Source organism: Mycobacterium sp. OTB74 (genome assembly GCF_029892685.1).
Lineage (GTDB): Bacteria > Actinomycetota > Actinomycetes > Mycobacteriales > Mycobacteriaceae > Mycobacterium.
This window is the reverse complement of the sequence record NZ_JARXVD010000010.1, coordinates 1-55,228: the sequence shown is the minus strand read 5'-3', so window position 1 is coordinate 55,228 and position 55,228 is coordinate 1. Positions and strand designations below refer to the sequence as shown.

General features: G+C 64.5%; 61 protein-coding genes and 1 pseudogene (1 of these 62 cut by a window edge). 31 read left to right on the top strand and 31 right to left on the bottom strand.

Annotation, left to right across the window (positions count from 1 at the left end; genetic code table 11):
- A protein-coding gene (locus tag M2432_RS15080; protein ID WP_280827624.1) for a lysophospholipid acyltransferase family protein crosses the window boundary here: on the bottom strand, nt 1–387 show its 5' portion. 144 nt of this gene lie to the left of the window's left edge; the window shows 387 of its 531 coding nt (coding positions 1–387); the start codon lies at nt 385–387; the stop codon falls past the left edge of the window.
- A 3-nt stretch (nt 388–390) separates the two neighbouring features.
- On the bottom strand, nt 391–1,161 hold the full coding sequence (locus M2432_RS15075) for a lysophospholipid acyltransferase family protein (RefSeq protein ID WP_280827623.1): 771 nt from the start codon (nt 1,159–1,161) through the stop codon (nt 391–393).
- A 52-nt stretch (nt 1,162–1,213) separates the two neighbouring features.
- Here M2432_RS15075 and M2432_RS15070 point away from each other — a divergent pair, with 52 nt between their 5' ends.
- From M2432_RS15070 to M2432_RS15055, 4 genes are all read left to right on the top strand, one after another.
- Nucleotides 1,214–1,891, top strand: a complete 678-nt coding sequence (locus M2432_RS15070; protein WP_280827622.1) for an aminoglycoside 3'-phosphotransferase — start codon at nt 1,214–1,216, stop codon at nt 1,889–1,891.
- A gap of 37 nt (nt 1,892–1,928) precedes the next feature.
- A complete protein-coding gene (locus tag M2432_RS15065) occupies nt 1,929–3,491 on the top strand; it encodes an MBL fold metallo-hydrolase (protein ID WP_280827621.1) in 1,563 nt (520 codons plus the stop codon).
- A gap of 23 nt (nt 3,492–3,514) precedes the next feature.
- Complete coding sequence (locus M2432_RS15060) at nt 3,515–3,823, top strand: hypothetical protein (RefSeq protein ID WP_280827750.1); 309 nt, start codon at nt 3,515–3,517, stop codon at nt 3,821–3,823.
- 88 nt (nt 3,824–3,911) lie between these two features.
- Complete coding sequence (locus M2432_RS15055; RefSeq protein ID WP_280827620.1) at nt 3,912–4,535, top strand: hypothetical protein; 624 nt, start codon at nt 3,912–3,914, stop codon at nt 4,533–4,535.
- A 16-nt stretch (nt 4,536–4,551) separates the two neighbouring features.
- On the opposite strand, the gene M2432_RS15050 is transcribed toward M2432_RS15055, so the two are convergent.
- Together M2432_RS15050 and serS are read right to left on the bottom strand one after the other, a co-directional pair.
- On the bottom strand, nt 4,552–5,361 hold the full coding sequence (locus M2432_RS15050; RefSeq protein WP_280827619.1) for a DUF5718 family protein: 810 nt from the start codon (nt 5,359–5,361) through the stop codon (nt 4,552–4,554).
- Nucleotides 5,358–6,611 carry a serine--tRNA ligase gene (serS, locus tag M2432_RS15045; protein WP_280827618.1) on the bottom strand — a complete coding sequence of 418 codons (1,254 nt, stop codon included), beginning with the start codon at nt 6,609–6,611 and terminating at the stop codon, nt 5,358–5,360. Before serS ends, M2432_RS15050 begins: the two co-directional genes overlap by 4 nt.
- 124 nt (nt 6,612–6,735) lie before the next feature.
- Between serS and M2432_RS15040 the strand changes: the two genes are divergently transcribed.
- Both M2432_RS15040 and M2432_RS15035 read left to right on the top strand, forming a co-directional pair.
- Complete coding sequence (locus M2432_RS15040) at nt 6,736–8,175, top strand: septum formation family protein (RefSeq protein ID WP_280827617.1); 1,440 nt, start codon at nt 6,736–6,738, stop codon at nt 8,173–8,175.
- A 6-nt stretch (nt 8,176–8,181) separates the two neighbouring features.
- Nucleotides 8,182–8,532, top strand: coding sequence for a metallopeptidase family protein (locus tag M2432_RS15035; protein ID WP_280827616.1), 351 nt, complete (start codon nt 8,182–8,184; stop codon nt 8,530–8,532).
- Between the two features lie 7 nt (nt 8,533–8,539).
- On the opposite strand, the gene M2432_RS15030 is transcribed toward M2432_RS15035, so the two are convergent.
- Nucleotides 8,540–9,208 carry a histidine phosphatase family protein gene (locus M2432_RS15030; protein ID WP_280827615.1) on the bottom strand — a complete coding sequence of 223 codons (669 nt, stop codon included), beginning with the start codon at nt 9,206–9,208 and terminating at the stop codon, nt 8,540–8,542.
- Nucleotides 9,209–9,274: 66 nt separating this feature from the next.
- A complete protein-coding gene (pheA, locus tag M2432_RS15025; RefSeq protein ID WP_280827614.1) occupies nt 9,275–10,189 on the bottom strand; it encodes a prephenate dehydratase in 915 nt (304 codons plus the stop codon).
- A 126-nt stretch (nt 10,190–10,315) separates the two neighbouring features.
- Here pheA and M2432_RS15020 point away from each other — a divergent pair, with 126 nt between their 5' ends.
- The 3 genes from M2432_RS15020 to M2432_RS15010 all read left to right on the top strand — a co-directional run bounded on the left by M2432_RS15020 (nt 10,316) and on the right by M2432_RS15010 (nt 12,614).
- The gene (locus M2432_RS15020; protein ID WP_280827613.1) at nt 10,316–11,116 is read left to right on the top strand and encodes a DUF2470 domain-containing protein; all 801 of its coding nucleotides are present in this window, start codon (nt 10,316–10,318) and stop codon (nt 11,114–11,116) included.
- Between the two features lie 27 nt (nt 11,117–11,143).
- Nucleotides 11,144–11,896 carry a CPBP family intramembrane metalloprotease gene (locus M2432_RS15015; protein ID WP_280827612.1) on the top strand — a complete coding sequence of 251 codons (753 nt, stop codon included), beginning with the start codon at nt 11,144–11,146 and terminating at the stop codon, nt 11,894–11,896.
- Nucleotides 11,897–12,065: 169 nt separating this feature from the next.
- Complete coding sequence (locus M2432_RS15010) at nt 12,066–12,614, top strand: ferritin (protein ID WP_280827611.1); 549 nt, start codon at nt 12,066–12,068, stop codon at nt 12,612–12,614.
- On the opposite strand, the gene M2432_RS15005 is transcribed toward M2432_RS15010, so the two are convergent.
- The 3 genes from M2432_RS15005 to M2432_RS14995 form a co-directional block, all read right to left on the bottom strand.
- Nucleotides 12,611–13,450, bottom strand: a complete 840-nt coding sequence (locus tag M2432_RS15005) for a glycerophosphodiester phosphodiesterase (protein ID WP_280827610.1) — start codon at nt 13,448–13,450, stop codon at nt 12,611–12,613. The two genes, M2432_RS15010 and M2432_RS15005, sit on opposite strands and share 4 nt — an antisense overlap.
- Nucleotides 13,451–13,454: 4 nt before the next feature.
- Entirely contained in the window at nt 13,455–14,399 is a 945-nt protein-coding gene (locus tag M2432_RS15000; RefSeq protein WP_280827609.1) for a DUF4328 domain-containing protein, read from the bottom strand.
- 106 nt (nt 14,400–14,505) lie between these two features.
- On the bottom strand, nt 14,506–14,856 hold the full coding sequence (locus M2432_RS14995) for a rhodanese-like domain-containing protein (protein ID WP_280827608.1): 351 nt from the start codon (nt 14,854–14,856) through the stop codon (nt 14,506–14,508).
- A gap of 390 nt (nt 14,857–15,246) precedes the next feature.
- Here M2432_RS14995 and M2432_RS14990 point away from each other — a divergent pair, with 390 nt between their 5' ends.
- The 4 genes from M2432_RS14990 to M2432_RS14975 all read left to right on the top strand — a co-directional run bounded on the left by M2432_RS14990 (nt 15,247) and on the right by M2432_RS14975 (nt 17,643).
- The gene (locus M2432_RS14990; protein WP_280827607.1) at nt 15,247–15,405 is read left to right on the top strand and encodes a hypothetical protein; all 159 of its coding nucleotides are present in this window, start codon (nt 15,247–15,249) and stop codon (nt 15,403–15,405) included.
- A gap of 127 nt (nt 15,406–15,532) precedes the next feature.
- Complete coding sequence (locus tag M2432_RS14985) at nt 15,533–16,156, top strand: superoxide dismutase (RefSeq protein ID WP_280827606.1); 624 nt, start codon at nt 15,533–15,535, stop codon at nt 16,154–16,156.
- Nucleotides 16,157–16,322: 166 nt separating this feature from the next.
- Nucleotides 16,323–16,856, top strand: a complete 534-nt coding sequence (locus tag M2432_RS14980; RefSeq protein ID WP_280827605.1) for a peptidase — start codon at nt 16,323–16,325, stop codon at nt 16,854–16,856.
- 388 nt (nt 16,857–17,244) lie between these two features.
- Nucleotides 17,245–17,643, top strand: coding sequence for a transcriptional regulator (locus M2432_RS14975; RefSeq protein ID WP_280827604.1), 399 nt, complete (start codon nt 17,245–17,247; stop codon nt 17,641–17,643).
- Between the two features lie 18 nt (nt 17,644–17,661).
- On the opposite strand, the gene M2432_RS14970 is transcribed toward M2432_RS14975, so the two are convergent.
- Both M2432_RS14970 and M2432_RS14965 read right to left on the bottom strand, forming a co-directional pair.
- Entirely contained in the window at nt 17,662–18,825 is a 1,164-nt protein-coding gene (locus M2432_RS14970) for a hypothetical protein (RefSeq protein WP_280827603.1), read from the bottom strand.
- Nucleotides 18,822–19,313 (bottom strand): DUF955 domain-containing protein, encoded by a 492-nt coding sequence (locus M2432_RS14965; RefSeq protein WP_280827602.1) that lies wholly within the window; start codon nt 19,311–19,313, stop codon nt 18,822–18,824. Before M2432_RS14965 ends, M2432_RS14970 begins: the two co-directional genes overlap by 4 nt.
- A 256-nt stretch (nt 19,314–19,569) precedes the next feature.
- Here M2432_RS14965 and M2432_RS14960 point away from each other — a divergent pair, with 256 nt between their 5' ends.
- Together M2432_RS14960 and rraA are read left to right on the top strand one after the other, a co-directional pair.
- A complete protein-coding gene (locus M2432_RS14960) occupies nt 19,570–20,226 on the top strand; it encodes a DUF6474 family protein (protein ID WP_280827749.1) in 657 nt (218 codons plus the stop codon).
- Nucleotides 20,227–20,255: 29 nt separating this feature from the next.
- Entirely contained in the window at nt 20,256–20,744 is a 489-nt protein-coding gene (rraA, locus tag M2432_RS14955) for a ribonuclease E activity regulator RraA (protein WP_280827601.1), read from the top strand.
- Nucleotides 20,745–20,851: 107 nt separating this feature from the next.
- Here rraA and M2432_RS14950 read toward each other — a convergent pair whose 3' ends face one another.
- Entirely contained in the window at nt 20,852–22,321 is a 1,470-nt protein-coding gene (locus M2432_RS14950) for an NAD(P)/FAD-dependent oxidoreductase (RefSeq protein WP_280827600.1), read from the bottom strand.
- Nucleotides 22,322–22,398: 77 nt separating this feature from the next.
- Here M2432_RS14950 and M2432_RS14945 point away from each other — a divergent pair, with 77 nt between their 5' ends.
- Nucleotides 22,399–23,040, top strand: a complete 642-nt coding sequence (locus tag M2432_RS14945) for a TetR/AcrR family transcriptional regulator (RefSeq protein ID WP_280827599.1) — start codon at nt 22,399–22,401, stop codon at nt 23,038–23,040.
- A 40-nt stretch (nt 23,041–23,080) separates the two neighbouring features.
- On the top strand, nt 23,081–24,289 hold the full coding sequence (dinB, locus tag M2432_RS14940; RefSeq protein ID WP_280827598.1) for a DNA polymerase IV: 1,209 nt from the start codon (nt 23,081–23,083) through the stop codon (nt 24,287–24,289).
- A 372-nt stretch (nt 24,290–24,661) separates the two neighbouring features.
- Here the strand turns inward: dinB and M2432_RS14935 are convergent, their stop codons facing one another.
- On the bottom strand, nt 24,662–25,084 hold the full coding sequence (locus M2432_RS14935; protein WP_280827597.1) for a hypothetical protein: 423 nt from the start codon (nt 25,082–25,084) through the stop codon (nt 24,662–24,664).
- 10 nt (nt 25,085–25,094) lie between these two features.
- Nucleotides 25,095–26,099, bottom strand: a complete 1,005-nt coding sequence (locus M2432_RS14930; RefSeq protein ID WP_280827596.1) for a PHP domain-containing protein — start codon at nt 26,097–26,099, stop codon at nt 25,095–25,097.
- A 71-nt stretch (nt 26,100–26,170) separates the two neighbouring features.
- Here M2432_RS14930 and M2432_RS14925 point away from each other — a divergent pair, with 71 nt between their 5' ends.
- Complete coding sequence (locus tag M2432_RS14925) at nt 26,171–27,022, top strand: LLM class F420-dependent oxidoreductase (protein WP_280827595.1); 852 nt, start codon at nt 26,171–26,173, stop codon at nt 27,020–27,022.
- A gap of 289 nt (nt 27,023–27,311) precedes the next feature.
- Here M2432_RS14925 and M2432_RS14920 read toward each other — a convergent pair whose 3' ends face one another.
- The 4 genes from M2432_RS14920 to gltB form a co-directional block, all read right to left on the bottom strand.
- A complete protein-coding gene (locus M2432_RS14920) occupies nt 27,312–27,452 on the bottom strand; it encodes a hypothetical protein (protein ID WP_280827594.1) in 141 nt (46 codons plus the stop codon).
- 239 nt (nt 27,453–27,691) lie between these two features.
- Nucleotides 27,692–28,483 (bottom strand): polysaccharide deacetylase family protein, encoded by a 792-nt coding sequence (locus M2432_RS14915; RefSeq protein ID WP_280827748.1) that lies wholly within the window; start codon nt 28,481–28,483, stop codon nt 27,692–27,694.
- 331 nt (nt 28,484–28,814) lie between these two features.
- Nucleotides 28,815–30,281, bottom strand: a complete 1,467-nt coding sequence (locus M2432_RS14910; protein WP_280827593.1) for a glutamate synthase subunit beta — start codon at nt 30,279–30,281, stop codon at nt 28,815–28,817.
- The gene (gene gltB, locus M2432_RS14905) at nt 30,274–34,884 is read right to left on the bottom strand and encodes a glutamate synthase large subunit (protein WP_280827592.1); all 4,611 of its coding nucleotides are present in this window, start codon (nt 34,882–34,884) and stop codon (nt 30,274–30,276) included. Before gltB ends, M2432_RS14910 begins: the two co-directional genes overlap by 8 nt.
- Nucleotides 34,885–35,632: 748 nt before the next feature.
- On the opposite strand from gltB, the gene M2432_RS14900 reads away from it, so the two are divergent.
- Together M2432_RS14900 and aqpZ are read left to right on the top strand one after the other, a co-directional pair.
- Nucleotides 35,633–36,451 (top strand): PaaI family thioesterase, encoded by an 819-nt coding sequence (locus tag M2432_RS14900; protein WP_280827591.1) that lies wholly within the window; start codon nt 35,633–35,635, stop codon nt 36,449–36,451.
- A gap of 144 nt (nt 36,452–36,595) precedes the next feature.
- Nucleotides 36,596–37,319, top strand: a pseudogene (gene aqpZ, locus M2432_RS14895) (aquaporin Z).
- On the opposite strand, the gene M2432_RS14890 reads toward aqpZ, so the two are convergent.
- From M2432_RS14890 to M2432_RS14880, 3 genes are all read right to left on the bottom strand, one after another.
- On the bottom strand, nt 37,316–38,209 hold the full coding sequence (locus tag M2432_RS14890; protein ID WP_280827590.1) for a DNA-3-methyladenine glycosylase 2 family protein: 894 nt from the start codon (nt 38,207–38,209) through the stop codon (nt 37,316–37,318). The pseudogene aqpZ and the gene M2432_RS14890 overlap by 4 nt on opposite strands.
- 22 nt (nt 38,210–38,231) lie before the next feature.
- Nucleotides 38,232–38,591: a DUF427 domain-containing protein gene (locus tag M2432_RS14885; RefSeq protein ID WP_280827747.1), complete on the bottom strand. Its 360-nt coding sequence runs from the start codon at nt 38,589–38,591 to the stop codon at nt 38,232–38,234.
- A 146-nt stretch (nt 38,592–38,737) separates the two neighbouring features.
- On the bottom strand, nt 38,738–39,409 hold the full coding sequence (locus tag M2432_RS14880; RefSeq protein WP_280827589.1) for a chitin-binding protein: 672 nt from the start codon (nt 39,407–39,409) through the stop codon (nt 38,738–38,740).
- Between the two features lie 247 nt (nt 39,410–39,656).
- Here M2432_RS14880 and M2432_RS14875 point away from each other — a divergent pair, with 247 nt between their 5' ends.
- Complete coding sequence (locus M2432_RS14875; RefSeq protein ID WP_280827588.1) at nt 39,657–40,124, top strand: SRPBCC family protein; 468 nt, start codon at nt 39,657–39,659, stop codon at nt 40,122–40,124.
- A gap of 12 nt (nt 40,125–40,136) precedes the next feature.
- On the opposite strand, the gene M2432_RS14870 is transcribed toward M2432_RS14875, so the two are convergent.
- The 3 genes from M2432_RS14870 to M2432_RS14860 all read right to left on the bottom strand — a co-directional run bounded on the left by M2432_RS14870 (nt 40,137) and on the right by M2432_RS14860 (nt 42,553).
- Nucleotides 40,137–40,967 (bottom strand): class I SAM-dependent methyltransferase, encoded by an 831-nt coding sequence (locus M2432_RS14870; protein WP_280827587.1) that lies wholly within the window; start codon nt 40,965–40,967, stop codon nt 40,137–40,139.
- A gap of 63 nt (nt 40,968–41,030) precedes the next feature.
- On the bottom strand, nt 41,031–42,044 hold the full coding sequence (locus M2432_RS14865; protein ID WP_280827586.1) for an NAD-dependent epimerase/dehydratase family protein: 1,014 nt from the start codon (nt 42,042–42,044) through the stop codon (nt 41,031–41,033).
- Nucleotides 42,041–42,553 carry a nuclear transport factor 2 family protein gene (locus M2432_RS14860; RefSeq protein ID WP_280827585.1) on the bottom strand — a complete coding sequence of 171 codons (513 nt, stop codon included), beginning with the start codon at nt 42,551–42,553 and terminating at the stop codon, nt 42,041–42,043. The genes M2432_RS14865 and M2432_RS14860 overlap by 4 nt, the downstream gene beginning before the upstream one ends.
- A gap of 95 nt (nt 42,554–42,648) precedes the next feature.
- Between M2432_RS14860 and msrA the strand changes: the two genes are divergently transcribed.
- Nucleotides 42,649–43,152, top strand: coding sequence for a peptide-methionine (S)-S-oxide reductase MsrA (msrA, locus tag M2432_RS14855; RefSeq protein WP_280827584.1), 504 nt, complete (start codon nt 42,649–42,651; stop codon nt 43,150–43,152).
- A 45-nt stretch (nt 43,153–43,197) separates the two neighbouring features.
- Here msrA and M2432_RS14850 read toward each other — a convergent pair whose 3' ends face one another.
- Together M2432_RS14850 and M2432_RS14845 are read right to left on the bottom strand one after the other, a co-directional pair.
- On the bottom strand, nt 43,198–44,016 hold the full coding sequence (locus M2432_RS14850) for an alpha/beta fold hydrolase (protein WP_280827583.1): 819 nt from the start codon (nt 44,014–44,016) through the stop codon (nt 43,198–43,200).
- A 9-nt stretch (nt 44,017–44,025) separates the two neighbouring features.
- A complete protein-coding gene (locus M2432_RS14845) occupies nt 44,026–45,393 on the bottom strand; it encodes a cytochrome P450 (protein WP_280827582.1) in 1,368 nt (455 codons plus the stop codon).
- Nucleotides 45,394–45,480: 87 nt separating this feature from the next.
- On the opposite strand from M2432_RS14845, the gene M2432_RS14840 reads away from it, so the two are divergent.
- Complete coding sequence (locus M2432_RS14840; protein ID WP_280827581.1) at nt 45,481–46,104, top strand: TetR/AcrR family transcriptional regulator; 624 nt, start codon at nt 45,481–45,483, stop codon at nt 46,102–46,104.
- Here M2432_RS14840 and M2432_RS14835 read toward each other — a convergent pair.
- Nucleotides 46,081–46,650, bottom strand: a complete 570-nt coding sequence (locus M2432_RS14835) for a TetR family transcriptional regulator (RefSeq protein WP_280827580.1) — start codon at nt 46,648–46,650, stop codon at nt 46,081–46,083. The genes M2432_RS14840 and M2432_RS14835 overlap by 24 nt on opposite strands.
- Before the next feature lie 53 nt (nt 46,651–46,703).
- On the opposite strand from M2432_RS14835, the gene M2432_RS14830 reads away from it, so the two are divergent.
- A complete protein-coding gene (locus M2432_RS14830; protein WP_280827579.1) occupies nt 46,704–47,384 on the top strand; it encodes a class I SAM-dependent methyltransferase in 681 nt (226 codons plus the stop codon).
- A 38-nt stretch (nt 47,385–47,422) separates the two neighbouring features.
- On the opposite strand, the gene M2432_RS14825 is transcribed toward M2432_RS14830, so the two are convergent.
- Genes M2432_RS14825 through M2432_RS14815 form a run of 3 tightly spaced genes read right to left on the bottom strand, consistent with a single transcriptional unit; the run spans nt 47,423 to nt 50,436 of the window.
- Nucleotides 47,423–48,487 (bottom strand): prenyltransferase, encoded by a 1,065-nt coding sequence (locus M2432_RS14825; protein WP_280827578.1) that lies wholly within the window; start codon nt 48,485–48,487, stop codon nt 47,423–47,425.
- A gap of 3 nt (nt 48,488–48,490) precedes the next feature.
- Entirely contained in the window at nt 48,491–49,222 is a 732-nt protein-coding gene (locus M2432_RS14820; RefSeq protein ID WP_280827577.1) for a class I SAM-dependent methyltransferase, read from the bottom strand.
- Nucleotides 49,216–50,436 carry a glycosyltransferase family 4 protein gene (locus tag M2432_RS14815; protein WP_280827576.1) on the bottom strand — a complete coding sequence of 407 codons (1,221 nt, stop codon included), beginning with the start codon at nt 50,434–50,436 and terminating at the stop codon, nt 49,216–49,218. The genes M2432_RS14820 and M2432_RS14815 overlap by 7 nt, the downstream gene beginning before the upstream one ends.
- A gap of 141 nt (nt 50,437–50,577) precedes the next feature.
- On the opposite strand from M2432_RS14815, the gene M2432_RS14810 reads away from it, so the two are divergent.
- The 3 genes from M2432_RS14810 to M2432_RS14800 are packed head-to-tail and all read left to right on the top strand — an operon-like array spanning nt 50,578 to nt 51,760.
- Nucleotides 50,578–50,790 (top strand): TOBE domain-containing protein, encoded by a 213-nt coding sequence (locus tag M2432_RS14810; RefSeq protein ID WP_280827575.1) that lies wholly within the window; start codon nt 50,578–50,580, stop codon nt 50,788–50,790.
- A complete protein-coding gene (locus tag M2432_RS14805; RefSeq protein ID WP_280827574.1) occupies nt 50,783–51,199 on the top strand; it encodes a hypothetical protein in 417 nt (138 codons plus the stop codon). Before M2432_RS14810 ends, M2432_RS14805 begins: the two co-directional genes overlap by 8 nt.
- A 12-nt stretch (nt 51,200–51,211) precedes the next feature.
- The gene (locus tag M2432_RS14800) at nt 51,212–51,760 is read left to right on the top strand and encodes a nicotinamidase (protein WP_280827573.1); all 549 of its coding nucleotides are present in this window, start codon (nt 51,212–51,214) and stop codon (nt 51,758–51,760) included.
- Nucleotides 51,761–51,778: 18 nt separating this feature from the next.
- Here M2432_RS14800 and M2432_RS14795 read toward each other — a convergent pair whose 3' ends face one another.
- Nucleotides 51,779–52,588, bottom strand: a complete 810-nt coding sequence (locus M2432_RS14795; RefSeq protein ID WP_280827572.1) for an enoyl-CoA hydratase-related protein — start codon at nt 52,586–52,588, stop codon at nt 51,779–51,781.
- 84 nt (nt 52,589–52,672) lie between these two features.
- Between M2432_RS14795 and M2432_RS14790 the strand changes: the two genes are divergently transcribed.
- From M2432_RS14790 to M2432_RS14775, 4 genes are all read left to right on the top strand, one after another.
- A complete protein-coding gene (locus tag M2432_RS14790; RefSeq protein ID WP_280827571.1) occupies nt 52,673–53,119 on the top strand; it encodes a MarR family transcriptional regulator in 447 nt (148 codons plus the stop codon).
- Complete coding sequence (locus M2432_RS14785; RefSeq protein ID WP_280827570.1) at nt 53,116–53,922, top strand: ATP-binding cassette domain-containing protein; 807 nt, start codon at nt 53,116–53,118, stop codon at nt 53,920–53,922. The genes M2432_RS14790 and M2432_RS14785 overlap by 4 nt, the downstream gene beginning before the upstream one ends.
- Before the next feature lie 64 nt (nt 53,923–53,986).
- Entirely contained in the window at nt 53,987–54,727 is a 741-nt protein-coding gene (locus M2432_RS14780; RefSeq protein ID WP_280827746.1) for an ABC transporter permease, read from the top strand.
- A 109-nt stretch (nt 54,728–54,836) separates the two neighbouring features.
- Nucleotides 54,837–55,130, top strand: coding sequence for an SDR family NAD(P)-dependent oxidoreductase (locus M2432_RS14775; RefSeq protein ID WP_280827569.1), 294 nt, complete (start codon nt 54,837–54,839; stop codon nt 55,128–55,130).
- Nucleotides 55,131–55,228: the final 98 nt, after the last annotated feature.

The window sequence follows — 55,228 nt, the reverse complement described above, 5'->3', positions numbered from 1 at the left end:
GGTGTCGCGCAGCACGGCCATCACCTCATCGACGGTACCGACCGGCGGCAAAGGCGCACCAATCCGGACATTTACGGGAAACTTGTTGCGCCCCAGGTCTTTCGGATGATCTTTGGTCCAAAATCGGTGCACGCCCCAGACAATCACCGGAATGATCGGCACGTCTGCGTCCAGCGCCATCCGCGCCACTCCGGTCTTGAAGTCCTTTAGTTCGAAGCTGCGACTGATGGTCGCCTCCGGAAAGTCCACGTAGCCGGTGTGATTGATTGCGATCACAGCTCCACCGGTCGACGGAATATGTTCCAGCCCTTGGTAAGTGATGTGTGCGCCGGTGACGGCAACTGCTGTCTTGGCCGCAATCTCCAGGCTGCGGTAAACCGGTTCCATCGGCTACTCCGGCTGCCCTTCGGCCTCCCGCGCGCGGAGCTCTGCCTTCTGTCGGGCGTCCTCAAGGTCCATCTGATCGGCCTCGGCCAGCGTCGGCGCCGAGCCGCCCAACCGGTGCGGCACCCAGTATTCGCCGGGCGGATACGGCCCGTACGCGTCCTCGACCTCAGCAAGCAGGTGCTGCATGCGGGCGTGCAGCAGCGCAGTCAACTCGGCTGCGGGCAGAGTCGGGTAGATCGGCTCCCCGACCTTGATCGCGATGGGCACCTTGGTGCGCCCGAGGTGTTTCGGATGGCCCTTGGTCCAGATCCGCTGAGCACCCCAGATGATGTGCGGGACGATCGGGACGTCCGCCTCGATCGCCATGCGAGCGGCGCCGGACTTGAACTGCTTGATCTCGAAGCTGCGACTGATGGTCGCCTCCGGATACACCCCCACCAACTCGCCCGCCTTGAGTGCCTCGACGGCCTCGACGAACGATTCGCCACCACTTCCGCGGTCCACCGAGATGTGCCGACAGCCCCGCATGATGGGGCCGGTGATCTTGTTGTCGAACGTCTCCTTCTTGGCCATGAAGCGGACCTTGCGGCCCCGCCCCTGCATCAGCGCGGGCCTTCCGGCAAACGTGAAGTCGAGGTAACCCGTGTGATTGATGGCGATCACGGCGCCCCCGGTGATCGGCAGGTTTTCCACACCTTCGACGGTGAACTTCAGACCCTGCAGTCGCCAGAGAGTGCGCGCGGCCACGATGACGGTGCCGTATACCGGTTCCACATCGGTCAGCCTAGTGCCGCCCACCGGCACACTGCGTGGAAAGGTCGTCGAGGTGACATTTCCCGACGGACCGATGCCGATCCCTGACGTGGTTACCTCGCAGGCCGACGGCCGCACAGTGACTCCAGTGTGGGTCAACGAGTTGGGCGGTGTGACGTTCTCGATCGGCGCGGGCGCTGAGTTCGTCAAAACCTATCCGGCCGAACACGCGGCGCTGCTGACCGCGGAGTCGGTGCGGTTGCGCTGGGCCGGTCTGTTCGTCTCCGCTCCGCGCGTACTTGATGAGGGGCCCGGTTGGTTGCGCACCGCCGGGCTGCGGGGCCGTTCCGCCGTCGATCCGCTGTGGCGTGCCGATCCCGAGACCGCAGCGCGGGCGATCGGCACCGGCCTGCGAATCATGCACGATGCACTGCCGGTGGCGGGCTGCCCGTTCGGGCCACCGTCCTGGGTGACGCCGGGTCCGGTGCCGGACCGGTTGGTCGTCTGTCACGGTGACGCCTGCGCGCCCAACACCCTGATGAACGACGCCGGGCAGTTCGTCGGGCACGTGGATTTGGGCGATCTCGGAATCGCCGACCGCTGGGCGGACCTGGCCATCGCGACCATGTCGCTGGACTGGAACTATCCCGGGAACTACGAGGCCGCGTTGCTCGACGCGTACGGGGTCGCCCGGGACGACGAGCGCATCGCCTACTACCGCTCACTCTGGGACGCGCCGGAATCCGGCTAGACTCGCTCGCGAGCCAACATTGCAATTAGGGGTATTTGTGCAGGTCACAAGCGTCGGACACGCCGGATTCCGGATCGACACCGCGGCGGGCAGCATTCTGTGCGACCCGTGGGTGAACCCGGCCTACTTCGCGTCGTGGTTTCCGTTCCCGGACAACAGCCAACTGGACTGGGATGCCCTCGGCGACTGTGACTACCTCTATGTCAGCCACCTGCACAAGGATCACTTCGACCCCGAGCACCTGCGCGCGCATGTGAACAAAGACGCGACGGTGCTGCTGCCGGACTTCCCGGTTCCGGACCTTCGCCGTGAACTGGAGGCGCTGGGCTTCCACAAGTTCTTCGAGACCACCGATTCGGTCAAACACACCGTCAGCGGGCCCAAGGGCGACCTTGACGTGATGATCATCGCGTTGCGGGCGCCGGCCGACGGTCCGATCGGCGACTCCGGCCTGGTGCTATCGGACGGCGAGACTGTCGCTTTCAACATGAACGACGCCCGGCCGATCGATCTGGACATGCTGGCGACCGAGTTCGGGCATGTCGACGTACACATGCTGCAGTACTCGGGGGCCATCTGGTACCCGATGGTCTACGACATGCCGGCCCGAGCCAAAGAGGCGTTCGGCACCCAGAAACGGCAGCGCCAGATGGACCGATGCCGCCAGTACATCGCGCAGGTGGGGGCCACCTGGGTGGTGCCGTCGGCCGGGCCGCCGTGCTTCCTGGACGACGAATTGCGTTGGCTCAACGACGATCACGACGATCCGGCGAACATCTTCCCCGACCAGATGGTGTTCCTGGACCAGCTGCGCCAGCATGGCCACGATGGCGGATTGCTGATGATCCCGGGAACGGTCGCCGCCTTCAGCGGGTCCTCGCTGGACTCGCTGCAGCACCCAGTCTCGGAGACCGAAGCCGAAGCGATCTTCACCACGGGTAAAGCTGCATACATCGAGGCGTACGCGCAGCGAATGGCGCCGGTGCTTGCCGCTGAAAAAGCCTCGTGGGCACCAGCTTCCGGTGATTCACTGCTGGAGCCGTTGCGCGCCAAGTTCGAACCGATCATGGCGCAGAGCGACCAGATCTGCGACGGCATCGGATACCCGGTGGAGTTGAGGATCGGCAGCGGGAAAAATTCAGAGACCGTGGTACTGGACTTCCCGAAACGTATTGTGCGCTCGGCGATTCCAGATGAGAAGTTCCGCTACGGATTCGGTATCGCGCCGGAATTGGTACGCACCGTGCTGCGCGACGACGAGCCCGACTGGGTGAACACCATCTTCCTGTCCACCCGGTTCGAGGCCTGGCGGGTCGGCGGTTACAACGAGTACCTGTACACGTTCTTCAAGTGCCTGACCGATGAGCGCATCGCCTATGCAGACGGCTGGTTCGCCGAGGCGCACGACACATCGGCGTCAATCGAACTGGACGGCTATGAGATTCAGCGCCGCTGCCCGCACCTGAAGGCCGACCTGTCGAAGTTCGGCGTGGTCGAGGGCACCACGCTGACCTGCAATCTGCATGGCTGGCAATGGAATCTGGAGAACGGACGCTGCTTGACGTCCAAGGGTCATGAACTGCGGAGCACCAAATTGTGAGAGGTCCACAGTACGACGATGGCATGATCCAGTTGGACCGCGAGGCGATCACCTTGCGGCGCTACCACTTTCCCTCCGGGACGTCGAAGATCATTCCGCTACGCTCGGTGCGCGGTTACCGGTCCGAACCGCTGGGGCTGTTCCTGGAGCGGTTCCGCATCTGGGGCAGCACCAACCCGGCGCATTGGATGCCGCTGGACATCTGGCGGCCGATCAAGTCGACGTTGGTGGTGCTGGATGTCGAAGACGGCACCCCGTCGCCGGCTTTTACCCCGCAACGGCCCGGTGAGTTCGTGCGGGTGCTGGACGAGTTGTTGGCGGGCCGGGAGTAAGTCCGGCTTGGAATTCCCGCGATGGCGTGGTCATCGTTGTAAGTTCGGTACAGCGGGTCGGGGTACGAGCCAACGAGGAGGACGTCCAATGACCATCAGTTCAGCGCGTGCACTCTCCCGCCGCAGATTCATCCGCGGGGCCGCTCTGTCCGTGCCTGCCGTCGGTGCTGCGATGGTTGTACCAGTGGCTTTGGCGGCTCCCTCGGAATGCAGCGATCCATCCGGCATGGTCGGCAACTGCGCAGCTCAGCTTCCGCAGCAGTTCACCGCGACGAGCTTCAGTACGACAGCGATTGTGGGTGGCACCAACTACTCAATCCTGTTCAGCACCAACATCCGAAGGGGTCAGGGCGTCCCGTCCGGGTCCACCGGATATCGGATCACCAGCGTCAGCGTGGCGGGCACCAAGCCTGACGGCAGACCGTTCAACCTCACTCCCGGCATCGGTGAAGTGGGTCCACGCATACTCAATGCCAGGTCAGGGTCGTCGCTGGGCTTCGCACTGGATGTGCCTTGGGACGCAAATCAACTCGTGCGTGCCTTCATCTACACCTACGACGTCCAATTCCTCACCGGACTGACCGGAATTCAAACCTGCCGGTATTCAACGGCTATGACGCTCGCCGACAACGGGATGACGCTGGGCGGCGTCGGATCCGTCACGTTCTCCACGCCGACGCTTGCCCAGTGCGGCGCGGAGCCGGCGCCGTAAGTCGGTGCAAGCGCGGCTAACCCGCAGCCCGTACCGTCTGCCGCAATTCGGACACCGCCGATGACGCGGTGTCATACACCCGCACGATGGACTGATCTCCCGGCTTGAGGTAAGTCGATTCACCCAGCTCGGTATAGCGCGTGGAGCCAATGCCGACCAACAGATGCGACGGATGCCCACTGGCCACCATCAGTGCGCCGACGTCCTCCAAAGGCGTATCAGCGGAACCTTTTTGGTTCGCCAGCCGGTCGACGATCCAGTCCAGCAGCTGCTGGCCGTAATACGAGTAGCCCAGCAGTGCGCTGTCCATGCCGTATGCCTGCTCTACGCCGCTGCCGTCGTCCAGGAAGCAGGCCAGCCGCAGCGTTGCCGTCGGTCCGTCGGCCGACAGGTCACTGATCGGGAAGAACTTCGCCGCAACACCTTTGGATGCCGGGCCCCAATTCTTCTTATGACTGATCTTGGGTGCATTCGGCCGCCGGATCGAGCAATCGTTGAATGCCCCGAGCGCAAACGGCTGCAGCCCGACGACCCGGTCCCCGGACCACGAGACCTCGCAAGCCAATGCGACCTCAGGTTCGATCTGCAGGTTCAGCGGCGTGTCACTGACCGGCAGCTGCACGGTGTCCGACGACAACGGGAACTCACCCAGGAAGGTGTCGTTACCCGGCGCATACCACGGAAAAATCCCTTTGGGGGCAACCCCATCGGACTTCACGTTGACGAAATCGACTGCCTCCCCGGCCTGTTCGAGATGGCCGGCGAAGTTGCCCGCCACACCGAAGCCGAACCAGGTACGCAATTCGGCGAAATCAAGTGAAATCATGGAACCAGCACCGACTTTCCGACGTAGGGCACCAGCGCCTCGGGCACCCGGACGCTGCCGTCGGGCTGCTGGTGATTCTCCAGGATTGCGACCAGCCAGCGAGTGGTGGCCAACGTGCCGTTCAGTGTCGCGGCGATCTGCGGCTTGCCGTTCTCGTCGCGGTACCGCGTGGACAGCCTGCGCGCCTGGAACGTGGTGCAGTTCGACGTCGAGGTCAGCTCGCGGTAGGCCCGCTGGGTGGGCACCCACGCCTCACAGTCGTACTTGCGCGCTGCCGAGGAACCCAGATCGCCTGCAGCAACATCGATTACACGGTAGGGCACCTCGATGGCGGCCAGCATCTCGCGCTGCCAACCGAGCAGCTTCTGATGCTCGGCCTCGGCGTCCTCAGGCTTGCAGTAGATGAACGCCTCGACCTTGTCGAACTGGTGCACCCGGATGATGCCGCGGGTGTCCTTGCCGTAACTGCCTGCCTCCCGGCGGAAGCACGACGACCATCCGGCGTAGCGCAGCGGGCCGTCGGACAGGTCCAGAATCTCGTCGGCGTGGTAGCCGGCAAGCGGCACCTCCGAGGTCCCGACCAGATACATGTCGTCGGCTTCGAGCCGGTAGATCTCGTCGGCGTGCGCACCCAGGAATCCGGTGCCGCGCATCACTTCTGGCCGCACCAGGACCGGCGGGATCATCAGGGTGAAGCCGTTCTCGGTGGCCAGCCGCACCGCCAGCTGCAGCAGGCCGAGCTGCAGCAGCGCGCCCACCCCGGTCAGGAAGTAGAAGCGCGATCCGGACACCTTGGCACCGCGCTCCATGTCGAGCACACCGAGCGCTTCGCCGAGTTCCAAGTGGTCGCGCGGGTTCTCGATCTCAGTGGGTGTCCCCACAATGTCGAGCACCTGGAAGTCGCTCTCGCCGCCGGCGGGCACCCCGTCGATGATGACGTTGCCGATCGCCATATGCGCTGCGGTGAAGTCCTTTTCCGCCTCGGCCTGCTGGGCTTCCGCGGCCTTGACCTGTTCGGCCAGCTCCTTGGCCTTGGCCAGCAACGCCGGCCGCTCGTCCGGCGCGGCCGCACCCACCTGCTTGCTGGCTGCTTTCTGCTCCGCGCGCAGATTGTCAGCGGAGGACACGGCAGCACGGCGTTGCGCATCGGCCGCCAGCAACGCGTCGACGAGGACCGGGTCTTCGCCACGGGACCGTTGCGACGCGCGCACCCGGTCAGGATCTTCGCGCAACAACTTGAGGTCGATCACGGCCGTCACACTACTTTCGGCGGCGCTGGCTTGGAATCTCGGGGCGACATGTACCGGCCGCCGAGCACAGCCACATAACATTATAGCTGCAACACTTGTCACAGCTCCCGACACGCCTGTCACAATGGAGGCGATGTTGGACGCACCCACGGCGGTCGAACCGGGCCTCACCACCCAATCGGAGCCGCCGAAGAAAACACCCCCTTGGTGGCAACGATTGCATGCCACCAAGACTCAGCGCACGCTTCTGCTCGCTGCCCTCGGTGGTCTGCTCATCGCAGGCGTCCTGACGTTAACGCCCAGCAACTTCGAAGGACCCGCCGGACTCAATCTGCACACCAACCGGGTCAATACCGCGCGGGTCAGCGAGACTTTCGACCGCGCAAAGCCCGGTGACTGCCTGAACTGGCCGGCCAATTCCCCGGGATCGATCAGCATCGTCGACTGCAAGGACGAGCACCGATTCGAGGTCGCCCAGTCTCTGGACTTGTCGACGTTCCCCGGCAGCGAGTACGGCCATGACGCGCCGCCGCCGTCGGAGGCCCGGACCCACCAGATGGCGCAGGAACAGTGCCAGAACGCCGCACGTCAGTACCTGGGTCCGCGGTTCGACCCGAACGGCAAGTTCAGCGTGAGCTTGGTCATGCCCGGCGAACAGACCTGGAAGCAGAAGGGCGAGCGCCACGTGTTGTGCGGCCTGCAGCTTCTCGGTCCCGAGAACCACCAACTTCCGTACAAGGGCAGGGTCGCTGACGTCGATCAGTCGAAGGTCTGGCCGGCCGGCACCTGCCTGGGCATCGATCCGGCCACCAATCAGCTCACCGACATCCCGGTCGACTGCTCCACTCCGCACTCGATGGAGGTCACCGGAGCGGTCAACCTCGCCGACAAGTACCACGACGCTCTGCCCGCCGAACCTGATCAGCTGGGCTACCTCAAGGACGAGTGCACCAAGATCACCGACGCGTATCTGGCTCCGGTACAGCTGCGCACCACCACCTTGACACCGATTTACAGCTCCATCGCACTGCCGAGCTGGTCGGCCGGCAGCCGGCAGGTCTCGTGCAGCATCGGTTCGGCCATCGGCAACGGCGGCTGGTCGACACTGGTCAACAGCGCCAAGGGCCAACTACTGGTCAACGGACAGCCTCCGGCAGCGCCACCGGCGATTCCCGATGAGCGCCTGAATCTGTCGCCAATTCCGGTGGTCGAGCCGCCGAGCAACTCGTCGAGCTCCTCATCGGGCTCTTCTTCAAGCTCCTCGGGCTCCTCGTCCAACTCATCGAGCTCGTCCGGCTCGTCGCAATCCGGCCAGCAGAGCACGCAGGGCAACCAGCACCTTCCGGGCGGGGCATCGGGCCAAAACGGACCGCCACCGCAGGGCAACACATTCCTCAACGGCCCTCCCCCGGGCGACGGCGCACCGCCACCGCCTGCGGGCGACGACGTGCCGCCACCGCCCGGAGTGGCTCCGCCGGCAGGCGCTCCGCCTGCCGGTGGTCCGCCTGCAGGTGCTCCGCCTGGACCGGCGGAGCCCATAGCACCTCCGGCCCCGGGCCAGTAACCCGAGATGGCCGTGCGGATGCCGGCGCAACGGTTCGACGATCTGGTCTCCGATGCCCTCGACCTGATCCCGCCCGATCTTGCAGCAGCCATCGACAACGTCGTGGTGCTGGTAGAGGCTCGCCATCCGGAGGAGCCCGACATCCTCGGCCTGTACGAGGGCACCGCGTTGACTGAGCGTGACTCCTGGTATTCGGGCGCGTTGCCCGACACCATCACCATCTACCGCGATGCGCTGCTGGACATCTGCGACACCGAACAGGACGTCGTCGAGGAAGTGGTGATCACCGTAATCCACGAGATCGCCCACCATTTCGGCATCGACGACAAGCGGTTACACGAATTAGGCTGGGGCTGAGCGGGTTTCAGCCCATCGGGTCGGTGATGCCCGGCACTTCGTGTCCGGGATAGAACGGCGGGGTTATTGATCCCCACTGCACACAACTCCATCGTCCATCGGTGGTCGGGCTCAGTACCACGGAGCCCGTGTTGGCCAGATGGTTCCCGAGCGCGAAGTCGACATCGACGCCGGACAGGTGTGCGGCAACCAGACGGATCGCCGCCCCATGACTAACCACCGCGATATCGCTTACCCAGTCGTGGTCATCGAGATATCTCATCCGCAGTTGCGACAGCACCGGCAGGTATCGATCCAGAACCTGACCGCCGCTCTCGCCGCCCGGCATCGGCACATCCACTGCGCCCTGCTGCCACTGGCGGTATACCGCGTTGAACTCATCGATAGCCGCCTGGTCGCTGCGGCCTTCTAGGTCGCCCACCTGGACCTCGTGGATGCCCCACGCTTCCACCGGTTCCAGACCAAGTCGGTCCGCGATATCAGTGGCGGTCTGCACGGCGCGCACAGCCACCGAGTGCAACACCAGTCCGACCGGATGCTGCCAGTCCGCTGCGAACTCGCGAGCTTGGCGGTGCCCGAGTTCAGTCAGCCGCGTACCCGGGGGCCGGGTGTCCATCTGCTTGCCGACGTTGGCTTCGGACTGTCCGTGCCGCACAAGAACCAAACGTCCACTCATGCGCGATCCGCCTTCGCTCCTCGCTGCCCACTCATGCGCGATCCGCCTTCGCTCCTCGCTGCCCACTCATGCGCGATCCCCCGCCCTCAAATCCGTCAGCCACCGGGTGCTCTCGTCTGTCGCCGGCGGCACTGCGCCGGCAGCGACCCCGGTCGGCCAGGAACCCAGATAGCGCACCTCGGCAGAGCGACGGTGCAACGCTTTGAGCGCTTCGGCGACCAAGTCGTCCTCGACATGCCCGACACAATCGAGGAAGAAGATGTAGGTGCCCAATCCTGTTCTGGTGGGCCGAGATTCGATCCGGGTGAGATCGATGTCGCGAATCGCGAACTCGGTCAGCGCGGCAACCAGCGCACCAGGTTCGTTGCGCAGCCGCAGCACCACCGACGTGCGGTCGGCACCGGTCCGTGGCGGCGGTGACCCCGGCCGGCCGGCCAGCACGAAGCGCGTACGTGCATTGGGCTCGTCGACGACACCTTCAGCCAGGGTGGCCAGACCCCAAAGCTCCGCGGCAAGTGCCGTACTGACCCCGGCGTCGGCACGCCCTTCGGAAACCTCTTGTGCAGCACCAGCATTGGATATCGCCGGCACGATCGTGGCTGCGGGCAGCTGGTGCGCCAACCACTGCCGCACCTGGGCAGCAGCAACCGGGAACGCCGCCACCGTCGACACGTCTGCTTTATCCGTGCCCGGCCGCACCACGATGCTGAATGCCACGTCCAGGGTGCACTCGGCGTAGATCTGCACCGAAGCGCCCGACGCCAGGCTGTCCATGGTGGGCAGCACCGATCCGTCGATGGAGTTCTCGATCGGCACACAGGCGAAATCCGCGTCGCCGGTGCGCACCGCCTCCAGGGCCGCTCCGGCGCTGTCATACGACACGGCCTCAACATCCGGCCCGCCGGGCACAGCGTCCGCCATCTGCAGCAGGGCCGCTTCGGTGAACGTTCCCCGCGGACCGAGGTAGGCGATGCGTGCCACGCTGCCACCCTAACGGCTGATCCCGCCCGTTACGGGCCAGTCGTATGCGCGTGCCGCGCAGGAAGCCCTTGCGCCGATTTCCATCGATAGTTAACTTAGGCTTACCTCACTAACTGAAGGCGGCATATGAGCACCAGCGCGACAACAACCACAGCACCGACCACGGCGGAACGCGTCCGCAGCGCCTGCGCCCGATCCTGCGGCGCCATGCTTGCCGCAGACGGTGTAGAGCCAACCGCCACGCCCGTTCACCACCTGCTGCCCGACGGTTCACTGGCCGTCACCGTCCCAGCCGACAGCATGCTGGCCGGCGGCGTCGTCGCGTCAGGCGCCAGCGGCATCCCGGCGATGCTGGAACTGACCGACCTGGCGCCGCTGCCGCTGCGCGAGCCGGTGCGGTCGCTGGTCTGGTTCCGGGGCCGACTGCGCGATGTGCCCGCCACCCAGGTGCCCGCACTGCTTGACCTCGTCGCCACCGAAAATCCCAATCCCGCTCTGCTGCAAGTGAACAACGCACCGGACACTGATGACGATGCGCCATACGTCCTGCTCGGGCTGGAGATCGAATCCGTGGTGGTGGCTGACGCCACCGGGGCCGAGTCGGTCGGCGTCGGTGCGTTGCTCAGCGCACAGCCCGACCCGTTCTGCGGAATGGAATCCCACTGGCTACAGCATCTGGAATCGGCGCACCGGGAGGTTGTCGACCGACTCGCCAACCGACTGCCCATGACGCTGCGGCACGGCCGGGTGCGCCCGCTGGGTCTGGACCGGTACGGCATGCAGCTACGGGTGGAGCGCGAAGACGGCGACCACGACGTTCGGCTGCCGTTCCTCAAACCGGTCGATGACGTCCCAGGCCTGAGCCGGGCCATCCGGGTGTTGATGGGCTGCCCGTTCCTCAACGGACTGCGCGCCCGACGCATCTGAGGTCGCGCGCCGGTTACCGTATCTGCGATGACCGATCCGCAGCAGGAGCGCCGCACCCTGCGAATCGAGGTCGCCATTGTGCTGGCGGTGACGTTCGGGCTGTCCGCCTACACCGCGGTGGTCAGCCTCGCCGAGGCTGTGATCCTCGGCCTGTCCGGCCGGAAGGTAGCGCTCAACGAACGCCGCTCTCCGATCGATCTGGTCGACCTGGCACTGAACCTCAGTCCGATCTTCCACCTGGTCGCCTGGGGCTGCCTTGGTCTATATCTGCTGTGGCGCAGTGGCTTTCGGCCTGCGGCAGTCGGCCTGGGACGGCTCGACCCGCGCCGGGACATGCTGGGCGGACTGGGGTTGGCGGCGCTGATCGGACTGCCGGGACTCGGTCTCTATTTCGCCGGACGCGCATTGGGTATCGGGGTCACTGTGGTGCCCAGCACCTTGGGCGACACCTGGTGGCGCATACCGGTTCTGGTGCTCATGGCATTCGCCAACGCTTGGGCCGAAGAGATCATCGTGGTCGCATACCTCCAGACGCGGTTGCGGCAACTGCAGTTCACGCCGGCCAAGACCATGGTCTTTTCGGCGTTGCTGCGCGGCTCGTACCACCTGTACCAGGGCTTCGGCGCCGGCTTGGGCAACGTCGCCATGGGCTTGCTGTTCGGGTACACCTGGCAGCGCACCGGCCGGTTGTGGCCGCTGATCATCGCCCATGGGGTAATCGACGCCGTGGCGTTCGTCGGGTACGCACTGGCCGCCCAGCACCTGACCTGGTTGCACTGAGTACCACACAAAATAGATTCAACTCGGTATAGCCAAGCCTTACCTGAATCACCGATCAGCAATTCGCATTAAACAATGTTGTGGCGGTCACATCGGGTAAGGATACGCTTTCCTGCGTTAGGTAGTCCTTCCATGACAAAGCCGTCTGACCTGCACTATCGTGCTATTCATGACCGATGCAACGCGCCTTGAAACGAAATTTCACCAGCTGTTGCAGGAGCAGATTCGCAGCGAATTCAGTGCCTCCCAGCAATACATTGCAATTGCCGTTTACTTCGACGGAGAAGACCTTCCCCAGCTGGCCAAGCATTTCTATGCCCAGGCCGTCGAAGAACGCAATCACGCCATGATGCTGGTGCACTACTTGCTGGACCGCGACATCGAAGTCGAAATCCCCGGGATCGATCCCGTGCGCAACACCTTCGACTCACCGACCGACGCTCTGAAGATGGCACTCAACCAGGAGCGCGCCGTCACCGAGCAGATCAGCCGGCTTGCCAGCGTCGCTCGCGAGGAGGGCGACTACCTCGGCGAACAGTTCATGCAGTGGTTCCTCAAAGAGCAGGTCGAAGAGGTCTCGACGACCACCACTCTGGTGCGTATCGCCGACCGCGCCGGCGACAACCTGTTCAACCTCGAGGATTTCGTGGCCCGCGAACTCGCTCGCACCGGTGTGGCGGACCCGACTGCCCCCGAAGCCGCCGGCGGCAACCTCTAACGATCCGGCTGGTCCCGGCCCGCTCCGGTCAGTCCGTTCTGCAACCAGTCCTTGGTGCGGCCTGGGTGGTTCGTCGCCACCCAGGCCACTTCCAATTCACGGCAGTACTGCACGTCCTCGTAATGGTCGACAGTCCAGCAGTACAGCGCCCGTCCGTGCGCCGCGGCATGGTCGACGAGTTCAGGGTGCTCCCGCAGCGTCGCAATGGAAGGGCCCACTGCCGTCGCCCCGACCGTGGTGGCGGCGCTGCCGCCCAGGTACCGGGACGTCTCGCCGAGCAGCACGGTAGGAAGCATCGGAGCAGCCCGTCGGATCCGCCAAACCGCAGCCGCTGAGAACGAGATCACCACTGCGCGCGCCAAATCCGCCGATGCCGGCGCTGCGATTCCGTACCGGTGCAATAGCGCCAGCACCTTGCTTTCCACCAGTGCGCCGTAGCGCACCGGGTGTTTGGTCTCGATGAACAGCTTCACCGGGCGATTCCAGTCCAAGACCAGTCGGATCAGTTCGTCAAGGGTAAGCAGCCCGGTGTCGCCTTGTCCGCTGCCCGTCGCTGCGCTCGAATGCCAACTGCCGTAGTCGAATTCCCGCAATTGCGCCAGGGTCATCTCGCTGACCAGCCCGGAACCGTTGGAGGTGCGATCCACCTTCCGGTCGTGCATGCACACCAGATAACCGTCCTGGGTCAGGCGGACGTCGCATTCGAGCCCGTCGGCCCCCTGACTCAGCGCCAGTTCGTAGGCGGCCAGAGTGTGTTCCGGACGCTCAGCGGATGCACCGCGATGCGCCACCACGAACGGGTGGCAATCATTGGTGTGCGAACCGTCCTGACTCATAGGCCTATGCTGCCGGTTCCTCCGTCGTGCCCTCAACCGGAACGACCGAATCGGCGGAAGTCTGTGTCTCCTGGACCGGTTCGGCTGCAGCGTCATCCGTGCTGACGGCCCGTTCGTCACTGATCGGCAGCCAGCGCTGCACCGGCGCGTCGCCCTGCACCTTCTCGAACACCTGGTACACCCGATCGACCGCGGCCAGTGCGCCCATGCCCAACAGATAGGCGATGGTGGTCATCTCGGTGCTGTCGGCGATGCCCTGCGGATCGTCGTAAGGCATGAGCCATGCCGACCACGCGACGGCAAGAGTGGCGGCGGCCCACAGCGACCACCAGATCGTGACCGGTCGACGCAGCACGCGGGCCCGCTGCTCAACAGTGGCCAGCTCCATCACGAAGACCGGCGCCCGGAACAGATTGAACACCGGGAGCAGGCAACCCAGCCAAAGCACCCAACGCCGACGCGGTTCGGATGACCCAGCCCGCAGGTAGTCGGCGGCTCGGCGGGCGATCAGCCAGTTGGTCAGTACCACCGCAACAGCCAGAACCGAGAACAGTGCGACAACACTGGCGACCACCGGCAACCAGGTGCCGGCCAGCGCCACCCATCGGTTCAGCAGCGTGGAACGGTTGATCAGTAGCAGGGCGTAACGCACGACGTGCAACAGCGCCGCCACGCCAAGCGCGATCATCGCGACTCGCACGGAGCCGCGCACCAGCTCCACCGACGGCCCGTTGACCGGTTCCGCCTGATCGAAGTGCTGATCGGGAAATTCCTCGATCAGACCCCAGCGGGGCACATGGTTGTAGTGCGGCGTCGGCCCCAGCTGCGGGGGCTGCCGACGCGGTTTAGGCGCCGGGCCGGGCCGGACCGCGATCCAGCGATACCCGGCCGGCTGCGGCCGCCGAGCGGCCGTCAATTGCCCGCCCGTGGCATCGGCGGTCGGCGCCAACAGCCCTCCGCCGCAGCGTGGGCACCATTCACGCCGGCGATCGCGCACATTCCACCGCGTCGCACAGCGGGAACAGACCTGGATCACCGCACCAGCCTACGGGCCCTCAGGCGCCGCCGGCGTCGGTGACCACGGCGCGTCCGGCACCGACCCAGGCCAGCATGCCGCCGGAGACGTTGATGGGCTCATACCCGTTGCGCGCCAACCACTGGGCTGCTTTCAACGAGCGGCCGCCGGCGTGACAGATGACGTACAGCATTGCATCAGGGTCGATTTCGCCGTGCCGCGCAGGCACCTCGCCCAGCGGAATGTGCTGAGCCCCGGCCGCGTGGCCACGTGCCCACTCGTCAGATTCACGCACATCTAGCAGGATCACAGCCTTGCCGGAGTCACCGGGCCCGCCCAGCACCTCCGGAACCTCTGCTACCTCGACATGGGTTACATCGACATCGTCCATGAGTACATGCTGGCACGTTGCAGTTCAGGCCGTGGCAGCACGCCCGACAGCAATCCTCGAACTATCCACAATTTCCACAGGTTCATCCACAGGGCCGACACGCCTGTCGTAGTGCCTGAACCGCAGAATCTGGTCGCTTCCGAAATTTACTGGGGATAACTCGGGTACCGTGACCGACCCCGATCAACAGGCCTTCTGAGGGCGCGAGCAAATGGGACGGATACCCCCTGCCGTTCTAGTCCGACGTCCTTACAGCCGGTTGCTGGGGACCCGGTGTCGGGCGCTTTGGCAAACCGTTATGATCGGCATCACAAGACGGGGCTGTGACAATCCTCACGTCACCTCCGGATCGGGAACCAGAGATCGTCTATGCAGGTCAGGGAGCATGTGATGACATCGCGTCCGCTGCGGCCAGGGTCGGCCGCATCGTCACCCGAGTGGCACTCGGCGTTCTCCGAACACACCCACGACCAGTTGATGTCGTTGTTCCGCGCCGGCGCCATCGCATTGGTACTGCTCGGCGTCCTGGCGCTGATCGTGCTGATGTAGCCCCGTGGGCCTTCCTGCAGTCGGGCATCCTTGCGGTGGGCACTGCAATGGAGCAATGTTGTCTCGGACATGCGGGCGCGCACACCAGGCCCCGATCCAGCACGCGATCACTTAAGGAAGGAACCCTGTGGCTGAGTACACACTGCCGGACTTGGATTACGACTACGGCGCCCTGGAGCCGCACATCTCCGGTCAGATCAACGAGATCCACCACAGCAAGCACCACGCGGCCTATGTCAAGGGCGTGAACGACGCCGTGGCCAAGCTCGAAGAAGCACGGGCCGGCGACGACCACGCTGCAATCTTCCTGAACGAAAAGAACCTGGCCTTCCACTTGGGCGGGCACGTCAACCACTCCATCTGGTGGAAGAACCTGTCCCCCAACGGCGGCGACAAGCCCACGGGCGATCTGGCCGCCGCCGTCGACGACCAGTTCGGATCGTTCGACAAGTTCCGCGCACAGTTCACCGCCGCCGCCAACGGCTTGCAGGGCTCCGGTTGGGCAGTGCTGGGCTACGACAGCCTCGGTGGCCGTCTGCTCACCTTCCAGCTGTACGACCAGCAGGCCAACGTGCCGCTGGGCATCATCCCGCTGCTCCAGGTCGACATGTGGGAGCACGCCTTCTATCTGCAGTACAAGAACGTCAAGGCGGACTACGTCAAGGCATTCTGGAACGTCGTCAACTGGGAAGACGTACAGAACCGCTTCGCGGCCGCCACGGCCAAGACAAACGGCCTGATCTTCGGCTGACATCAGCTGTCCCGAAACGGGGTGTCGCGCGATTGCGCGGCACCCCGTTTCGCATTCGGCACTTTTGGCACTCGCGTGCTATTGCGTGCTAACGCGTCACTGCCGCATCCTGTGCTGATCGACCCGTCGCCGTGTCACGGCAATGAGTTGAGCACCGGAGGCGACTATGGACAGTGGATCCGTCCCAGCCGTGGCAGTGGCACCGTTTCATTCCCGCGGCGCGCTGAAAGGTTTTGTGGTCTCCGGCCGGTGGCCCAACTCGACCAAGGAGTGGGCACAGCTGCTGACAGTCGCCGTCCGAGTGGCTTCACTACCTGGACTGCTGCCCACCACGACCATATTCGGGGTACGCGAAGAGCTTCCCGATCATCCTCAGCCGGGAACTGTCGGGCTTGTCTTGGCCGAAGGGCCGGTCGTCGGTGAGTCCGCAGTTCCGCCCGGATATTTCGCCGAACATCAGCCGCCCGCGTTGCTGATGCTGCACCCTCCCGCCGAGACGACCCCGTCCCTACCCGAATGCGCGGGTGTCGCGTCAGGTTGCCTCTTACTGCCGGGACTGCCTCACCTCGGCCTGGACCACCGCGCGGCGTGGGTGGAGGCCGAGGCTGACGGAACAATCACCACGATGGTCAGTCGCGTCGGAGTGGATCCCATCAGCCACCCCGACACCGCGATTCTGGCCATGCTGCTCGCCGCGTGAAAACAACTTCACAGATCTGTCACCGGTATTTGGCGTGCCTGCCGCAGATATCGCAGGTCGGCGGTACTGTGGGGCAAAGGCGTGATCCGACGCTGATGGGCCCGCTAGACAGTTGCTACACAGAGCCAATCTGGACGCGCCTCCGACGCGAGGCAGGGCATCGGACCGGCAAAATACTGTATCCGTCAAAATAAGGTTCGCCAGACACGTGATTAGCACCCTGTCCGAGCTACAGAAGCCCAGCTCGGACCATCATCCTGCTAGAAAGAGCGGGGTCCGCCGGACTTTTATGCCGTTTGCACTTGGCTGCCGACGCAACACTCGCTAGGATAATCAGCAAATACTGACATTAATTGCCAATAGATATCGTTACGTGGAGGAATATTCGATGAGCATGACGTTCGCTGCCCGGCTGAACCGGCTGTTTGACACGGTCTACCCGCCAGGACGCGGTCCGCACACCTCTGCTGAGGCCATCGCCGCCTTGAAGGCCGAGGGCGTCACCATGTCGGCTCCGTACCTGTCTCAGCTGCGTTCGGGCAACCGGACCAACCCGTCTGTCGCGACAATGGCGGCGCTTGCCAACTTCTTCCGGATCAAGTCGGCCTACTTCACCGATGACGAGTACTACGAGAAGCTCGACAAGGAACTCACCTGGCTGGCCAGCATGCGGGACGAGGGCATCCGTCGTATCGCGGCGCGCACCGTGGGCCTGTCCCCGGAGGCGAAACAGGACCTCGTTGAGAAGGCCGACGAGCTGCGTCGCAAAGAGAACCTCGACAGCTAGCCGAGTTAGCTCTCTTAGCTAGCCGCTTTTGCGGTGGGTGGGTTGGTTAACTCGCTCACCGAGCCGTTCAGCCTGCGACTCGGACGCTGTTCGGTCCAACTGACGGTACTTGTCTGCGATCGCCAGGATCCACTCGCGATCGGAGTACGTAGTCGGCTGCCGCAGCCAATTCGGCCCCGGGAAATCTGCATCCTCCACGCCTGATGCAAGATCCCGCCCGGCATGAATCCAGCGCGCAACCCGTTCCGCCTGCTCGTCGGGTGTCGCCTCGGCCAGACGCGAGTCCGACGTCCTCACCCCGCCTGCGCCCTTGACCGCCGCGGTGGCTTCCAAGTACAGCGCATCCGATATCAGTGACATCTGTTCAGCGACGCGGAACAGCAGCGGGCCACGCGGACGCACACCGATCCCTATGTTCGGGTGTCGCCGGCTCAGTTCGCTCAGCAGCGGAGCGACCGTACGCAACTCCCGCCGCGCTCCGAACCAGTCCTCGACACTGGGCAGCAGTGATCCACCGGCAACCACCAGCATCGCGCAGCCGAGCAATGTCGCCGCCGCCCCCACACTGACCAGTCTGGTGTTTCCCACGGCCCGCAACGCGAAGAACCCGCTGGCCAAAAGGATCAGCACAATCCCCACGCTGAATACGAACAGGGCGCGACCGCGTCGGGTGCGATTGGAGTTACGCATGCCGGCCCAGGCAACCAGCGTCAGCGCCAGCAGGATGTACAGCAGCGGCAACAGCCACGACAGCGCGTTGCCGCCTGTCCCCAAGGTCTGTCGAAGGTATTCCTGGGGTGCCATCTCAGGGACCTGCGGTTGACGGAAGAACAGCACCAGGGTCACCGCGGCAATCACGGTCGCCACCGTGTACTGGATGACTGCGATGCGACGCACCGTCGCGGGCTTGCGAGTCGAAGATGCCGAGGTGATCATCACGCAGCTGCCGGCGGCACATGCGATGAGCGCGACCTGGCTCAGCACGCTGGATACATTGGGCCAGTGCAGCAAGGTATCGAGCAATAGCGTCAACGGCTGCCAGTTAAATGCGGCCACCAGTCCCAAGCTGCCGAGTGCGACGATCATCGCGGCGCTGACCAACGATTGTTTGTTGACCAGTGCCCAACCGATACGGAGTCCGGTCGCCAGCCCCAGTAGACCGGCGATTACCCAGATGATCAACCAAATGCCTCGCCGAGACGCACCTGAACAATCGAGGACCGGTCCGACGGAAGCCGGCCGAGCCGGTAGATCAACAGCGCCGCGAAGTCTTCAGCTTCTTGTTCGGCCTCTTCGCCGGCCGGTCCCATGCAGCCCGTCCGCTGGTTGAGCATGTAACCGATCAGTTCAGAACTGGCCAGTTCCACGGTGTCGCGTGCGGCGTCGACTACCGAAACGCCGTTGTGTCCGAGCACAAGGTGTCCCAATTCGTGGGCGAGGGTCCGGTCTCCGGCCGGCAGGCCCTTTTGCAGCAGGAACACGTCGCGATCGTTGTACTGGCGCCATTGCCCACACACGCCGGACGGCAGGTCGGCCATCTGCACCTCGATGGGGCGACCACGATCGGTGCTGACGGCCTCGACCAATCGGGCCAGAGAAACTTCGCCGCGGCGCGGGGCCAGATCCAGCACCGAGTTGACAGCGCGCGTGACGCGGCGACTCGCAGGCATTCCGACCCTCTTTCGCCGAGGTTGCAGTGGCCACAATTCGAGACGATTGTTGCACAACCATGGCCCGAGAATCGCTGGTAGTGACGTTGTTGTGGGCACGAGCAGGTAAGTGGTTGGGGACTCGGTCGAAGACCGTTGAACGGACCGCCGATTCAGCCTCAGCCCCGTGCCCGATCCGGTGATCAGGGCGATAAGGTGACGTGACCATCTCGGCGAGATGGTGCACGTGCGCCGCGACGACCGGGAGGCAACCGGAATGGGCCTGTTCAAGCCACGAAAGAGTCGGGCTACCCGGCGCGCCGAAGCAAAGGCGATCAAGGCCAAAGCGAAGCTGGAGGCCCGCCTGTCCGCGCGTAACGAGACTCGTCGGATCAAGGCCGAGGGGCGCCGGCAGACGAAGGCCGACAAAGCCAGCGTCAAGGCCCAACGGGACGGCGACAAGGTGGCACTCAAGATCGCCGAGGCTCAGCTGCAGACGGCGCGTGAAGGTAAGTTCCTGTCGCCCACCAGAATTCGCCGTGGGTTGACGGTATCGCGATTGCTCGCGCCGGTCGTCGTACCGGTTGTCTACCGGGCCGCGATCTCCGCCCGCGGCGCCATCGATCAGCGCCGCGCCGACAAGATGGGCGTTCCGCTGAGTCAGATCGGCCAGTTCTCCGGGCCCGGCGGCGCGCTGTCTGCGCGGATTGCCGGTGCCGAGCATGCCCTGCAGCAGGTGGCGCAGAAGAGCCCCAAGGACCCCGAGACCAAGCAGTTCGTCACGAACATCTCGGATCGCTTGTCCGACCTGTCCGCGGCGGTGACTGCGGCCGAGAACATGCCGGCAGCACAGCGCAGGGCCGCGCATAACTCCATCGGCACCCAACTCGATGGCATTGACGCTGATGTCCTGGCCCGATTGGGCGTGGCTTGAGCAGCTGAGCAGGCTGCGATAATCGAACGGTGATCATCGAACCGCGAGCCACCGCCGATCTGGTTGACGAAATCTACCCCGACGTGCGTAGTTGCGACTTGCAGCTGCAGAACTACGGCAGCCGGACCATGTTCGCAGGTCGGATCACCACGGTGAAGTGCTTCCAGGACAACGCCCTACTGAAGTCCATCTTGTCCACACCCGGCGACGGCGGCGTGCTGGTGGTCGACGGCGACGGATCACTGCATACCGCGTTGGTCGGCGACATCATCGCCGGCCTTGCCCACGAGAACGGCTGGGCCGGCGTGATCGTCAATGGACCGGTGCGTGACGCCGCTACCTTGCGCACTATCGATGTCGGGATCAAGGCGCTGGGCACCAATCCGCGCAAGGGCACCAAGACCGGCGAGGGCGAGCGTGACGTCGAGGTGAGCTTCGGCGGAGTGGTCTTCGTCCCGGGCGATATCGCGTACTGCGACGAGGACGGGATCGTCGTCATCGCCGGAGGCGAGCGATAAGCCTCGGCGCCCCTCAACCGCGATATGGGGTACCTCCCGCTTGCCGGGGGAACGTATCTGTCCCCGCACGCCAAGCGTGCGGGGACAGATATGTTCTTATCGCCGAGTTAGACCGTCACTGCGGCACGGTGTTTGGTGAACTGCAGTGACTGCTCGTCGACCTTGCCGTACCGGATGGTCCGCATGTCGAAGAAGTAGTTCTGCTTGAGCCGCCAAGGTGCCTCCGAGCCCGACTTGGGCAGGCTGTCCATGGCTCGCCGGAAGTAGCCCGGGGTGAAGTCCATGAACGGCAGCTCGTCGACGCTGCCACCGGGATGCTGCGGCTCGACCCGGTCAAATCCGTTGGCGTCCATGTAATTGAGCACCCGGCAGATGTACTCCGAGACCAGGTCGGCCTTCAGAGTCCACGATGCGTTGGTGTAGCCGAAGGTGATGGCCATGTTCGGCACACCCGAGAGCATGAGGCCCTTGTAGGTCATGCACTTGGTCAGGTCGATCGGCTCGCCGTTGCGATTGGCCACCGCGCCGCCGAACAGCTGCATGTTCAGACCGGTTGCGGTGACGATGATGTCGGCCTGCAACTCCTCGCCGGAAGCCAGCTTGATGCCGGTCTCGGTGAAGGTCTCGATGGTGTCGGTGACGACGCCGGCCTTGCCCGACCGGATGGCCTTGAACAGATCACCGTTGGGCGCCAGGCAGACTCGCTCGTCCCACGGGTTGTAGCGTGGGCTGAAGTGCTTGTCGTAGTCGAAGCCCTCGGGCAGTCGGCGCTCGGCCATCTGCCGGAGCGCCTTCTTGAACATGGCCGGGAACTTCCGGGCGATCTGGTACTGGCCGGTGCTGTAGCCGATCTGCTTCCACCGGTTGACGAAGTGCGCCAAGTGTTTCGGGAGGTACTTGTTGGTCCGTGCCGCGACCGGGTCCACCAGCGGGAGTGCGCCGATGTAGGTGGGCGAGCGCTGCAGCATCGTCACGTGGCCGACGCCGCCGGTCACCAGCGACGGGATCAGGGTCACCGCGGTGGCACCGGAGCCGATGACCACGACGTTCTTACCTGCGTATTCCAGGTCCTCAGGCCAGTGCTGCGGATGGATGATCTGGCCCTTGAAGTCCGCCGAGCCCGGGAACTCCGGCGAGTAGCCCTCGTCGTAGTTGTAGTAGCCGCTGCACACCGACAGGAACGACGCGGTGATCTGCTTGGTTTCGCCGTTGTGCTCGACGTCCACGGTCCAGTGGTTGTCGGCGTCGGACCAGTCCACCGATAAGACGCGGTGGCCGGTGCGGATGTGGTTCCTGATGCCGTTCTCGTCGGCGGCCTCGTTGATGTAGTTCCAGATGGACTGGCCGTCTGCGATGGACTTGGCCGATTCCCACGGCTTGAACCGGAAGCCGAGAGTGAACATGTCCGAGTCGGACCGGATGCCGGGGTACTTGAACAAATCCCAGGTGCCGCCGATGTTCTCGCGCCGCTCCAGGATCACGTAGCTCTTGTTGGGGCAGCGGTCCTGCAGGTGCCACGCGGTGCTGATGCCGGAGATGCCGGCGCCGACGATCACGACATCGAAGTGTTCGGTCATAGAACCGACGGTATCAACATCATGTTGAGGTGGTCAACAGTGTGTTGAAAAACTCAACACACTGTTAGGCTGCGGTTATGTCCACGACGAGTACAGCCCGCCCCGCCCGGGGCCGACGCGCGGCGCGACCGTCGGGCGATGACCGCGAAGCCGCCATCCTGGCGACCGCCACACGGCTACTTGAAGACCGACTGTTCAGCGACATCTCCGTCGATGACCTGGCCAAAGGGGCCGGGATATCGCGCCCCACGTTCTACTTCTACTTCCCATCCAAAGAAGCGGTGCTGCTGTCACTGCTCGACCCGCTGATCAAAAGGGCCGACACCGGGTTCGACAAGGTGCTCGACGACATGCCCACCGAGCCTCGGGAAGCGATCCGGCGCGGCATCGAGACCTTCTTCAGCTCATTCGGCTCCCACCCGGCCACCGTGCGAGCCGGTCTCGAAGCCATCAAATCCGTCCCCGAGTTCCGCGATTACTGGGCCGGGCTCATGCAGAAATGGATAGGGCTGACCGCCGCCCTGATCACCAGTGAACGCCAGCGCGGCACCGCACCCGACACCATTCCCGCACTCGATCTCGCGACATCGCTGAACCTGATGAACGAGCGGGCCATGATGGCCACCCTGGCCGGCGAACAAGGCGCCGTCGACCACGGCGATGTCGTTACCACCCTCGCCCACATCTGGCTGACCAGCATCTACGGCGCAACGCCCTAAACATCTGCTACTAGAGCCTGTCGCGTCTTTATGCGAACATATGTTCGTGTCGGACCCTCAGGCTGCCATCCTGCACGCGGACCTCGATTCGTTCTACGCATCAGTCGAGCAACGTGACGATCCGTCGCTGCGAGCGCGGCCGGTCATCGTCGGCGGCGGGGTCGTGCTGGCGGCGAGCTATGAGGCCAAGGCCTACGGGGTCCGGACCGCTATGGGCGGCAGCGAGGCGCGCCGACTGTGCCCTCAAGCCATTGTCGTTCCGCCGCGGATGGCCGCCTACTCGCAGGCGAGCAAGGACGTCTTCGCGGTCTTCCGCGACACCACTCCCGTCGTCGAACCCTTGTCCGTGGACGAGGCCTTCCTCGACGTCAGCGGCCTCGGCCGAGTTTCGGGCACCCCGGTTCAGATCGGTGCGCAGTTGCGAACCGCAGTGCGCGAAAGGGCGGGTCTGCCCATCACCGTCGGGATAGCCCGCACCAAGTTCCTGGCCAAGGTCGCCAGCCAGCAGGCCAAGCCCGACGGATTGCTCTTGGTACCACCCGACCGCGAATTGGCGTTCCTGCACCCGTTACCAGTGCGCCAACTGTGGGGCGTCGGCGCCAAGACCGCGGAAAAACTCCGGGAGCACGGCATCGAGACGGTGGCCGACGTCGCCGATCTGTCCGAATCGGCGCTGGACGCCATGGTCGGTGGCGCGATGGGACGGCAGTTGTTCGCGTTGTCCCGCAACATCGACAGCAGGCGGGTGACGTCCGGCCATCGGCGCCGCTCGGTCGGCGCCCAGCGGGCCGTCGGTCGCCGCGGAAATACCATGTCCGACAACGAAATCGACGTGATGGTGATCAATCTGATCGACCGCATCGCCCGGCGCATGCGGGCCAGCGGGCGGACCGGCCGCACCGTGGTGCTGCGGCTGCGGTTCGACGACTACAGCCGTGTCACCCGTTCGCACACCATGGCCCGCGCCACCGCATCCACCGACGAAATCCTCAGCGTGGCAAGAGGATTAATCACCGATGCGGCGCCGCTTATCGCCGAACGGGGGTTGACTCTCGTCGGGTTCGCCGTATCGAACGTCGACAATGGCGGCTCCGAGCAGCTGGAGTTACCGTTCGACGGCGCGCCCGACACTGCTGCCGTGGACTGCGCGGTGGATCTGGTGCGGCAGCGGTTCGGCAATGCGTGCCTGACTCGCGGGGTACTGGTCGGCAAAGACCCTGGATGGGAGATGCCGATGTTGCCGGATTAGACGTCGGTCAAAACCTTGTCACCCGCTGCGCTCGCAACCGCCCTGTATGCAGATCAGCCAAGTGTCGGCAGTGCTTTAGTCGTCGACGCCGGCCGATTATTCCGAGCGCATGTACTGCCTCATCATCTGCAACGCTGGCGTCCCCAGTGTCCGGCCGTAGACCGTTGTCTATCTTGTTTCCGAGGTGCCTCCGCCCGGCTACCGTCCCGAATAGTTGTCAATACCATAGATTTTCGGACAATTAGTGACGGTCGGCGACTAATGTCGGGTTCCCGGAATCTGATGGCCGGTTTCAGCGTCAGCGACAAACGCCGCGGACATTCCCGGACTATGCCAGGCAGCGGCCCGGCGAACTCGGATTGCCCTTCGGGGTCACAGTTGCGCAGCAATAAATCCCGACAGCAACACCGAAAATCCCCCAACCTCACCGATGATCAATGCCGCCATCCCCGCATGCAGGCCCGGCCCTGGATGCTCGAATTGGTTGGTGGTGTCATGGCGTAGCCCGTGCTGGATGTAAGAGGCGATCGCCACCACGAAGAAGAACACCAAAACCATTGCTGCCGTGAGGTTTACCCACATCGGCCAGGCACTCAACTGGACAAACACCGCAACCAGCAGCGTCGCAAAGGAATACAGCAGCGCCGCGCGGTGCGCAATGTCAACGTAGGGGTGCGCCAAGTGATCCGCAGTCACGGCCATCTGCCGGTACTTCCAAATTCCCAAAATCAGCGCCAGTAGGAAGATCAGCCCGGCCGCGAGCAGAGTGATGACCGTGGCAGTAGACAGGACCATGACGCAGAGGCTACGCGCCCGCCCATGCCTGCAATCGATCCACCGGCCAAGTATTCACGACACGTTCCGTCGGCACCTCGGCATCCAAGGCCCGCTGGGCGCCGTAGCCCAAGAAATCCAGTTGCCCTGGCGCGTGCGCATCGGTGTCAATCGAGAACAGGCATCCCATCTCCAACGCCAGGTTCAGCAGACGGGTCGGCGGATCGCGTCGCTCTGGGCGCGAATTGATCTCCACCGCTACATCATTGACCTGACACGCCGCGAAGACTTGCTCAGCATTGAATTTCGATTCCGGGCGGGTACCGCGCGCTCCTTCGACCAGGCGTCCGGTGCAGTGGCCAAGAACATTGGCCTGTCCACCCGATACCGCACGCACCATTCGACGAGTCATTGCAGCCGAGTCCATCGAGAGTTTGGAATGCACGCTGGCAACGACGATGTCCAGGCGTTCCAAGAGCTCGGGCTCCTGGTCCAACGAACCGTCGTCGAGAATGTCGACCTCAATGCCGGTCAGAATTCGCATGGGCGCAAACCGCTCCCGCATCTCGTCGATGATGTCGAGTTGTTGTCGCAGCCGGTCGGCGGACAGCCCGTTGGCGACGGTAAGCCGAGGCGAGTGATCAGTCAGTGCGCAGTATTCATGGCCCAAACCCTTTGCCGTGGCCATCATTTCACTGATCGGTGCCGAACCGTCCGACCAGTTTGAATGCAGGTGCAGGTCGCCTTTCAAAGCCGTACGAAGCTCGCCGCCACCTAAATCCTCTGCCGCTGAACGTAAATCGATTAGTGCGTCGGGCTCACGACCACCCCATGCTTGGGCTATCACCGCTGCAGTTTTGGGCCCGACGCCAGGCAGAGACCGCCAGCTGTTGGCACGACCTAGCTGCTCGCGCCGTTCGGGATCCAACGCCTCGACCACATCGGCAGCCTTGCGGTAGGCCATGACGCGCCGGGAGTCCTCGCGCGCGCGATCCTTGTAGAACGCGATCTCACGCAGCGCGGCCACTGGGTCCATGCCCCTAGTCTGCCAAGACTGTCGGGCAACTCCCAGGAATTATCCGGCCCCCGAGACTAGTTTCACAAGACGTGCGATTCGCCTTCAAAACCTCACCGCAGAACACCACCTGGTCGGACATGCTTGCCATTTGGCAGGCTGCCGACGCCATCGACGTCTTCGAGTCGGGCTGGACGTTCGATCACTTCTACCCGATCTTCTCCGACTCCTCGGGCCCGTGCCTGGAGGGTTGGGTCACGCTGACGGCGCTGGCCCAGGCCACCAAGCGGCTCCGGGTCGGGGTGCTGGTCACCGGCATTCACTACCGCCATCCGGCGGTCCTGGCCAACATGGCCTCAGCGCTGGACATCGTTTCGAACGGCCGACTCGAGCTCGGCATCGGCGCCGGCTGGAACGAGGAGGAGTCCGGTGCGTACGGCATCGAACTGGGCAGCGTCAAGGAACGGTTCGACCGCTTCGAGGAGGCCTGTGCTGTGCTGAAAGGCCTGCTGACGCAGGACACCACGACTTTCGACGGCAAGTACTACCAACTCAAGGACGCCCGCAACGAGCCCAAGGGCCCGCAGCAGCCGCACCCGCCGTTCTGCATCGGCGGTAGCGGAGAGAAGCGCACCCTGCGCATCACCGCGCAGTACGCCGACCACTGGAATTTCGTCGGCGGCCCGCCCGAGGAGTTCGCCCGCAAACGCGACGTCCTGGCCGCGCATTGCGCCGACGTGGGGCGCGATCCCAAGGAGATCACCTTGTCGGCGCACGTACGGCTGGGTGAGGATCGCGATTATCAGAAGGTCGTCGACGAGGCCGCTGGACTAGGCGCCGAAGGCCTGGACCTCGCGATCATCTACCTGCCGCAGCCGCATGACGTGGCGGTACTTGAGCCGCTGGCGCAGGCGATCCGGGACTCGGGGCTGCAGACCGCGTAGGTCAGTGTTGCCGCCGGCGCGCGTACATCGTTGCGCAGCCGGCGGCGACCAGCAACGGCCCCGCCTGAGCCCAGCAGCGGCGTCTGAAACGAGCCTCGGTATGCCTTACCGCAGTGAATTTGCGTCTGCGCGCCGGGTGCCATTCGCCGCCTCCTGCAGAAATAACAAACCGCCCGGCCCAGATCAATTGGGCGGGCGGTCGACATGGACTGCCAGATCACGTTTGGGTAACGTCCGGCAAATAAGAAAACTCTGTGGTGGGACTTTACAAATCCATCCGAACGTATCGTTAGACGCCGAAGCGGAGCATCTCCGCGGCGGTAACCAGGCGTTCGTTCTTCGCGGGGAACTCACGGCTCTTCACCGGGTGGCGGAGCAGGGACCAGGCAATACGTCCCATGCGTGAGCGCGAAAACGGGTTGTTGTACATGCTGTTCACTCCTGCGGTCTGCGATTTGCCGGACCTCGGGGCCACACTATCGCACGACCCCCGCCGATTCATTAGAACGCCGAGCACCGGCAAACACAGCTAGGCGCGCCGAAGAAAAATCTGATGTTTCTAATGGGGCTATTGTTGCTGATGTGGCGATCTATTGTCTTAATCCACTCTTAAATTAGAGTTTGAGTCACACCGTTAGATGTGACGTATCCAACATGTGAGCTATGCCACTACCGGGATCGGGCCGGTGTCTGGCGTGGCTTACGGAAGACGTCGTCTAGGGTGACCGGCCGCAAGTTCCGGGACTTGAGCAGATCTACCAACAGCCCATACACGTGTGTGACTGGCAAATGGTTCAGATGGCCAATCACTATGGTCTGCGCGGTGAAATACTTGTCGGCCATCTTGAGGATGTAGTCCTTGGTGACCACGTTCTGATCCTCCAGCGAGCCTGTCCACATCAACGGCACCGAGTAACCCAACTCGGTCGCCACCGCGTCGACCAATGGGTTGTGGCTGCCGTACGGCGGCCGGAAGTATGGCCGCGCATCGGCTCCGAATGTCGCCTGCAGGAATTTGTGGTTGCGCTCCAACTGGTCGACGATCTGGTCTTTGGTCAGCGTGGCAAGGTCCGGGTGCGACCAGGTGTGGTTGCCTAGCTGGATCTGACCGGACTCCACCAGCGGGCGGATCAGATCGCGGTGCTGCGTCCAGGACTGGTACCGGCCGTTGACGAAGTAAGTCAGTCGGATACCGGTGTCCTTGGCCAGTTGTGTGTAGCCCCTCACCACATCGGCGTTGACCCCGTCGTCGAGTGTCAACGCCAGGGTGTTGCCCGCGGCTTCGGGAAGGCTGCTCAACTCGCCCCCTCCGGGAAGAGGAAGCTGCAGGCTCGGATGTGCTGGCGGCTCTGAGGGCGGTGAAGCCGCCAAACTGCGCGGATCGTCAATCGCGCAGCGCGCCAGCCCGACCCCGACGACCACCGAGGTGGACAACGCCACCAGGAAATGGCGTCGACTCAGCTCGGAGGCTGCAGGCAGAGCAGGATAACGGTTCTTCATAGGGATTCGGCCCGGGTAGATCGGACCCGAACCGACCAAGTGTCACGACGTGCACCACATCAGCCACATCCGACACGCCCATCGATGCTGAGTTGTTAGCTAAGTAACTCGTGATCGGTGGTCTGAGCCTGGTACTCCGTCGACTCGGTACGCCGCACCGGCCCGCGGCCATCACCAGTTCGACCACTGAATCGACTGAGGCCCGGCGGTACATAAGCACCACCGAGCCTCAGTTCGACTATCTGATCAGCACTGCTCGCTGATCTCTGTCATCTGCTCTTCTCGCAAGGGCTCATCGCTGCGGAGCGGCTGTCGGCCTGATCGGCACCGGCAGCGCCGTCTCACCCATCAGGAAGCGGTCCACGCCAGCGGCCGCGGCACGGCCCTCGGCGATGGCCCACACGATCAGCGACTGTCCACGACCCATGTCGCCGGCCACGAACACGCCGGGCACCGTGGTCTGGAAGTCGTTGTCCCGCGCCACATTTCCGCGGTCAGTCAGCTCGACACCCAGCTCGGTCAGCAGGCCCTCACGCTCGGGACCGACGAAGCCCATAGCCAGGAAGACGATGTCGGCGGGCAGTTCGAAGTCCGAACCCTCGACCTTCTCGAACTTACCGGCCTTCATGACGACCTCGTGCACCTTCAGCGAAGACACCTTGCCGCCGGTTCCGACGAACTCCTCGGTGTTCACCGAGAACACGCGCTCGCCGCCCTCTTCGTGCGCCGAAGACACCCGGAACATCAGCGGGTAAGTCGGCCACGGGGTCGACTCAGCGCGCTCCTCGGGCGGCCGCGGCATGATCTCGAACTGGTGGATGCTCTCGGCACCCTGGCGGTGCGCGGTGCCCAGGCAGTCGGCGCCGGTGTCACCACCGCCGATGATGACGACCTTCTTGCCCTTGGCCGTGATCGGCGGTTCGCCGTCCGGTCCGAGGACGTCGTCACCAAACTGGACCCGGTTGCCCCAAGGCAGGTACTCCATGGCCTGATGGATGCCGTCGAGCTCGCGGCCCGGGATCGGCAGGTCACGCCAGGCGGTGGCACCGCCGGCCAGCACGACGGCGTCGAAGTCTTCCTGCAACTGCTCGACGGTGATGTCGACACCGACATTCACCCCGGCGCGGAACTGAGTGCCTTCAGCCTCCATCTGCGCCAGACGGCGGTCGATGTGCCGCTTCTCCATCTTGAATTCCGGAATGCCGTAGCGCAGCAGACCACCGATGCGGTCGGCCCGCTCGAAGACCGTGACGGTGTGGCCGGCGCGGGTGAGCTGTTGCGCGGCGGCCAAGCCGGCCGGGCCTGAGCCCACCACGGCGACCGTCTTGCCGGTCAGCTCCTCGGGCGGCAGCGGGACGACCCAGCCCTGCTCGAAGGCGTTGTCGATGAGCTCGACCTCAACCTGCTTGATGGTCACCGGGTCCTGGTTGATGCCAAGCACGCACGATGCCTCACAAGGCGCCGGGCACAGCCGCCCGGTGAATTCCGGGAAGTTGTTGGTGGCGTGCAACCGCTCGATGCCGTCGCGCCAGCGGTTCCGGTACACCAGGTCGTTCCACTCGGGGATCAAGTTCCCCAGGGGACAACCGTTGTGGCAGAACGGGATACCGCAGTCCATACAACGCGACGCCTGGTCCTGCAGGGTCTCGTGGTCGAAGTCCTCGTAGACCTCTTTCCAGTCCTTGAGGCGCAGGTCAACCGGACGACGAACTGGGGTCTGACGGTGGGTGTGCTTCAGGAAGCCGTTCGGATCAGCCACGAGCGGCCGCCATGATCGCGTCGCTGACGTCCTCGCCGGCGGCCTCGGCCCCGGCGATAGCCTCCAGCACCCGCTTGTAATCGCGTGGCATCACCTTGATGAACTGCTCCTTCTGAGTCTGCCAATCCGACAGAATTCGCTGCCCCACAGCCGAATCCGTCGCATCGACATGCGCGGTGATCATCTCGTGGAGCCACAGCTCGTCGGTGGCATCCAGCACATCGAGATCGACCATCTCGCCATTGATGTTGTCCGGCAGGACACCCTGCGGGTCGTACACGTAGGCCATGCCGCCGGACATACCCGCGGCGAAGTTGCGGCCGGTGGACCCGAGAATGACCACCTTGCCGCCGGTCATGTACTCGCAGCCGTGGTCGCCGACACCTTCGACGACCGCCTGCGCGCCCGAGTTACGCACTGCGAACCGCTCGCCCACCACACCGCGCAGGAATGCCTGCCCGCTGGTGGCGCCGAACAGGATCACGTTGCCGCCGACGATGTTGTCCTCGGCCACAAAGCCGGCCGGAGCGTTCTTCGACGGGCGCACCACGATGTGTCCACCCGAAAGGCCCTTGCCGACATAGTCATTGGCGTCACCATTGACCCGCAGCGTGATGCCCTTGGGTAGGAAGGCGCCGAAGCTGTTACCAGCCGAACCGTCGAACGTGATGTCGATGGTTCCGTCCGGAAGACCTTGCGCGCCATGCGCCTTGGTGACCTCGTGGCCCAACATGGTGCCCACGGTGCGGTTCACGTTGGTGATCTTCATCGACAGCTGCACCGGAACCTTGGACTCGATGGCCTCCCGGCACTCGGTGATCAGTTGCTGATCGAGCGCCTTGTCCAAGCCGTGGTCCTGACCCGTCGTGCAGTACAGGTCCTGCTTCATGAACGCCGACTCGGGCTCGTGCAGCACAGGGGCCAGGTCCAGCTTGTGGGCCTTCCAGTGGGCAGCCGCCTCGGTGGTGTCCAGCGCGCCGACCTGTCCGACCATCTCGTTGACGGTGCGGAAGCCCAACTGCGCCATGAGTTCCCGGACCTCTTCCGCGATGAACAGGAAGAAGTTCTCGACGAACTCGGGCTGGCCGGTGAACCGCTTACGCAGCACCGGGTTCTGGGTGGCCACACCCACCGGACAGGTATCCAGATGGCAGACGCGCATCATGATGCAGCCCGTCACCACCAAAGGTGCTGTCGCGAAACCGAATTCCTCGGCACCGAGCAGCGCGGCGATCACCACGTCACGGCCGGTCTTGAGCTGACCGTCGACCTGGACCACGATGCGGTCGCGAAGACCGTTGAGCAGCAGGGTCTGCTGCGTCTCGGCCAAACCAAGTTCCCACGGCGCACCCGCGTGCTTCTGCGAAGTCAGCGGCGTGGCACCGGTACCACCGTCGTGTCCGGAGATCAGCACCACGTCGGCGTGCGCCTTGGAGACGCCGGCGGCGACGGTGCCAACGCCGTTCTCCGACACCAGCTTCACGTGGATGCGGGCCTCAGGGTTGGCGTTCTTCAGATCGTGGATCAGCTGCGCCAGGTCCTCGATCGAGTAGATGTCGTGGTGCGGCGGCGGCGAGATCAGGCCGACACCCGGGGTCGAGTGCCGTACCTCGGCCACCCACGGGTACACCTTGTGTCCCGGAAGTTGGCCGCCCTCACCGGGCTTGGCGCCCTGGGCCATCTTGATCTGGATGTCGGTGCAGTTGGTCAGGTAGTGCGACGTGACACCGAAACGCGCCGACGCCACCTGCTTGATGGAGCTGCGCCGCCAGTCGCCGTTGGGGTCCCGGTCGAACCGCTCGACGTTCTCGCCGCCCTCACCCGAGTTCGACCGTCCGCCAAGGCGGTTCATGGCGATGGCCAGTGTCTCGTGGGCTTCCGCCGAGATGGAGCCGTAGCTCATGGCGCCGGTGGAGAACCGCTTGACGATCTCGCTGGCCGGCTCGACCTCGTCGATCGAGATGGGCTCGCGCACACCATCTTTGAACTTGAACAGGCCGCGCAGCGAAGCCATGCGCTCGCTCTGGTCGTCGACCAGCTTGGTGTACTCCTTGAAGATCGAGTACTGCCCGGTGCGGGTCGAGTGTTGCAGCTTGAACACCGTGTCGGGGTTGAACAGGTGGTACTCGCCCTCGCGGCGCCACTGGTACTCACCGCCGACCTCGAGCTCCCGATGGGCCCACTCGTCGGGCCGGTCCAGGTAGGCCAGACTATGCCGGGCGGCGACGTCGGCCGCGATGTCATCGAGGTCGATGCCGCCGGTCGGACAGGAGATTCCGGTGAAGTATTCATCGAGCACCCGCTGGCCCACGCCGACAGCCTGGAACAGCTGAGCGCCGGTGTAGGAGGCCAGGGTCGAGATGCCCATCTTGGACATCACCTTCAGCACGCCCTTGCCGGCTGCCTTGACGTAGTTAGCCTTGGCCTTGTCACTGGACATGCCGGTGATGAAGCCGCGGTCGACCAGGTCCTCGACGGTCTCGAAGGCCATGTACGGGTTGATGGCGGCCGCGCCGAAGCCGACCAGCATCGCCATGTGGTGCACTTCGCGGGCGTCGCCGGACTCAACCACCAGGCCAACCTGGGTGCGGGTGCGATCCCGGACCAGGTGGTGATGCACCGCAGCCACGGTGAGCAGCGACGGGATCGGCGCCAGCCATTCGTTGGACTCGCGGTCCGACAGCACAATGATGCGTGCGCCGTTGCGGATGGCCTGCGAAACCTTGGCCCGCACCTCTTCCAACGCGCGGCGCAGCCCCTGGCCGCCGTCGGCGACCGGGTACAGGCAGCGCACCACTGCCGCGCGCATGCCGTGCTTGCGGCCGCGGATTTCGTGGTCGGGGTCCACGCAGATCAGCTTCGACAGATCGGCGTTGCGCAGGATCGGCTGCGGCAGCACAATCTGCCGGCACGAGTTCTCGTCGGGGTTCAGCAGGTCACCCTCGGGTCCGACGACCGCCTGCAGGCTGGTGACCACCTCTTCACGGATGGCGTCCAGCGGCGGGTTGGTGACCTGGGCGAACAGCTGCTGGAAGTAGTCGAACAGCATCCGCGGCCGCTGCGAGAGCACAGCAATCGGAGTATCGGTACCCATCGAGCCCAGGGCCTCGGCGCCGGTGCGCGCCATCGGCGCGATCAGCTGGGTGACTTCCTCGTTGGTGTAGCCGAACGCCTGCTGACGCAGCACCACTCGGTGGTGCGGCATCTTTACGTAGTCGCCCGGGGGCAGGTCATCGATGTGGAACTGGCCGTTGTCGAGCCACTCCTGGTACGGGTGCGCGGCAGCCAGCTCGGCCTTGATCTCCGAGTCGTCGACGATCCGGCCCTGCGCGGTGTCCACCAGGAACATCCGGCCAGGCTGCAGACGCATCTTCTTGACCACGGTCGACGGGTCGAGGTCCAGCACGCCGGCCTCGGAGGCCATGACGACCAGGCCGTTATCGGTGACCCAGATACGCGACGGACGCAGGCCGTTGCGGTCCAGCACCGCGCCGACCACGGTGCCGTCGGTGAAGCACACCGAGGCCGGGCCGTCCCACGGCTCCATGAGCGAAGAGTGGTACTGGTAGAACGCCCGACGGGCGGGGTCCATGGACTCGCTACGCTCCCAGGCCTCGGGGATCATCATCAGCACCGCGTGGTGCAGCGGACGACCGCCCAGATGCAGCAGCTCAAGCACCTCGTCGAACCGCGCGGTGTCCGAGGCGCCCGGGGTACAGACCGGGAAAATCTTGTTCAGGTCGTTGTGGTACCCGAACACGTCGGTGTGGATTAGCGCCTCACGGGCCCGCATCCAGTTCTCGTTGCCGTTGACGGTGTTGATCTCACCGTTGTGCGCAACCCGGCGGAACGGGTGAGCCAAGGGCCACGACGGGAACGTGTTGGTGGAGAACCGGGAGTGCACGATGCCCAGCGCGCTGGTCATCCGCTCGTCCTGCAGATCCAGGTAGAACGCCCGCAGCTGCGGGGTGGTCAGCATGCCCTTGTAGACGATGGTCTTGCCGGACAGGCTCGGGAAGTAGACGGTCTCGCGACCGGGGCCGTCCTGACCGGGGCCCTTGGTGCCCAGCTCGTGCTCGGCACGCTTGCGGATCACGTAGACGCGGCGTTCCAAGTCCATGCCCGAGGCGCCGCCGATGAAGATCTGGCGCAGCGTCGGCATCGCGTCACGGGCCAGTGCGCCCAGCGAAGAATCGTCGGAAGGCACGTCGCGCCAGCCCAGCACCTGCAGGCCTTCAGCTTCGACGATCTTCTCGACAGCTTCGCAGGCCAGCTTGGCATCGCGCGATGACTGCGGCAGGAAGGCGATGCCAGTGGCGTAACTGCCCTCGGGCGGAAGCTCGAAGCCTTCCTCCTCCTTGCAAACAGCACGCAGGAAGGCATCGGGGACCTGCAGCAGGATGCCTGCGCCGTCACCGGTGTTCGGCTCGGCTCCGGCTGCGCCGCGGTGCTCCAGATTCAGCAGAGCGGTGATCGCCTTGTCGACGATGTCCCGACTACGACGTCCGTGGATATCCGCGACCATGGCGACGCCACATGCGTCGTGCTCGTACGCGGGGTTATAAAGCCCGATCCTGCTGGGCCCGCCGTGCTGCGGCGTCATTCCCACCTAACCCTTCAACATCTTCTTTACGAAGCTTCGCCTGACGGCCGCGACAGCGGCGTCAGCGGACCGAGCGACGGGCATGCCAGCGTGCAGCACTGAACGACGGGCCATCCCACTCGCCACAAGTTGAGACAAAACGATATGACAAACCCGGCCTGACATGCCAACTTAGGCAGACCTAAACGGACGGCCGCGGCAGCGCTGGCCGCCCGTCGAGGGCCGCCGGTTGGTGCAGGCAATTCTATTGCAGCCCTTAAAGTTTCGCCAAACGAACGATGACGCGGATGGACGCTGCCCACCTGAGCCATTCGTCACGACACCTATAGTGTATTTGCTCCGGCCTACTTTTCGCTAGCTAGATGACCAATTCATGATTTGCCGAAAGCCTGCTCAGATTCTTAGAGAATGACCCTGATCACCCTTCCTGCCAGCTAATTCGCTCCTTCAGCAGCCTCCCGCGGGGGTACCCACCAACCGGACGGCGATCCGCGCCCTGGGCGGCCTAATCAAACCCTCACGCACCGTCGTCGCATCAGGTGCACCCAGAGGGATACAACATTGTTCACCAACGACTTTCGCAGCAGGATCGATGCCGTCGCCGACCGAGTCGGGCAGATCGGACCATTGCCTCCCCCGCCTTCGAAGCCCCAACCGCTCGTGCGCTGTCGAACCAGCTTTGAACCCCGCCCGCAAAAACACCCCCGGGGGGTATCTGACGCTATCCCTATTGCCAAGCTGAGAGACGATGCGCCATCCGTTGAACTCCCCGATCGGCCGCTTCGGCATCGACACCCTCGACTTGTCCGACGAGCGGTGCGTGTCAAGCATTGCCGTGCACGGTATGACCAATCCGCTGACGGGCGCGCCCACGCTCGCCGCCCTGACCGTGCTGGTGGACCACGCCTGCGGTCTGGTCAACCACCACCGCCGGGAGCCGGACGAGTGGACGGTGTCCACCGAACTGGCATTGGAGCTGAGCCCCGAGGCCGAGGCGACCATTGCCGCACGCCCTGGTGTCCGGGTGGTCGCCACCGCCCGGCCGACCGGCGAGAAGGGCGACACCGCGCTGGGCCGCTGCCGGCTGAGCCATGGATCCACCGTCATCGGAGTGGGCACAGTGCGGTCGGTGCACCTGCATTCACCCGGCGTCGCCGAGTCTGCCGGCAGCATGACCGCCGACCCCGCGGACTATCCCGCCACAGACATCTCGCCGCGCTCCGGGCTGGCCGACATGATGGCCGTGACCGCCGGCCCCGACGGCGAGCCAACGCTGCTGCAGCACCCAGACCCGGTGCTCAACAACACTTTGGGCATCGTCCACGGCGGCATCGCCTCCGCGGGTCTTGAATTGGTCGCGTCGGCCGCGCTCAACGCCGGACGCTCCGACCCGCTGAGCACCGCCTCCGTCCGCGTCAATTTCCTTCGGCAGTTCTTCGCCGGTGACCAATCCCGTTACACCGCAACGGTGTTACGGGCTGGGAGGCGCAGCGGTGTCGCCGACGCGCAGGCCGTCGGCAACGACGGCAAGGTTGCGCTCATCGCGCGCGTCACCGCGTATCGCTGAATCGTGCAGCATCTCTATTGAGCGAACATTCTGCAACATCGGGCCGGTCCACGCCATCGCAGTGGGATTCTCGAATGGCGTTGTCCCTATCCGAATGGCGTTGTCCCTATCCGATTTTCGCGATTCGAATGGAGATTGAAGCGAATGAGCGCTCCGACAATGGGCCGTCGCTTGACGGCCGAAGCTATCGGCACATTTTGGCTGGTACTCGGCGGTTGCGGCGCCGCGATGGTATCGGCCAACCCCGAAGAGAACACCTCACTCGGTATCGGCTTTCTGGGTGTGGCATTCGCATTCGGCCTGACCGTCTTGACCGGCGTATATGCGTTCGGCCACATTTCCGGTGGCCATTTCAATCCCGCGGTGACCCTGGGGGCTGCGCTGGCCAAGCGCACCGAATGGAATGCGGTGCCCGGCTATTGGATTGCGCAAGTCATCGGTGGCGTTGCTGCCGGCACTCTGATGTACGCCATCGGGTCCGGACGTCCAGGTTGGTCTGCAACGGGCAACATGGCTGCCAACGGCTACGGAGTGCACTCACCGTCGCACTTCAGCCTGACCGCTGTGCTCATCACCGAGGCGGTCCTGACCGCCATGTTTCTGCTGGTCATCCTCGGTTCCACCGATGCCCGGGCACCTAAGGGCTTCGCTGGACTGTCCATCGGCCTGATGCTGACCCTGATCCAACCTCGTCTCCATTCCGATCTCGAACACCTCGGTCAACCCGGCCCGGTCGACCGCGGTGGCGTTCTTCAACGGCGACGGAGCGCCCACTCAGTTGTGGGCGTTTTGGCTGGCACCGCTGGTGGGCGGCGCGGTCGCCGGGGTGTTGTACCCGCTGCTGTTCGGTAAGGCGGAAGCCGACTAAAGTTCTTCCAGGTTCGGAATGGCCTGGCGGGCACCGAATCTCGGGTTGCGCGCCAGGCCGCTTGCTTCCAGCAGTCGGACCGCCCGATGACGGTGTGGCCGCAGCGGCTCGAACAGGTCGATCATTTCCGCATCGTCGATCGGCCGGCCCAGCAGAGTCCACCCGACCAGCTTGGCCAGGTGATAGTCACCCACCGACAATGCGTCAGCGTCACCGAAGACGCGCTGCATGGTCTCGGCCGCCGTCCACTCACCAACACCGGGCAACGACATCAGGCCCGCACGTGCCGACTGTGGGGTCAGCCGCTCAACCGCATCGGCCCGCTGGGCGCAGCCGACAACAGTGCGCGCCCGGCCCGGATCGATGTTGGCGCGGTGAAACTCCCAGGACGGAATGCTGCGCCAGACGTCCGCTGCTGGTGGCACCCGCATTCCGGTTGGCGCCGGCCCTGGGGCGGGCGCGCCGAACCGCCACAGCATTCGCCGCCATGCTGACCAGGCGTCCATGCCCGCGACACGCTGCTCGATGACCGCGGGGATCAGCGACTCCAGCACCCGACCGGTACGGCACAGTCGCAGGTAGGGCGCTCGCCGGACCGCCTCGGCGAGGATCGGGTCCGCTGGATCGAATCCGCTGGCGTCGTCCTCGGCGCCGACCAGTGCCGGCAGTCGGTCGATGAACTCGGCGGCGCCGTCGCCCCAGGCTTCGCATTCAACGATGTTTGCCGCCCCACTCAGCCGGGCGCTGACCGGCCCGGAGGACATCAGACTGGTCCGCCAAATGACCCGGCCCTCAGTCCGGAACGTCGGGTCTTGACTGCCTCGACGCAATGGGGACAGGGTCTGGCCAAGGGCCGCCGGCCCGTCCAGGACCACGCTCGCGGTGAGCACAGGTCCAGCGTAGGTGGACGGCTCAGCCCACGAGGACGTCGGCCTTGTCTGGGTAGAACGCGGCCCTACCAGCTATCTGGGACACGGCCTCGTAGGGTTGTACGTACGTCCAGATCACGTCCGGAACGCCCAGGACATCCAGATATGTGGCGTCGCCCTTGTACGGGCAATAGCTCGTCGTGGTGCTGGGGGCCAGCACCGACGGGTCCACATCGGCCATCGGAATATATTGCACAGCAGGGTAATTGGACTCCTGCAAAGTCAGAGCATCGTCGGTAGTTGCGACGGTGCGGCCGCTCACCGTCACGGTGACACGCTTGCCGGTCGGTGTCACGGTGATGGGGTGTTGCGCCGAAGGTTGCAGCACGGGACGTTCGTTCAAGTCACCAGACATGTTGGTACCAACGCCTGGTCCCCGTGGTCGATTCCCAGATATGACGCTGGGCCTGACACCGACGGTCACCTGCGAGGATGACCGAACGATGCCAGGCCCAGACGTCAGACGGCACTTATTCGATTAGTGCGGGTTTACAGCGGCACCCAGATTCCGAAGAACCAGAAGCCCCAGCCATTGAACCCGGGATCAAAGATCGGCTGAACCGACTGACCCCAGTAATCGAACGCCGGTGGTGGCGGCGCGCCGAAAGGCGGCGGCACCCACGCAAACGGCGGACGAGGCGGCGGCCCGAAGCCCCACGGCGCGGGTCCGCCACCCCACGGCGGAGGACCGCCGCGCCAATGCATGTCACCCGGACCGGGATCGCCCGGTCGAGGGTGCCAATCACCCGGGCCAGGGTGCCAATCACCCGGGCCAGGGTGCCAGTCGCCGGGCCCACCCGGATGCCAGTCGCCGGGCCCACCGGGATGCCAATCGCCTGGGGCTGGGCCACCCGGACCACCGGGATGCCAGTCGCCGGGACCACCCGGATGCCAGTCGCCCGGACCACCCGGACCACCGGGGCCGCCGGGCCCACCTGGGTGCCAGTCTTGGCCACCCGGGCCGCCATGCGGGCCTGCCGGGCCACCGCCCGGACCACCCGGGCCGCCATGCGGGCCTCCCGGGCCGCCGGGACCGCAGGGCGCCCCCGGCGGGCCGCAGGGTCCGGGCTGCGCCTGTGCGACGCCCATACCCAGTCCCGCGAGACTCGCACTCACCGCACCGGTGAGTGCAACCGTCGCGACAATGTTTTTCAAGCTCATACCAACTCAACTCCTTCGCTGGAAGGTGCCGTCATGCGGTCTATCGCATGATGACCCGTTAACCGTTACCGGTGAAGCTATGAATGAGCTGTAGCGCGACTGTGCAGATCTTCTGCCGTGGTTGTACCTCGCTGCCGATTACCAGGTCAGCGGCGAACCGAAGGCCTGCGCAAAATTCATTGCGATTACGCATCGACAGGCAAATACCGACTGGAAAGCCAATTTCGCTCTGCCCTACTATCGCCCCATGACCGGACAGGGCCCCGTCAGCGTCAGTGCTTCGGTAGCGATCGCCGCCGATCCCGCCGCCGTTTACGCGTTGCTGACAGACCTACCGACGCTGGCGGCGCTGGCCGAGGAAGTCGACGCGATGGTGTGGCAGAAAGGCTCGTCGGTCACGCGAGGAGCAGTGTTCAAGGGCCACAACCGCAATGGCGCCAAGACCTGGAACACCAAGTGCACCGTCACCGATGCCGAACCCGGCCGGATTTTCGCCTTCGACGTCACCGCTCTTGCACTGCCTATCGCACATTGGCGCTACGACATCGTCGCCACCGAAAGTGGCTGTCAGGTATCCGAATCCACCTGGGACACCAGGCCAGGGTGGTTCAAGATTTTCGCCGGCGGACTCACCGGAGTGAGCGATCGCGACGCGGTCAACGCCGAGCACATCCGCCTCACCCTGGAACGCCTCAAGGCCCGCGCCGAAAGCTGACCGACCCGTCCGCTAGCAGGGCTGTCCGAACGAATACCTGTGGTACTGCGACATGTAACGCATACCGGGCGCTATCCGCATCAATGCCGACATCAATCGCAACGACGCAGGCAACCGATCGAACCCGTCCGCGTCGAAGGCCGACTCGCAGGACACCAACCGCAGTCCGGGTACCGCTGTCAACACGTCCTCGGGTTTGTCCATGGCCCACCGAAGTTTCGCCCCGGAGCGTCGCACCACCGAGTTGGTCCACTGCAGTTTCACACCAAGCCTGCTGAACGCATCGAATTGGATTTCACCGCAACAGAAATGCTCGACCACGCGGCGTAACAGCGCGTGCCCGTCCGCTTCGCTCAGGTACATGGTCAGGCCTTCGGCGAGCATCAGCACCGGTCGGTCGCCGGGAATGTCGGCCAGCCAAGTCGGGTCCGTCACCGACGCGGCAACGATGTGGCAGTGCTCTCGTGGCGGATACAACTGCCGACGCAGGTCCGCCACCGCCGGGTAATCTACGTCGTACCAGTCGACTTCCGGGCCCGGACTCAGTCGGTAGTATCTACTATCCAGGCCGCATCCCAGATGAAGTACAACAGCTTTCGCATGTACAGCGAGGAAGTCGGCGGCCCATCGGTCGAAATGAGCACTGCGAATGGTCACCCCGGGCGACCTCGCCGCGGTCATCGTGGTGCGCGACCAGTCGTAGTCGATCCGGGACACCACATCACGGGCGTAGGTGTCGTGCAGGATCGACTCCGAAAGGCCCGCGTCCAGGGCCTTGCCGTAGAGCGTGGCCAGCATGGTCTGAGGCGCGCCGGTCAGGTCGACGTGCAACTTGTCCGTCATACCATCGACGTTAGCCCCGGTCGTCATTGGTGGACAACGACTTAACGCGGCACTGCGAGTTGTTCAGCGCTTCGCTGCCCTGCGGGCTTCACGGATGCCGACCCAGAATCGTGCCGCGTCACGCACCGCGTCCTCGACCGATCCTGGCTCCCATCCCAATTCGCGCTTGGCCTTGCTGCAGTCCACCGGAGCCTCGGCGCGCATCAGCCGCAGTGAAGCCAGCGACATGTGCTCGTCAGTGCCCTTGAGCCTGCCCTTCACCGTGCCCATGGTGGCCAGCGCATAGGTCACCGGCAGCGGGATGGACTTGGCCGGCGCCGGCACCCCGGCCTCGGCGGCGGCAATGCGAGCTACCTCGGCATTGCTGATCATCTTGGCCGAGATCAGGTACCGTTCGCCCGGAGTTCCCTTGTCGGCGGCCAGAATCAGGGCGCGGGCTGCATCGTCGACACCTACCGCTTCGAGTTCGATACCGCTCATCACGAACGGCAGCTTGCCGAACGTAGCTCCGGCGATTATCTGACCGTGCGGCGTGCGGCCGAAATCCCGCCCGCCGTAGGTGGTGGACACGCACATCGCGACGGCCGGCAAGCTCCGCTCCCCCGCGTACTGCAGCACCAGTTTCTCCGCCTGCACCCGCGACAGCACATACGGCACCAGCGTGCGCTCGTCGGCGATGTCGTTCTCCGTGGACACCCGGCCGCGCTTGCGCCCAACAGTGGCATAGCTGCTGGTGAAGACGAATTTCTTTAGCCCCGAAAGTATTTCGGGCTCGATTGCGACGTCCAGGACATTGCGGGTGCCCTCGACGTTGGTGCGGAACAGCGGTGACGGGTCACGCAGCCAACCGCGGGTGTCCACCACGCAGTAGTAGACGACGTCGGCCCCGGTCATGGCCGCGCGCAAGGTGTCGTTGTCCCAGATGTCGCCCTCGAACCGGGTGACCTTCAAGTCATCAATACCAACAGTGTTGGCGCCCTTGCGAACCATGACGCGGACATCCTCGCCGGCCTCCACGAGCTGCCGGGTGACGTGCGAACCGAGATAGCCGTTCGCGCCGATGACCAGAGCTGTCACTGCTTGCCCCAACCGCCGAATTTGCGCATCCACTCGTCGGCCTCGTCGGGCAGGGTGCCCAGTTCCTTGGCTTTGTTGCACCATTTGACCGTGGCTGCCACGAAGCGCAGCGGGTTGTAGATGTCTTCCTGCCGGCTCCACAAGCCGTCGCCGGCGTAGGTGACGATCGAGATGTTGGTGGCGCTGATGATGGTGCCGTCACCGGGATCGCGCATCGGGTTGTCCAGTTCGCAGATCACCCGGCCAGTGTCCTCGTCGAACACCTTCCAGAGCGACGGGAACGCCGTCATGTAGCTGCCCGGGAAGGACTCCATGGTGTTCCAGATCCATGGGCGTACTTCTTCACGGCCGTGCATGGTTCCGGCGGCGTGCTCGATGTACAGCACGTCGGGCGTGTAGTGGTCGGTCCACGGATCCCAGTCGCGGGTCCGGGCGGCCCGATCCACCGTCTGCTCGAAGGTTTCGAATGCTGCGACCAATTCATCGCGGCTGAAGGTGTTGCCCGTCACACGGAAAACTAGAACATGTTCTAACGCTGTTGTCGAGGGTCAGCCACTTGCGCGCAGCGGTCAACTCGGCTTCGCTGGACAGCAGGAGGCTCAACATGACCAACACCGCAACCGCGATCCTGGCCGGCGGCTGCTTCTGGGGTATGCAGGACCTGATCCGCAAGCAACCCGGCGTGCTGTCCACCCGGGTCGGCTACACGGGCGGTCGCAACGATCACCCCACGTACAGGAACCACCCCGGTCACGCCGAGGCCATCGAAATCGTCTACGACCCAACGCAAACCGATTTTCGGGCGCTGCTCGAGTTCTTCTTCCAGATCCACGATCCGTCGACCAAGGACCGGCAGGGCAATGACGTCGGGACCAGCTACCGGTCGGCCATCTTTTATCTCGACGACGACCAGAAACGCATCGCCGAGGACACCATCGCCGACGTCGACGCATCCGGGCTGTGGCCGGGCAAGGTGGTCACCGAGGTGACCCCGGCGTCGGACTTCTGGGACGCCGAACCCGAGCACCAGGACTACCTGGAACGGATTCCCAACGGGTACACCTGCCACTTCCCGCGCCCTGGCTGGAAACTGCCTAGGCGCGCGTGATCTGTGTACGATTCACGGCGCTGACCGCACTGAATCGTGCACAAATCACCCGGTGGCGATGCGCTCGAGGATGGCTTGAGCGACGCGGTCTGGGTGTATGTCGGGGAGCCAGTGGTTGGCCCCCTCGACGATCTCGAACGTGTACGGCGCGTGGACGTACTGCTCGGTGAGCAGTGCGCCCTTGCGGACGAGCGCGATGTCGCCATCGCTCCAGATGTAGGTGGTGGGACGGGTCACCGGCTTGAACGCCGACCTCGGTGATGCGAAAGGCATAGCGCGGTACCAGTTGAGCGCGGTGGTCAGCGCCCCGCCGTCGAACACCTCGGCACGCGCGACGGCCAGCGCGTCGGCCGTCATGCCGCTGCGTGGCATGGCCAACCGCGCGAACTGTTCTCCGACCCACGGCAATTGGAAGATGCCCATGTAGTACGAATGCAGAGCCTGGGTGCCGACAACCATTGCTTTGAGGAAGGCACCGGTATGCGGCACCGAGACGGCGGTCAACGTGCGCACCAATTCCGGCCTGTCCGAGGTCAGCGCCCAGGCCACGCCTGCACCCCAGTCGTGGCCGACCAGGTGCACCGGGCCACCGGTCAGCTCGATCAGCACGGCAACGTCATCAGACAGCCTGTCCAACGTGTACTGACGCCGGCCAGCTGGGCGCGCGCCGGCTGAATAGCCCCGCTGGTTCGGTGCCAGAGTTCGGAACCCGTTGCCGTGCAGCAGCTCTGATACCGCTGACCAAGACTGTGCAGTCTGCGGGAACCCGTGCAGCAGCACCACCACGTCACCATCGATCGGTCCGGAATCCACCACGTCGAAGGTCAGCCCGTCGTGGGTGTACTGCGAAATCCGCTCGGCCATGCCCAAAACCTACAGGGGTTTCGCCCGCCGATGCATGACCACCCGTCCGCCGTCCTTCGGCGTGTAGGCGATGCCGCGTGGGTGCACCTTCTCGTCCGGCGCGTCGGTTGTCTCGATGAAGAAGTGACGCAGCACGGTTCGCAGGACGACATCCATCTCGACGTTGGCGAAAACCGCGCCCACACAGCGACGGGTGCCACCACCGTAGGGCAGGAATGCCGCCGACGGGCGCTGTCCGACAAACCGTGAGGGATCAAATCTTTCGGGATCGCTGAATTCCGTGGCACTTTCATGCATGTGGCTCATGGCCACCATGATCGAATATCCGTGGGGTATGGCCCAGTCACCGAGCTGGAAAGTCGGCGCATACACGTGCCGGCCCGCGAAGTCGATGACGGTACGAACACGCTGCACCTCCATGATGGCCGCCTGCCGGTACTCCGAGGCTCCCGTGCCGGCCTCGTCTTCCAGACGACGCAACACGTCGGGGTGCCGGGAAATCCGCTCGAACACCCAGGCCATGGTCGAGGCCGTGGTTTCGTGGCCGGCCGCCAACAGGGTGAGCAGTTCGTCGGCAATGTCGTTGCGGGACATAGCCGTTCCATCTTCGTACGTACTGCGCAGCAGCAATGCCAGCACATCATCTCGGCTATCCAGGTCCGGATCCACCCGGACCTGATCGATCAGCCGACCGACTACCTCGTCGTACTGACGCCGGTACTCGGCCAGCCGCCCCCACGGGCTGTACCGTCCATAGCTACGAGACGGTATGGGCAGCAAGGCAAGTCGCGACCCCAGGGTGACCCATGGCGGGATGATGCGGCGCAGTTCGTCCAGATGCACACCGTCAGCACCGAACACCGCGCGCAGGATGGCGTTCAAGGTGATATGCATCATCGGTTCCAGCGTCGGGAACGGCCGGCCCTCTGGCCAGCGGGCCGACTCGCGCAGAGTCTCCTCTTCGAAGATCGTCTCGTAGTTCTTGACGCTTTTGCCATGGAAGGGCGGGGTCAGCAGCTTCCGGCGAAGCCGGTGCTGGGTCCCGTCCAGCGCGAACACCGATCCGCTGCCGAGCACCCGTGACAGGTTGGGCTGAATGTTGCCCACGTCCTCGGTATTGGCGGCGAAGAGCTGCTTGGCCAGTTGCGGGTCGGTCACCATGACCATGGGGCCGAATACCGGTGCGTCAGTGGTGAATACGCTGCCAAGCCGCGGCGTCATCAAATCGACGAACTTGCGCCGGTTCACGATAAATCCGAGATTCTGCGCGAGTTTCGGCAGTCGCGCACGAGGTGGCAGCTTGACGCCTGGGCGCTGCTGTCCTGCGGCCCGGTCGGCTACCTGCATGGTGCTGCTGTCTGTCACGAAGCGCTCCAAACACTCTCGGCGGTACCACGGTGTACCACTGCACTATGCTGTACGGTACCGGCTAGTACCACACAGGGCAAGGGTTTGGGGAGCCAGATGGAAACTGCATTGGGCGTATCCGACTCGCCTGCACAGACGTTCCGGGCGAGGCTGCTCGATGGCCTCATGTCATCGATAGCTGCGCGCGGCTACCGGGACACCACCGTGGCCGACATCGTCCGCAACGCCAAGACCTCCAAGCGCACGTTCTACGACCAGTTCGCCACCAAGGAAGAGTGTTTCGTCGAACTGCTACGCACCGACAACACCGAACTGATCGCCCGCATTCGCGGCGCCGTCGACCCGGAAGCCCCGTGGGATAAGCAGATTCGCACAGCTGTCGAGGCCTACGTCGCCCACATCTCAGCCCAGCCTGCCATCGCCCTGAGCTGGATCCGAGAAGCGCCCGCACTCGGTGCGGCAGCCCGACCACTGCACCGTGAGGTCATGTCCAGCCTCGTCGACATGGTCGTCGACCTCACCGCGAACCCGGGGTTCCAACGGGCCCGGTTGCCAACGGTCAGCCGCCCGCTGGCGCTGATCCTGCTCGGCGGGCTGCTCGAACTGACGGCCCTGATCGTGGAAGACGGCCGCGACATCCACGAACTCACCGAGCCTGCGGTCACTGCTGCCACCGCGGTGCTGGGGCGGCCTGCGTCAAACGAGGATCAGCCGCGCTGACTTCTCCAGCCGCTCGGCGATCTCCTCATACGAGTTGTAGCCCATACCGGCCCGAACCAGTGCGCCCGAATACAGCATCTCCAACGCTTCGATGACATCCTCGTCGACGTCGGGTCCAAGGGCTGCGGCCAACCGGCCGCGGATGTCCCGGCCGATGCGCTGTCGCAGCACCTCAACGTCCGGATCGCGACCCAGCAGTGCGTTGGTCACCGCGCCGGCGAACTCCGGCTCGTCGGCCACCAGAAGCGCGATGTGCCGCAACACCTCGGTCACCCGAGTGGCTGGGTCGTCGGACTCATGCAGGGCCGGCGGTGATGAGACCAGGCGCCGCCAGAACACCTCGGCCACGAGGTGTTCTTTCGATGAAAAATAGGTGTATGCGGTAGCCGCTCCGACGCCCGCATCGGCGGCGACCCGGCGCACCGTGAGGCCTGCGAATCCCTCGCGTCGCAGCAGGTCGAGCGCAGCGCGACTGAGCTTGTCGACCGTATCGGCCTGCTTGGCCGTAAGACGACGCCGCGTCGGTTCCAGCGCCTGTTCGGACACGTGTCCAGACGCTACTACAACCACGGTTCACCAGCAACGGTATGTTGACCCCCATGAGCATCGCCGAAACCGCCCTGCCGCCCGAGGCTGCGCGTCTCTTCGAACTGGCCGAGAAGGTCACCGGCTTCATGCCCGCCGACGAAGGCCGGGCCCTGTACGACGCCGCCGTGCGCTACCTGGGCGACGGCGCCGGCGTCGAGATCGGCACCTACTGCGGCAAGTCGACGCTCATGCTGGGCGCTGCGGCCCGCCAGACCGGCGGAGTCATCTACACGGTCGATCATCATCACGGTTCCGAGGAGCACCAGGTCGGCTGGGAGTACCACGACAGCTCGATGGTCGATCCCGTCACCGGCCTGTTCGACACGCTGCCCCGGCTGCGGCACACCCTCGATGCCGCCGGACTGGACGAGAACGTGATCGCGGTGGTCGGCAAGTCCGTGGTCGTCGCGCGCTCGTGGCGAACTCCGTTGCGGTTCTTGTTCATTGACGGCGGGCACACCGAGGAGGCGGCGCAGCGCGACTTCGACGGCTGGGCCCGCTGGGTCGAGGTCGGCGGTGCACTGGTGATCCACGACGTCTTCCCCAACCCCGAAGACGGCGGTCAGGCGCCGTTCCACATCTATCAAAAGGCCTTGGCAACAGGAGATTTCACCGAGGTCGGGGCGTACGGTTCGATGCGGATCCTCGAGCGCACCGCCCAAACGGGCAAATGGGCCGAAAAGTCCGAGTGAATGCGGCCAATTCGTCGATCTGGGCGCACGATGGCTAGTTAGCCCCGCGCGCACGCGCAGTCGAACGCGCCCGACAGCCCTTGCGGCAGCTCATCGCCGCGGAAGATGCCGTTACCGGGTGTGGTCCGGGACAGTGCGTCGGCGGCCAGCACCATGGCCGCGCCGGTCCAGGTGCTGCGCTCCACCGGCCAGCGTTTGCCATCGGCGTACACCAGGCCGGTCCAGTACGACCCGTCTGTTTCGCGTAGATGCTGCATGTTGGCGAACTGCTCATGGGCCCTTGCTGATTCGCCCATGACATCCAGTGTCATCGCCAGCTCACAGGTTTCAGCACCGGTGACCCACGGCCGATGATCGACGCATCGGATACCCAGTCCGGGCACCACGAACTCGTCCCACCGGGCCTCTATCCGGTCATGCGCGGCGGCCCCGCGGACCGCACCACCGAGCACCGGGTAGTACCACTCCATAGCATGAGTGTCCTTGGCGTTGAACGCTTCCGGATGCGAGGCGATGACATGCCCCAGCCGGCCCAGCGCTACTTCCCACTCGGGCTGCGCTTCGCCCAGGTGGTTCGCCAGCGCCAGTGCGCAGCGGATGGCGTGGTAGATACTTGCGCAACCGGTCAGCAACGCCTCTTCGAGAATCCCGGCGCTGCTTGCCGCCCAAGCGATTTCACCGTCACCGAACTGCAGCTCCAGCACGCGGTCGATGGCTCTGAACACCGCCGGCCACATCTGCTCGGCGAACCGTCGGTCGCCGGTGATCAGTACGTGATGCCACACTCCGGTGGCAATGTAGGCGCAGAAATTGCTGTCGGTGTTGGCGTCTTCGATCACTCCGCGTCGGATCTGGATCGGCCAGGATCCGTCGGCGCGCTGGGTGTTACGGCACCAGTCGAAGGCCGCCCGCGCGGGTTCGATCAAGCCGGCCACCGTCAATGCCATTGCGTTCTCGACGTGATCCCACGGATCGGTATGGCCGCCATCGAACCACGGCAGGGCGCCGTCCGGCTCCTGGGTCGCGGCGATTGACTTGGCCGTCTGCAAGCACTGTTCCGGCGTCAAAACCCCTGAGACGCCGGGAATTTCATGACGCCGCACCGGTTATACCGCCCGCGTCCGGAAGGCCGGCTTTCGAAAATACAATGCCACACTCTTGCCGATCAGCGGGTTCAGCGCCTCCTCGGCGACGCGGGTCAGCCACGGCCTGGACATCATGTCCCACACCAGCAGCTTGTGATACGCCTCGACCGCCGGGTGTTTCGGCTTATCGACGCCCACAGCGCATTTCAGCCACCAGAACGGCGAATGCAAAGCGTGCGCGTGATGCTGATAGTCGAAACGCATGCCACGCGAGGCGATCTTGTCCAGTAACTCGTTGGCCCGGTAAATGCGGATGTGCCCACCCTCGTTGGCGTGGTACTCGTCGGACAACAGCCAGCAGATTTTCTCCGGCATCCAGCGCGGCACCGTGACCGCGAGCAGCCCGCCGGGCTTGAGCACGCGCACCAGTTCGTCGATGGCCTGATCATCGGCAGGCACGTGCTCCAGGATTTCCGACGCGATCACACAATCGAATTCACCGTCTGCGTACGGCAGCGCCAGTGCATCGCCGGTGACTACTTGGGCTTTGGCCCCAACCGGCGCCTCACCCTGCTCGGCCATGGCCTGCAGAATCGCATCGACATTGTTCAACTCTTCGACATCCTGGTCGAAGGCCACCACGTCGGCGCCGCGACGGAAGGCCTCGAACGAGTGCCGGCCCGCTCCGCATCCGACGTCGATGACGGAAGTGCCGACACCGATGCCGAGGCGGTCAAAATCGACGGTCAGCATATTGCCCTCTCGTACACCGAAACAGTCTGTGCAGCAACTGATTCCCAGCTGAATACGTTCTCGGCGCGACGTCGGCCGTTGATGCCCAACCGCTGCAGCTCCGCCGGCGAGTCGAGGAGTTCGCCGAGCACGCGGGTCAGTTCGTCGATATCGCCCGGTGCCACTAAGCGAGCGCAGTCGCCGTCGGTACCGAGCACCTCCGGCAGCGCTCCGGCCCGGCTTGCCACGATCGGCGTGCCACTGGCCATGGCTTCCACCGCCGGTAGCGAGAACCCCTCGTAAAGCGAAGGAATGCAGGCGATTTCAGCAGACGACAACAATGCCGCCAACTCGGAGTCGCTCAGTCCGCTGGAGATAGTGACCATGTCGGAGATACCGAGTTCGGCGATCAGCTTCTCGGTAGGACCGTTGGGATCCAGCTTGGACACCAACTGCACATCGAGGTCACGTACCGCGCGCAGCTTTGCTACCGCGTGCAACAGGTGGCTGACGCCCTTGAGCGGCACGTCCGCGCTGGCGATGGCGATGATGCGGCCGCGCACTCGGTGTTCCGAGGGCTGGAACAGTTCGGTGTCAACTCCGAGCGGCACCACCTTGATCTGGCTGGGCAGCACCCCGAAATCCGCGGCGATATCGGCTGCCGACGCTGACGACACGGTGAGCAGCTCGGGAATCCGCCGGGCCACCCGCTTCTGCATCTCGGCGAAGCCATACCACCTGTGCACCAACGGCTTTCGCCACCACTTGGCGGCAGCGATCTCCAGTACCCGGTCCCGGGTGATGGGGTGGTGCACGGTGGCCACCACCGGCAGCCCGGCCTGACGCAACGAAAGTAGCGCCGAGCCCAGGCTCTGGTTGTCATGAATGACGTCGAACTCGTCACGGCGCGCACGCAGCATCCGGGCGACCCGCATGCAGAACGTGCGGGGCTCCGGGAATCCGGCACCCCACATGGTGAACAGTTCCAGCAAGTCGATGTGGTCCCGGATTTCCCGGATGTGCGGCACCCGGAACGGATCGGGTTCGCGGTACAGATCCAGGCTGGGAACCTTGGTCAGCTTGACGCGCGGGTCCAGACCCTCGGGGTAGGGCTGACCGGAGAACACCTCGACGTCGTGGCCGGCCTCGACCAGACCCCGGCTGAGATGACGGACATAGACGCCTTGGCCGCCGCAGTGCGTCTTGCTTCGGTAGGACAGCAGGGCGATGCGCATGATCAGTCCACCGTCTACTCAGGCGCGAAGGGTCGACCGACGAATTCTGGACATGTGTCCAGACTATAGTTTGACAGACTATCTTGTGCAACGCGGCCTGGTGACCACCAGATGTGCCGCCAGACGACTACGCTCAGCGGCGTGCGACTGTCCATCCGCAACCAGCTCACCGGCACCATTGTCGGCGTCGACATCGGCGCCGTCATGGCTACCGTCAAAGTCCGCCTCGACGGCAGCGAGCAGATCATCACCTCCTCGATCACCAAGGATGCGGCCGAAGTCCTCGGCCTGCAGCCCGGCATGCCCGCGACGGTGTTCATGAAGTCCACCGACGTCTCCATCGGCGTTGAGTAATCCGGCCCGTCGGGTCGCCGGCCTAGCGCTACCGGCGGCGATGCTGTTGGCCGCATGTGGCGGCACCGCGCCCGAAACCCCGAGCACGCCGACACCCGCGATGTCGGGCGCGCCGCAGATGTCGGATCAGCAGGCGCCGCCGCAGCGGCTGGTCATTCCCGTAACCATCAAGGGCGGTCAGGTCATGCCGACCGGCGAGCAGTTGCAGGCCGCCCTCAAGGAGACCATCGTGGTCCGGATCGGCAGCGACGTGCAGGACGAACTGCGGGTGCACTCCACTCCTGAACACACGTTCAAAGTCGAGGCAACGACCAGTCAGTCGTTCCAGTTCTCCATCGAAAAACCCGGCAAGGTCGACATCACGCTGCACCGATTGAACGCCACTATCGCCACGGTAGACGTGCGGTAATACCGTGGAGTCATGCGGGCACTGATCGTTGTCGACCTGCAGAACGACTTCTGCGAGGGTGGGTCTTTGGCGGTGCCAGGCGGGGCCGCCATAGCGCGCGCAGTGACTGATCTGGTGCGCCGGAACGGCTACGACCACGTGGTGGCCACCGCCGACCATCACATCGACCCCGGCAGCCATTTCGCGGAACACCCCGACTACCAGACATCCTGGCCACCGCACTGCGTCGTCGGCACGTTCGGCGCCCAGTTCCACCCGGACTTCGATACGAGAGCGGTCGGGGCAATCTTTCGCAAGGGTCACCAGTCGGCGGCTTACAGCGGGTTCGAAGGTATCTCCGACGACGGCGCATCGCTGGCGGACTGGCTGCGTGAGCGCGGGGTCGACGAGGTGGATGTGGTCGGCATTGCGACGGATTACTGCGTCCGGGCCACCGCGAGTGACGCTCACCAGGCCGGATTCCAGACCCGGGTACTGCTCGACTATACCGCCGGTGTGGCGCCCGAAAGTACGACCAATGCCGTTGTGGCGCTTCGAGATTCTGGCGTAACGGTCATCTGACGTCCGATCGGCGTCGGCTCAGGCCGTCGGGTCCACCGGCCGTCCCGTCCATGTCGGCCGACGCCGCGCCATGAACGCCCGTACGCCTTCCTTGGCGTCATCGTGCGCCATCAGCACCCGGTGAATCTCGGTCTCCCGCTCTCCCACCTCGGCGCGGGTCAGCTCGAATGAGTCCCACAACAGGCGCTTGCTGGATGCCACCGACATGGGCGCGGTGTTGTCTGCGATGTCGCGTGCCATTTCGAGCGCCGCAGGCAGCACTTCTCTAGCCGGCAGCACCCGACTCCCCAAGCCCAATTCGATGGCCCGATGTCCGTCGAATATCACTCCGGTCAGCAAAATTTCGGCAGCCCGCGCGATGCCGACAACCCGCGGCAGAACCCAATGTGAGTACGCGTCACCGATCACCCCGCGCCGCACCTGCACCACGCCGTACCGGGCGTCGCCCGCGAAAATTCTGATGTCGCACTGCAATGCCAGCGTCAGGCCCAGGCCGATCGCGTGACCGTTGACGGCGGCGATCACCGGCTTGCTCAGCGACCATGCCGGCGTCTCGATTCCGGCAGCGCTGAACTGCTCCCCCGGTTCGGCGAAGGTCTGATCGCCCGCCGCCAGGTCGGCCCCGGCACAGAAAGCGGGCGGTGTGCCGGTCAGCACGACGACCCGGACTTCGTCCGCGGCATCGGCCCGGCGGTATGCATCGCTTAATTCCTCGCGCATGCCGTCGCCGAAGGCGTTGCGCTGGGCCGGTCGGTGCAACGTCAGGGTCAGCACACCACCGTCCAATTCGGTTCGCAGCGTGCGGTAGTCGGGAAACAAGCCGGACATCGTGTGAGTTAATCATGCCGCGAAGTCCATCTCGGCGAAACCGAAACCACGGCAATACCTCTGATTCAGAGGTATTATCGCCTTATGTCGACCCGGTCTGATATCACCGCCGATCTGTTCAACACGGTCGGCCGCTTCCGCCGCCAGCTGCGGCGCACCGCCGGCCGCAGCTTCTCCGGCGTCACCGAATCACAGGCCGAACTTCTCCGCCTGGTTGGCCGCCAGCCCGGCATCTCGGTACGCGAAGCCGCGCAAGAACTAGGCTTGGCGGCCAACACCGCGTCGACCCTGGTGTCCAAGTTGGCTGCCGACGACCTGTTGGTACGCACCGTCGATACCGATGATCGCCGGGTGGGGCGGCTCAAGCTCACCGAGCCTGCCCAGCAACTTGCTGACCAGACCCGCGCCGCCCGCCGGGCCGCGCTGCACACCGTCCTGGACCGGCTCGATGACAGTCAGATCGAGAGTCTGGCAAAAGGATTGCAGGTCCTGGCGGAAATGACCCGGATGCTTCAGGAGGGTCAGTCATGACCACTGCCATTGACTGCCAGCACGTCACCCACCGATACGGCGATTTCACCGCGGTCGACGATCTGTGCCTGACCGTCGAGGTCGGTGAGACCATGGGTCTGCTCGGACCGAACGGCGCCGGCAAAACCACCCTGGTCCGGCTGCTCACCACGTTGACCCCGGTACAGCACGGCACGATCCAGGTGTTCGGCCTGGACACCAGACGTCGGACCATGGACATCCGGCAGAACATCGGCTATGTGCCACAACAGCTTTCAGCCGAATCGGCGCTGAGCGGACGACAGAACGTCGACCTGTTCGCCCGGCTGTATGACGTGCCGCGCCGCGAACGCCGCGCCCGCGTCGACGAGGCACTGGAGGCCATGGACTTGCTCGACGTCGCCGACAAGCCGGCCAAGACCTACTCCGGCGGCATGGTCCGGCGGCTGGAGCTGGCCCAGGCGCTGGTGAACCGGCCCTCGCTGCTGATCCTCGACGAGCCGACCGTCGGCCTGGATCCCATTGCCCGCGATAGTGTTTGGCGCCAGGTCAGCTCCATGCAGCAAGAGTTCGGAATGACGGTGTTGCTCACCACGCACTACATGGAAGAGGCCGATGCGCTGTGCGACCGGGTCGCGCTCATGCACCGCGGCACCCTGCAAACAGTCGGTACCCCAATCGATCTCAAAGCCGCGCTCGGCCCGGCGGCCACCCTGGAAGACGTGTTCCGGCACCATGCGGGCTCCGACCTGTCCGGGGATGAGACGGTGCCGGGACTATCGGAAATCCGTGCGACCAGAAGGACGGCCCGCCGTGTCAGTTGACGTTCAACCAACCCTGGTCCTCGCGCCCCGCGGTGCTGCGCGCATCACCGGCCTGGGCCGCCGGATGGCTGCCTTTGCCCTGGTCGAACTGCAGAAGCTTCGCTATGACCGCACCGAGCTGGTCACCCGGATGGTGCAACCTGCGTTGTGGCTGCTGATCTTCGGCCAGACGTTCTCCCGGCTGCACGTGATCAACACCGGTGATGTGCCGTACCTGGCTTTCTTGGCGCCCGGCATCATCGCCCAATCGGCCCTGTTCATCTCGATCTTCTACGGCATCCAGATTGTGTGGGACCGGGACGCCGGCATCCTGGCCAAGCTGATGGTCACTCCGTCACCGGCGTCAGCGCTGATCACTGGCAAAGCGTTCGCTGCCGGGGTGCGCTCGATGGCCCAGGTGATCGGCGTGCTGGCCATCGCCTACCTGATGCGCATCCACCTGACATTCAACCCGCTGCGAATCCTGGCCGCGATGGCCGTCGTGATGCTCGGGTCTGCGTTCTTCGCTTGCCTGTCAATGACTTTGGCGGGGCTGGTACGCAACCGGGACCGGCTGATGGGAATCGGCCAGGCCATCACCATGCCCTTGTTCTTCGCCTCCAATGCGCTCTACCCGGTGGACATCATGCCGGGCTGGCTGCATGTGCTGTCGGCGGTGAATCCGCTTTCCTACGAGGTCAATGCCCTGCGTGCGTTGATGCTGGGCACGCCCGGCAACCCCGTGCTGGACATCGGAGTACTGGCAGTGGCGGCGCTGCTGGGTATCGCGTCAGCATCGGCTCTGCTGCCCCGCCTGGTCCGCTGATGAGTGATGTGTGCACGAAAATCCGCGCCGAGCATAGGTTTTCGCGCACAAATCGACCTTCTATCTGTCGCTCATCTGACACCTAGCAAAGCGGCGTTGACTCGGTGTCATGAAGAAGAGCATCGTCGCCGTCGTTCTAGACGCCGGCACCGACACGGGCCTGGCCACCGCCCACAGCCTGCTGGCCGACGGCCATCGCGTGGTGGTGACCGCCCGACATGCGGGCGCGCTGGTCCGGATCACTCACGGCTGCCCGGCCGACCGGGTCTACCCGGTCGCCGTCGATACCAGCGACCGAGACCAACTGGACCAGCTTCTGGCCCGGATCCGCGCCCGCTTCGGCCGGGTGGACATGATCGTCAACCCCGACCTGTACAGCGCAGTCATGCCGGTGTCGGCCTGAGACCTAGCTGTACTCGGCGGTCAGGTTGGTGACAGTCGGCTGATCGGAGGTTGGTCTCCGATGGCTGAGTGGCGGCGTTGATTGTTGTAGTACTCGAG

Excerpts from the sequence above, each read along its gene's own strand:
- M2432_RS15060 (WP_280827750.1), top strand. The coding sequence starts at position 3,515 with ATGATCCAGTTGGACCGCGAGGCGATCACCTTGCGGCGCTACCACTTT.
- M2432_RS15055 (WP_280827620.1), top strand. The coding sequence starts at position 3,912 with ATGACCATCAGTTCAGCGCGTGCACTCTCCCGCCGCAGATTCATCCGC.
- M2432_RS15050 (WP_280827619.1), bottom strand. The coding sequence starts at position 5,361 with ATGATTTCACTTGATTTCGCCGAATTGCGTACCTGGTTCGGCTTCGGT.
- M2432_RS15040 (WP_280827617.1), top strand. The coding sequence starts at position 6,736 with ATGGAGGCGATGTTGGACGCACCCACGGCGGTCGAACCGGGCCTCACC.
- M2432_RS15035 (WP_280827616.1), top strand. The coding sequence starts at position 8,182 with ATGGCCGTGCGGATGCCGGCGCAACGGTTCGACGATCTGGTCTCCGAT.
- M2432_RS15030 (WP_280827615.1), bottom strand. The coding sequence starts at position 9,208 with ATGAGTGGACGTTTGGTTCTTGTGCGGCACGGACAGTCCGAAGCCAAC.
- M2432_RS15020 (WP_280827613.1), top strand. The coding sequence starts at position 10,316 with ATGAGCACCAGCGCGACAACAACCACAGCACCGACCACGGCGGAACGC.
- M2432_RS15015 (WP_280827612.1), top strand. The coding sequence starts at position 11,144 with ATGACCGATCCGCAGCAGGAGCGCCGCACCCTGCGAATCGAGGTCGCC.
- M2432_RS15010 (WP_280827611.1), top strand. The coding sequence starts at position 12,066 with ATGACCGATGCAACGCGCCTTGAAACGAAATTTCACCAGCTGTTGCAG.
- M2432_RS15005 (WP_280827610.1), bottom strand. The coding sequence starts at position 13,450 with ATGAGTCAGGACGGTTCGCACACCAATGATTGCCACCCGTTCGTGGTG.
- M2432_RS14995 (WP_280827608.1), bottom strand. The coding sequence starts at position 14,856 with ATGGACGATGTCGATGTAACCCATGTCGAGGTAGCAGAGGTTCCGGAG.
- M2432_RS14990 (WP_280827607.1), top strand. The coding sequence starts at position 15,247 with ATGACATCGCGTCCGCTGCGGCCAGGGTCGGCCGCATCGTCACCCGAG.
- M2432_RS14980 (WP_280827605.1), top strand. The coding sequence starts at position 16,323 with ATGGACAGTGGATCCGTCCCAGCCGTGGCAGTGGCACCGTTTCATTCC.
- M2432_RS14975 (WP_280827604.1), top strand. The coding sequence starts at position 17,245 with ATGAGCATGACGTTCGCTGCCCGGCTGAACCGGCTGTTTGACACGGTC.
- M2432_RS14965 (WP_280827602.1), bottom strand. The coding sequence starts at position 19,313 with ATGCCTGCGAGTCGCCGCGTCACGCGCGCTGTCAACTCGGTGCTGGAT.
- M2432_RS14960 (WP_280827749.1), top strand. The coding sequence starts at position 19,570 with ATGGGCCTGTTCAAGCCACGAAAGAGTCGGGCTACCCGGCGCGCCGAA.
- M2432_RS14950 (WP_280827600.1), bottom strand. The coding sequence starts at position 22,321 with ATGACCGAACACTTCGATGTCGTGATCGTCGGCGCCGGCATCTCCGGC.
- M2432_RS14945 (WP_280827599.1), top strand. The coding sequence starts at position 22,399 with ATGTCCACGACGAGTACAGCCCGCCCCGCCCGGGGCCGACGCGCGGCG.
- dinB (WP_280827598.1), top strand. The coding sequence starts at position 23,081 with ATGTTCGTGTCGGACCCTCAGGCTGCCATCCTGCACGCGGACCTCGAT.
- M2432_RS14935 (WP_280827597.1), bottom strand. The coding sequence starts at position 25,084 with ATGGTCCTGTCTACTGCCACGGTCATCACTCTGCTCGCGGCCGGGCTG.
- M2432_RS14930 (WP_280827596.1), bottom strand. The coding sequence starts at position 26,099 with ATGGACCCAGTGGCCGCGCTGCGTGAGATCGCGTTCTACAAGGATCGC.
- M2432_RS14920 (WP_280827594.1), bottom strand. The coding sequence starts at position 27,452 with ATGTACAACAACCCGTTTTCGCGCTCACGCATGGGACGTATTGCCTGG.
- gltB (WP_280827592.1), bottom strand. The coding sequence starts at position 34,884 with ATGACGCCGCAGCACGGCGGGCCCAGCAGGATCGGGCTTTATAACCCC.
- M2432_RS14900 (WP_280827591.1), top strand. The coding sequence starts at position 35,633 with ATGCGCCATCCGTTGAACTCCCCGATCGGCCGCTTCGGCATCGACACC.
- M2432_RS14880 (WP_280827589.1), bottom strand. The coding sequence starts at position 39,409 with ATGAGCTTGAAAAACATTGTCGCGACGGTTGCACTCACCGGTGCGGTG.
- M2432_RS14875 (WP_280827588.1), top strand. The coding sequence starts at position 39,657 with ATGACCGGACAGGGCCCCGTCAGCGTCAGTGCTTCGGTAGCGATCGCC.
- M2432_RS14870 (WP_280827587.1), bottom strand. The coding sequence starts at position 40,967 with ATGACGGACAAGTTGCACGTCGACCTGACCGGCGCGCCTCAGACCATG.
- msrA (WP_280827584.1), top strand. The coding sequence starts at position 42,649 with ATGACCAACACCGCAACCGCGATCCTGGCCGGCGGCTGCTTCTGGGGT.
- M2432_RS14850 (WP_280827583.1), bottom strand. The coding sequence starts at position 44,016 with ATGGCCGAGCGGATTTCGCAGTACACCCACGACGGGCTGACCTTCGAC.
- M2432_RS14840 (WP_280827581.1), top strand. The coding sequence starts at position 45,481 with ATGGAAACTGCATTGGGCGTATCCGACTCGCCTGCACAGACGTTCCGG.
- M2432_RS14830 (WP_280827579.1), top strand. The coding sequence starts at position 46,704 with ATGAGCATCGCCGAAACCGCCCTGCCGCCCGAGGCTGCGCGTCTCTTC.
- M2432_RS14820 (WP_280827577.1), bottom strand. The coding sequence starts at position 49,222 with ATGCTGACCGTCGATTTTGACCGCCTCGGCATCGGTGTCGGCACTTCC.
- M2432_RS14815 (WP_280827576.1), bottom strand. The coding sequence starts at position 50,436 with ATGCGCATCGCCCTGCTGTCCTACCGAAGCAAGACGCACTGCGGCGGC.
- M2432_RS14800 (WP_280827573.1), top strand. The coding sequence starts at position 51,212 with ATGCGGGCACTGATCGTTGTCGACCTGCAGAACGACTTCTGCGAGGGT.
- M2432_RS14795 (WP_280827572.1), bottom strand. The coding sequence starts at position 52,588 with ATGTCCGGCTTGTTTCCCGACTACCGCACGCTGCGAACCGAATTGGAC.
- M2432_RS14790 (WP_280827571.1), top strand. The coding sequence starts at position 52,673 with ATGTCGACCCGGTCTGATATCACCGCCGATCTGTTCAACACGGTCGGC.
- M2432_RS14785 (WP_280827570.1), top strand. The coding sequence starts at position 53,116 with ATGACCACTGCCATTGACTGCCAGCACGTCACCCACCGATACGGCGAT.
- M2432_RS14780 (WP_280827746.1), top strand. The coding sequence starts at position 53,987 with ATGGCTGCCTTTGCCCTGGTCGAACTGCAGAAGCTTCGCTATGACCGC.
- M2432_RS14775 (WP_280827569.1), top strand. The coding sequence starts at position 54,837 with ATGAAGAAGAGCATCGTCGCCGTCGTTCTAGACGCCGGCACCGACACG.